Source organism: Phosphitispora fastidiosa, assembly GCF_019008365.1.
Lineage (GTDB): Bacteria > Bacillota > Thermincolia > Thermincolales > UBA2595 > Phosphitispora > Phosphitispora fastidiosa.
Genome location: NZ_JAHHUL010000025.1, coordinates 1 through 51,291 on the forward strand (window position 1 = coordinate 1; position 51,291 = coordinate 51,291).

Below are 51,291 nucleotides of genomic sequence, written 5' to 3' on the forward strand. Positions count from 1 at the left end.
CTGGATGTGATTTCGATTGGACCACTAACGGCGACACTTCCACTGATACCGGCTGTTACTGCTCCACTTATCCCAATTGCGCTGCTGGATGTGATTTCGATTGGACCACTAACAGCGACACTTCCACTGATATCTATAGAACCGCTGACCCCAACAATACCTGACGTGCTCATTACACCACTTGTACTGGTCAGCAGTGGTTGAACATCACCTGCACTATCAGTGCCATATATCTTTATCTTTGCCTGTTCAGGATTATCCTGAAAAATTTTATAGTTAGGCATTCTTTTTATCTCCTTTCCTCAAAAAATAAAAAGCTCGGATATCTGGGCCTACGCTATACTATGAAATAAGTTTACACATTGTCACAATTTTAGTTATGTAAAATTCTGTCCTTTCATTTTAGTTCGCATTTCTGCCCATGAACTCCATTGTAACTAACTGGACGCATCTCGCCACCACAGGCTTCACAACTGAATCTTGGTGGCACTGTCGGGCATGGGCTAATTTCATACTTTCCTATGCGTCTAGAAAAGCGCCCATGCTTGGGTGCACTACAAAAAGGGGCACTCCGTTAAATCAGAGCGCCCCTAGGCTGATGACAAAGCAGCATTAGCCGCTGCTTTCACGAGCGGCCTTGGAATATGGTTTAGTCAGGTTATTTTTGACGGCATAGGCAGCAGCTTCTGCCCTGTTGCTGAAATTTAGCTTGCTAAGAATACCACTGACATAGTTTTTAATGGTATTGTTGCTTAACATCAATATCTGGGCAATTTCCTTATTGGTTTTCCCATCGGCAATCAAAACCAGGATTCGTCTTTCCTGCGGATTTAACAGCACATCCTTTTTCTCGGGAGCAGAAAAACTGTTCTTTACCCTGGCTATCACCTTTGAAGTAATTGACGGGTCCAGCATAGATTTCCCTTCATGTACCATTCTGATTGCCCTGATAAGTTCTTCACCCTTCATCTGTTTGGGCAGTAAGCCGATGGCGCCTGCCGAAATGGCCTCAAAAATGCTGTCTTCATCAGAAGGGGAGATTAACATAATGGTCTTTGTGTCCGGGTATTTTACATTGACCCTTTTACACACTTCAACCGCACAACCATCATTAAGGCGGGAATCCATTACCAGGATATCAGGATTATATTGACCCATCTTTTTCATTACATCCGTACATACCGCGGCCTCACCGATAACTTCAAAATCTTCCACACGTTTAAGAATGAAACTGATACCGAGCCGGAAAACTTCATGACTGTCAGCAACCAGGATCTTGAGTTTCTTCATGTTTTCCTCCCTCCAGAATTTCCACTACAGTTCAGTCCCCCGTCATATTACTTTTCGACATGTCCTTCCGGATTCCTTCAAATTTTGCGAATTGTCAGACTAGTAAATGTTGGGCATTAGGACATTTCTTCAATGTTTGCGAGAATAATTTATGCAAAGCTGCCGAAGAATTAATTGAATTAATATATACGAAATTGAATCTATCTGCAGAATATATTTTGAGTCCATTTTTTAGGCACTCATTTAAAAAAGCCGGGAATATATTGGAAAAAGTCGGGAACATCCTCTCAGTTGTATCTACCAATTTTACTTTTTCCATTATTTCCTTTTTAACAATCATTGCTGACCCCAGTAAGGAATCTACATAGCGGTATTCCTTATCGGGAAACCGTATAAAGAAAGCTCTAACATCTTCTAAATAGGTGTAATACGTACACTTTCCGACAATTTCAGCCCGGCTGTATCGAAAAGCGTTCATCAAATCTCCGATAAAGTCAGGTGCATAATAGTTGCTTTCTTCAAAAAACGAAATATAATCAAACCTTGCCCTACTGACACCATCATTTATACAATTCGCCGGAGTTTTTTGTTCCTCATAAAGACAAATCTTCATGTTGTTATCAGGCTTAATTCTGTCTTCCCAGACTTGTAAATTTATACTGCTTTTATCTATTATTATAATTAACTCTTTGTGGGGATATTTTTGTCGTTTAAAATTTGCAATGATACTTTCCATAAAATGCTGCCTGTTTACCACTGAAATAATGGATACTCCGGGGTCCTCCTCACAATTGTATTTCAAACCGACAATTTTACTAATTGTCTCCATCCTATGTGTATACGTATGTTTTTGGAACACTTCTCTTTGTCCGAGCAGTGACAGCCGGTCTCTAAGATTTTTATCCTTTATTAATATATTCAGGTGTCTTTCTGCATCTTCCTCAGTATTGCATAATTGAACAATTCCCGGAAACATATTTTTAACTGCTAATGAATCATTACTAATAACATTAATCCCACAGGCCAGTAATTCGATAACCCTTCTTGACATCATAGTAGGACTTTCTTTGACTATGTTCACATTCAAAAATATATCATATTTTTTATAGGTAGATACCATTTCTTCGTAAGGTAAGTATCCTTTAATATAAGGCTGATACATCTTCGGGAATTGATAATGTTTATTAATCGTAAAGTTATGCATCCTGTCATAAATATGCAGTCCATATTTCAAAGCCGGATTAAACAGCATCTCCATATCTTTCTGTCTCAAAGGGTGTAGTTGATACCATGTGCCTGCAAATGCAACTTTCCCTAATTTTTCAGCATCCTTATTAATTGGGTTATGGATTGAAATTTGTGCGGCAAAGGGCAGGAGGTATACTCTATCATGACCTGTAATCGCCTTATATCGTGGGATACAGTCCGAATCAGTGGTAAAAATATAGTCAAAGTTTTTAGCAATTTTGATAAAGTGATTAAAATGGAAAGGGTCTTCCTTATTCCAAAATACAGTAGGAATGTTATGCTTCTTACACCAATCAACCACGCTTTGGGATGAATTAACACCTTTATAGTTCAGACGAAATAGTTTTGTGAAACTCTGGTTCCATGCAGATTCAATGAACAACAGGTCCGGCTTCTCACATATTAATGTGTCCTCCCATTTTTCAGCATCCAGCGAAATCAAATTAGCTTCGTATTTAAAACAGGTGTAACTAAAATCATCTAAAATGGAGGCTATTTTAGGCAAAACAGCTCTTTTGTTGCACTTAATCATCTTTCCACCTTCCAGTTTTCCTCCAGTTCAATCTTATAAATAAGTATCCCTGTCTAATTTATCTAAAAAAACTATAGAAACCGCTAAAGTTCTGTTTAACTCCGAGATAAAATTCCCATGAATGGCATTTTGTATGGTGCAAAAGCCTAAATCCCGCTTTTGATATAAGTTTTCTGACATCCTTAACGCTGAAATCCTGTACGTGGTCCGACGTTTTTTCGGGGGGCATGAGACCTTTGGATGGTACGGTAACAATGGCCCAGCCGCCATTGGCTAAAACACTGTTGGCTTCTCTAAGCATTTTTAGCGGAGTATGTACGTGTTCAAGTACTTCCGCCATAATAACTGTATTATAGTAATTTTTATTTAAGTGCCTTAAATTGCACCCATCACCCTGGATACAATTAATATTTTTTACATGGTTGAGGTTTGCCATTTCTCTGCATTGGGATACAAATGCGGCATCAATTTCCAAAGCATCATACTTTACGATATTTTTTTTTGTTTTACAAATCGCAATAGCTAGATATCCCCTGCTTGGCCCGATTTCCAGAACTTTATCCCCATACTCATATTCCATCATCATAGCTATTCGCTTCAACTGTTTTTCACTGGAAGTAAACTTTTGCCAGTAATCATCAGGAATTTCTGCAATCTTTAGGATATTTAGCTGAACGATTTTCTCCACATCATTATCCATGTTGAAATCCTCCAATCACAATAATACCCGGTAAATGGCCTGATTTTTAATCGGGATTTTCATGGTGTAACAGAAACATTTTACAGTTCATATTATACCAGTAGGTTAGGTTTTGTTATCTTTTATAAACAGTAAAGTTTCTTTACTATTTAAATGTGGCGGAGGTATTTATATGTCAAACTCTTTAAAAGAGAAATTTTTTAATAAAAGCGCGAAAGTTGCAGTTGTAGGATTGGGCTATGTCGGGCTGCCTCTGGCTGTTAGCACAGCAAAAGCAGGTTATGAGACTCATGGAATCGACGTAAGTCATGACAGAATCAAAAAAATCCAATCAGGAGAATCATATATTCTTGATATAGATAGTATGGAGTTAAAATCTTTGCTGGGGAGGCGTTTGTTTGTTGATAATGATTTTTCCTCGCTAACCGTTGCAGATGCTATTATAATATGTATTCCAACCCCTTTAGATAAAAACAAGGTGCCTGATCTGTCTTATATAAAGGATTCAGTGGAGCAGATTGCTAATTATATGAAAGAGCAAGCGCTTATAATATTGGAGAGTACTTCATATCCGGGATCAACACAGGAACTTATAACTTCGGTAATTGAAAATAAAAGAAAACTAAAGGTCGGAAGAGACTTTTATGTTTGTTTTTCTCCCGAAAGAGTCGACCCTGGAAACAAAAATTTTAATATACAAAACACCCCTAAGGTAATAGGTGGAGAAACTGCAAATTGTTTGGCTATGGGTGTAGCGCTTTACAAGCATATTTCAAAAGATGTTGTTCCTGTTAGTGCAACAAAAGTAGCCGAGATGGTAAAACTTCTGGAGAATACATACAGAAGCATTAATATTGCATTTGTTAACGAGTTGACACAACTGTGCGAAAGAATGGGTATTAATATCTGGGAGGTTATTAATGCTGCAGCTACTAAACCGTATGGTTTCATGCCGTTTTACCCCGGCCCTGGAGTCGGCGGACACTGTATACCCCTTGATCCCATGTATCTATCTTGGAAGGCTAAGTTATATGGTCATTATAACAGATTTATTGAACTTGCCAGTGATATCAACGAGAACATGCCAAGATATGTAGTTGGAGAAATTGCAGACATATTAAACAACGAAGGGCGGCCTATTAACCGGTCTGTTATTCTGCTATTGGGGGTTGCCTATAAAAAAGATATAGATGACTTTAGAGAGTCTCCGGCGCTGACTATTCATTCCATATTGGAGGAAAAAGGCGCTAAGGTTCAATATTACGACCCGTATATTGAACGTTTTAATCTTAATGGTAAGATGGTAAAATCAGTGACCCTGACCAGTGAGGTCATCTCAAATGCTGATATCGTGGTCATATTAGCCGACCATAACACCGAAAATTACGAGACAGTGGTTAAACATGCAAAAATCGTATATGACACGAGGAATGCAACAGAAGGTATCGTGACAGATAATGTTATCCTGTTGGGAAATTGTAGGTACGCTAAGGAGATAATGAATTATGAGACAAAGCTTTGAAGAATTGCTTGAATCTGCAGGTCCTATTGATGTCAAAGCCCTTAGGACCATCAAACCGAATGGCAGAGGTATAATATTCATACCTACAAACGGGGCAGGTTTGGGACATCTCACCAGATTGCTGGCTATAGCAAAAAGGCTAAAAAAGCGAATTCTTGACACGGAAATTATTTTCTTCACTACAAGTCTTGCAAAACATCTGATTATACAGGAAGGCTTTATCGGATACTATTTCCCGACGAAAACTCTTTTTGATTCTCATGTTACAGCATCACGGTGGAATAATCTATTCTTGAAGCAGCTAAGCGATATACTCAAATATCATAATCCCCAGATGCTGGTGTTTGATGGGACTTTCCCTTACCTCGGACTGATTCAGTCAATGAATCAATTAGATTTAAAAAAGATCTGGATAAAAAGGGAAGGGAGCAAAGTTAATGATAGTGATAAAAGGGGTAAAGAAAAAGAGAAATTTTTTGATTTTGTTATAACCCCCCGTGAAGCAGGGTTATCCACTTCGGAAGATACAGGCCGTATATACTGTAACCCCATTATTTATCTGGAAAAATCTGAACTGCTGGATAGAAGCCAACTCCTGAAGCAGTGGAAGGTCCCGGAGAACTCCAAAGTAGTATATATACAACTTGGCGCCGGTAATATTAATAATATCACCAATGATATAACAGTATTGATTCAAAATTTGAAGCAAAGGAAGGAAATATTTATCGTAATAGGAGAATCAATCATAGGCAAAAAATTGAAAATACCGAAAAATAATGTCATGATATTGAGGGATTACCCAAATTCACAATTTTTTAAGGCTTTTGACCTGGCAATTTGTGCCAGTGGCTATAATTCATTCCACGAGTTGATGCATTTTGGGGTGCCTTCAATTTTTATACCGAATCGTGAAACAATAAAAGATGACCAGTTTGGGAGAGCCATGAGGGCTGTTCAGGCAAATGCAGGAATGATTTTGGAGAACTTAACGCCTGAGTCAATAAATAATGCGGTAGAAATATCGTTGAATAACAGAGATCCCCTGTCGAAAAACGCCATGTCACTGGTACCGGACAATGGGGCAGATTCAGTGGCACAGTTTATCGCTGCTCATTGTCATTGACGGATAACAAAAAAGAAATGTGCGAAAACTAACCTCGCACATTTCTTTTTTTATTGTCAAAGGGATAGGATTTATCATTCCCTTCCGGTGAACTCCTCCAAAATCCTTTTTATCTCCTGCTTATCGGTTATTTCAGGACCAAAAACAGCTTTTGTTGGGGCTGCATGGTCACCCCATACATTCAATACATCAATTTCTTTTCTGGGCCTCCAGAAGCTTGCTCTTTCAAATGAGATTCCGCTGTTTTTTCCATGGCAGTGATTGATATAACAAGGGTCTTTAAAAACTTCATGGGGATACTCCAGAGTGCTGGTCCAACCCTTGCTGAGATTGTATCTCAGTCCTTTCTGGTAGTCTTCTACTTTATATACAAAAACACAAAAGCTGGGAGCATAAAAGTAAAATTTCACAAGCCTGTTCTGGATGGAATCATACATATATCCATAAGGGCAAAGAATAACGACATTATTAGTATTTTGCAGCTTATAGTCATGCATACGCTGAATAAAATCAGTGCGATACATATCATCGCTTTCCAGGTGTATGTAATATAATTCCTCATACCCATCAATATATTCAATAATCTTTTTATCCAGTTCTCTCTCAGTTATAAAATCAACATTTTCGGGAAGCGGCTGATTACAATCGAGCGCCTGTTTAATATAATCATTGGTAACTGGATTATAAAGGACAAACACCTTAAAGTCCTGATTTGTCTGTGCTTTCAAACTTTTAAGGGTGTAGTTCATAAAAATCGATATACGATAATCAATCCATTCTTTGGTAAGAACTTCTTGTGTACCTGTATAGCTATTAAAACCGATTTTAACTATAATTCCTTTGCCTGACAATTAAAAAACACCTCACCTATATACTTGACCCCATGAAATCCTTTAATATTGCATCATATTCATCTTTATCCGTAATTACTCTTGAGTCCTTCCATTTAAACAGGTGTGCGCCATTCATGAAATTGCATGTATGGATTACGATTGTATAATTGCTTCTGTCGAGAATTTCGTGGGGAAGCTTGATAGCTGCTCCGTGGGTTCCGGGAATAACATGCCTTATGCCTTTAAGATAGTCTTCCACCTTATAAACCAGTGTGTAAAAAGAAGGTGATACCTGGAAATAAGTTGCTAATTTGTTGTTTACAGAATCATAAACATATCCCTTCTGGTTAATTAAAACCTGGGTTTCTTCTTTTGGATTATAGTCATGAAGCTGCTGTATAAAGGATGTGTGGTACAGGTTATCCGAATCGATGCGTACTATATATACATGATCATATCCTTTGATGTTATTTATAACGTTTTTTTCACTGGGAGTGACAAACTTGACATTGTCAGGAAGTTTTTCATGATTGCCCAAGGCATCCATTACCAGGCTTTCGGTCACCGGGTCATAGTTAACAAGAGTTAAAAAATCCTGATTTGTCTGATTTTTCAAGCTACGTAAGGTAAATTTATTGAATACTCCTATTCTCTCATCGATCCATTCTTTTGTTAATCTTTTATCGGTAAACCTGTGTGTATTAAAATTTATGTTTACAATTATTTGTTTTTTTCCCACAAAAATCAACCCTCTTTTTATAAATATTTTAAAAATTTATATATATAACATAATATGTTTTCTCTATAAATTCGTTACTACCGCATGTTTAAGGTTAAAAATTATTCTCTATGTAACACATTTTATAACTTAACATAAGATGTAATAGATAATTTTAATAATGACTTAATGTGGTGGTCGATATGAAAAAAGCATTTATAACAGGAATAACGGGCCAAGATGGTTCATACCTGGCAGAACTTCTTTTAGATAAAGGATATGAGGTGCATGGTCTTGTACGAAGATGCAGTAGTCCCAATACAGTAAGAATAGATCATTTGCTTGAAAACTCTGAGACAGATAATAAAGCACTGTTCCTGCATTACGGGGACATGTCCGACTCAGGCAGCTTGATCAGGCTGATTGAACAAATTCAGCCTGCCGAGATATATAACCTCGCAGCACAAAGCCATGTCCAGGTGTCTTTTGAAATACCGGAATACACCGCAGAAATTGATGGAGTAAGCACCTTGAGAATTCTGGATGCTATTAAGGAAAGCGCTATTAAATCCAGATTTTATCAGGCTTCTACCAGTGAACTCTTTGGTGGTCTTCCGGCAACGGTTCCACAAAGTGAAACAACTCCTTTCTACCCGAGAAGCCCATACGCTGCAGCAAAGCTGTATGCGTACTGGATAACGGTTAATTACAGGGAAGCCTTTGAAATGTATACCTGTAACGGCATACTTTTCAATCATGAGTCACCACGAAGGGGAAGCACCTTTGTAACTCAAAAGATAGCTGCCGGAATTGCAGACATACTGAATAAAAAGCAGGATAAACTCGTTCTGGGTAATTTGGATGCAAAAAGGGACTGGGGCTTTGCCGGAGACTATGTCGAGGCCATGTGGCTGATGCTCCAGCAGGAAGAACCTGATGATTATGTGATAGCAACGGGCGAAACCCATTCTGTCAGGGAGTTTTGCGAACTGGCATTCAGGTTTGCCGGAATAGACTTTGAATGGACGGGTGAAGGGATTGATGAAAAGGGTATAGATCGTGCTACAGGAAGAGAACTTGTATGTATCGACAGCAGGTATTTCAGGCCGACTGAAGTTGCCCTGCTCCTTGGTGACCCATCAAAAGCGAAGCAGAAGCTTGGGTGGGTGCCAAAGACTTCATTCCCGGAATTGGTGAAAATGATGGTTGATGCTGAATTGAATCACAGGAGGCAGAAATAATGGGGAAAGTAGAATGACTGCACTTATTTTCGGTGCCGGAGGACAGGATGGCTTTTATCTAAATAGGCTGTGCGTGGAAAAAGGATATCGGCCGGTTGGCATTTCACGTTCCGGAGATTGGCTAAAGGGAGATGTTTCAAATTACAGCCAGGTGAAAGATCTGATAAAATCCTTCAGGCCCAAATATATATTCCATTTGGCGGCATGCTCTTCAACCAAACATGATGCACTCTTTGATAACCACGCAGCTATATCTACCGGTACAATAAATATTCTTGAAGCCGTATACAGGCACAGCAGGCAAACCAGGGTATTTATCACAGGAAGCGGATTGCAGTTTGAAAATACCGACAAACCGATTTCCGAAAGGAACGAGTTTGATCCAAATAGTCCTTATTCCGTCTCACGTATTAATTCTGCATATACTGCAAGATATTTCCGTTCACTTGGAATTCAAACTTATATAGGTTATTTGTTTCATCATGAAAGCCCTTTGAGGAAAATACAGTTTGTCAGCCAGAAAATTGTATCTGCAGCCAAAAGAATTGCCCAGGGAAGCTCTGACAAACTTCAGATTCGAAGTATATCTGTAGAAAAGGAATGGACCTTTTCCGGAGATGTTGTCAGAGGAATGCTAACCCTCATGGAACAAGATCAGGTATATGAAGCGGTGATTGGAAGCGGGAAGGCCTATTCAATAGAAAAATGGCTTGAGCTTTGCTTTGGTCTTATTGGAAGGCATTGGCAGGACCATGTCTGTATCGATGAAGACTATAAGCCTGAATACACCCGGTTGGTATCCGATCCTTCCACTATGTTTTCCCTGGGATGGTCTCCAAAGGTGGGTATGGAAGAACTGGCCCGTATGATGATGACGACCACGTAATGGAAATTTACAGCTGACCACAATATCATATGTAAAGGAGTATCTTTATGGCCGAATCGCTAGGTTCATTGTTTGACAAACTTAGTATTCTGGAGCTGAAACATTGGCACTCCCAAGATGAAGTACAGCTTGAAAACATTTCAATTCAAATACGGCAGATCCAGAATGAAATAAATGAGTACATCGGGAATGCGGTTCAAGGACTTATTCCACTGGAATTTATCCACCAACCTTCCAATAAGGTTTACAAAAAGGAAGGGAACGCAGTGCCTGATATTAAAGGCAGTATAGGAGAAGTTGTACTGCAGCTTGCCGAAGTGAACTGCAAGTTGTGGCATCAACAGGAAAAAGTTTATGAGTTTGAAAAGGTAGAACCCGATGAGAAAGATGGTGTTATAAAGCAGCTGGCAATTTTGAATCTTGAAAGGAACAAATGCATAGATGAAATAAATCTTCAGTTCTATAAACTGTTAAACAACCAAAAAGCTTGAAATATCAATAGAGGTGATATTGAAGGAGGATTAAAAATGCACTTTTTTATTCACAATAGTATCCATGCCGGCGATATAATTTATACTCGCCCTATTATTAAAGCAATCAAAGAGAGCTTCCCTGATGTTAAAATAACTCTTGAATGCTTGGAGGCAAATAAATATCTGTGGGAGGATATGGGGTTACCTGTAATGACTTTCAAAGTAAACAGGCGATATTTTTCTACTACTATCCCAACACCGAACTGCCCCTCTGATGCAGTATTTATCAATTTGTGGTTTGGCGTGTACACGGATATTTTGCGCACTTATCAACTTACCTATTATAACACTGTGCATACCTTCAACCGTTTTATGCAGGAAAAAGGTTTGAGTCATTTATACCAACTTCCTATACCCCAATTTACTCCGTCCATTGAGTTTTACTCAAAGCAGCATCTGCCTATGGAAGTTGCTGAAAACAGTGTTCTGGTAGAAAACGGCGAAGTCTTTTCAAAGCAAAATAATTATCCATTGAATGATCACCTTGAACAGATTGCAAAGGCTTTCCCGGAATTAGTCTTTTATTGTTCGGCAGAACCTACGTTTAAAGCATCAAACGTTGTTGATTGCAGCAAGTTGAATTTGCTTCAGCTGTCGGAGCTGAGCAATTACTGTAAAGGTTTTGTAGTACGCGGCTCAGGTGTAAACGCTGCAACCTTTACTGAGCCCAACCGGTTTAAGCCTCGGTGCTATGTTGGGATGACCAGGCCAATGACAATATGGCTCGATAATAGAAACCCACCCGTTGAGGTCAAGGATGTAACTGGAGTTTTAAGCTTTTTACAGACACTGGCAAGCTAGGACTCTGACTTATCCGATTGATTTGGTTATAATAGAAAGCCAGGGTGGAGATTATCTTAATGAGTAAAAGGCTGGGTGGCATTGGTATGCAAGCGACAGCTTGCATACCAATGCCACCTTTTCTTTATGTCAGCCTAAATATTCCTTTATAACGACAAAGTTCAGCTTATCTAGGATCTAGTTCGCCAGCAAAATCCTTTTTAAATCATCACGCAATTGCGGTGATGCGAGGTCAAGCTTATTTTCCCTAAATATAAGAGTTCGCCATTTAGTGTTAATCAGGTTTTCAACCAAATCAGAAAAAATTCGCTGCTTATCCGACTCGGAAAGGTTAGCGCGGGACACGAGCCTTAAAAGTTCCCGCATATTCTCAGTAAAGGGCGCGGGCAGAGGTTTAACATTGCCCGGATTAATACTCTCCTGATATTCCTGAACACTCTTGGGCCGGTCTCGTAAACGGATAGATATTAATATTTCGGGAACCATAACAAACTCTCCTAATAATGACAGTTCCACGAGTAAAATGAAATCATGAGCAAACATATCCGTGAATAATCTGGTCTGTTTTAAAACCCCGGGGCGAATAAGCCCATATACCGGACATCCGTTCGAATTACTGACAGTTTGGGCATGTATCCTTGCTGGAATATCCATCCCCATGGTTCCCACATTTTTATATGAAGATCTGTATCCGCCGGCTTCATTAATATATATACCTCCACAAAAGCATAATACGGCTGTCGGATTTTCCTCCAGCGTAGCGACACATTTGCTGATATATGTTTTATCCCATAGATTGTCATGGGCTGCCCACATAAAATATTTTCCAACAGACAACTCAAATACACGGTTAAAGTTTTTAGCGGCGCCTAGGTTTGTGTCATTACGGACATACCTGATGCGTTTATCCATAACCCTATACTGATGGCAGATCTCAGCCGTGGTATCGGTGGAAGCATTGTCTGATATTATCAGTTCGAAATTCTCGTAGTCCTGGGCCAAGAGAGATTCCAGCGCCAATCTTAAAAATCTCTCACCATTGTAGACAGGTAAACCAATAGTAACTAAGGGTTTTTCGCCATTCATCATGACTGCTTTCTCCGCAACCATGCCCCAGGCCAATAAGTGACATTTTCCGTCAAATTACTTTCATTAAAAGGCCACTGCGGTTGTTCATGCACAAATTCAGGGTGTTTTTGAGCAAACTCCGCTGCAGCCGCTTCCGGATGATCCCATATCCATTCAGGATTGCCCCGGGGTACATCATGCAGGAATTTCATGCTGCCATCGGTAGCGACGATATATGAATTCGGGGAAATTAAATCATGGTATGCCTCCAGTTCATCCAATACATGCTGTTTTGTATGGCAGGAATCAAGGATCATCAATACGGTTTCACCCGGCTGGACCTGTGCCTTTACCTGATTAACAATGTTACTGTCGGTAGAACTTCCCTCCAGCAATGTGATTAACGGAGCCGCCTCATGGTCTTCCAGGGCCTGGCGGTTTTGGGGGCGGATTTCGATGTCGATCCCTATGACCCGGCCTTTCCCCATAGCCTTGCATAAACTGGCGTAATAAATTAATGAGCCTCCATGAGCTATTCCTGTTTCAATAATTACATCAGGCTTTACCTGATAGATTACTTCCTGGATGCGCACCATATCTTGGGGCAACTGAATGATTGGTCTTCCCATCCAGCTAAAAGAATAAACATGTTTTTGATTCCACCCAACTTTAAGCCATTGTTTGGATATCAGTTCAAAGGCTTCTTTTGTATACAGATCCAGTACCCGGTGTTCACCGTTTACTTCCTGGGTCAGTGTCTTTTCTTCAGTGTCTATGATTAATTTCACAATGTCACCTTCTCTACAAGTTGGATTTTTAGGTTCCTGCTCCACCAATTGATAGTGTGCTGTATTCCAAATTCAAGACTATATTTCGGAACCCATCCTACCTCGTTGGATAAACGCTGAATATCTCCAAACAACACCTCTGGTTCGTGTTCAGGCGGTTTAACAGCGCCAAATTCTATTAAACCAGATCGCCCTATTTGGCGGGCAATTTCATTAATAACAAACTTTATAGTTACAGGCTGCCCGGAAGCGATATTAACAGGACCTGAAACATTGCTTTCCAAAAGCGCAACAAAGGCTTCGGCAGCATCCTGCACATACAGGAAGTCCCGTATCTGGCTGCCATGGCTGCAGCGGGCAGGCTCTCCCCTTAACAATGAAAGAATAACTGAAGGTATAAGTCTCACTGGGTACTCGTGGGGACCATAGTTGAGAAAAATACGCCCCCAGGCGCTGCTTAAACCGGTTTCACGGGTATATGCCTCAAGCATAACCTGTAACGAATGTTTACATATTCCGTAAGCGGTTGTGGGTAGTTTCGGTGTGATAAATTCTCTGCAGTAACCATGGCTCCAATCATACTCCGCGCAGGTCCCGGCCATGACCACCCGTTGCCCGCCCTGTTCCTGAAAGCTTTGCAAAAGCCCCAAACTTGCCTGAACCCATGAAAAATTATTTATAGAAGTCCAATACCTTCCCGGAATTACGTCCCAGGCAAAGTGCAGCAGATAGGCTGGCTGTACGTCTCTGAGCAGATTTTTGATCTGAACAGGATCTAAAAGATCGACTCTATGCCATCTACAGCCGGGTAATGCAGGTGTTAATTTCCCGGCCGTAACGGCATGAACATCAAATTCATGTTCGACCAAAGTTCGCAGAGTATGTCTTCCGATAAACCCACTGGCGCCGGTTACCAGGATTTTCCTCATGGCAGACACCCCGGATAATTTTGATCTTGAGGTGAAATAATCCGTTCAACGGTTTTCGGCCAACGAATGCCAAAAGCCGGGTCATCCCAGCGTAGACCCTCTGCGCACTCTGGATGATAAAATTCCGACATCTGATAAAAAACCTCCGTATTATCGGCCAGGGTTTGGAAACCATGGGCAAATCCTTCCGGGATGTAGAGCATTTTTCTGTTATCTGCACTCAGTTCAACTGCCAGCCATTGTTTAAAAGTGGGCGACTGGGGGCGCAGGTCGATAATTACATCATATACTGCCCCTCTGGTGCAGCGAATCAGTTTTGCTTCTTGGTAGGGCGTAGTTTGGTAATGCATGCCCCTTAAAGTACCTTTTTTATGGTTAAAAGAAATATTGCATTGAACCAGCCTTGGGTTTAAACCATGAGATTTAAATTCTTCCTGGCACCAGCTGCGGGCAAAAAAACCCCGCTCATCTTCAACAGGCTCTATTTGTATCAGAAATACTCCTTTAATTTTGGTTTCCTGAAAAATCATTTAGATCACCGTTACTTTTGGGATTAAGACTATAAATTTTCCGCCCCATTCACGAATGTAAGCCATTTGTTCCGCCACTTCATCTTTAAGGTTCCACGGCAGAATGATCACATAATCCGGTTTCGTCTCCCTGATTTTATCGGGAGACTCAACAGGGATGTGGGTACCCGGCAGGTACAACCCCTGTTTGAAAGGGCTCCGGTCTGCGGTATAATCCAGGAAGTCGGTGCCAATACCGCAATAGTTAAGCAGGGTATTACCTTTGGCCGGTGCGCCATAACCAACTATGGTCCGGCCTTCTTCTTTGAACCGGATCAGAAATTTAAGGATTTTGCGCTTTGTTTCTTTCACCTGTTCGCCAAAAGTCTGATAAGTCCGGATTTGTCTTATTCCCGCGGTTTCTTCCCGGGTTAATAGTTTTGTGACCCGCAAATCAACCGGCTTGGTGCGGTCTTCTGTATGGCGGGCATAAATCCTTAGCGACCCCCCATGGGTAGGAAGTTCTTCCACGTCAAACAGTGTAAGCCCCTGAGCAGTGAAGACCTTGTTTACCGTGGTAAGAGAAAAATAAGAAAAGTGCTCATGGTAGATGGTATCGAACTGGTTTTCCTGTATTAACCTCAGTAAATGAGGGAACTCCATAGTAATGATACCCTGGGGTTTGAGGAGGATTTTCATGCCGGATACAAAATCAAGCAGGTCAGGAACATGAGCTAAAACATTGTTTCCAATTAGCAGATCAGCCTGCTTACCTTCGCCGGCCAGTGCTCTCGCAGTTTGTTGGCCGAAAAAAGCTACTATTGTAGGAATCCCTTTTTGTTGGGCTGCTTTAGCCACATTAGCTGCCGGTTCAATGCCCATAATAGGGATGCCTGCTGCCTTGAAGTACTGCAGTAAATAACCGTCGTTACTGGCGATTTCCACGACTTGGTGCTGAGCGCTCAGGGCGAAACGCGAAATCATGTGTTTTGTATAATCCCGGGCGTGTTTCAACCAGCTTTCAGAATATGAGCTGAAATAAGCGTAATCACCAAAAATCTGCTCCGGAGTCTCAAACTCTTCCAGTTGAACCAAAAAGCACTTTTCACATACATAGGCATGGAGAGGATAAAAGTTTTCCTTTTCCTGCAGTTTTTCCGGCGGTAAATAGGCATTAGACAGTGGGGACATGCCTAGATCCACAAAGCTTATATTTAACCTGGTGTCACAAAAACGGCAAGCTCTCTTTTTCATCGGCATTCATTCCTTAATCATTTAGATGTGACAATCTATTGGTAGCTATAGCATACAATTCATGAATCCCGCCAAATTGATATGTTGTATGGGCTGCATGACTCATACATATTGAACACATTGGGTGAGTATATTTAGCATTTTGGAGTTCGGCAAAAGTTTTATCTAAGAAATTCTGAGCGATGGTATATTTTTGATCATAAACTACACAGCACAAAGCAACACTGCCGTCAACATTAATGGCCATTTGGGTTCTACGTAAATTGCAATCGGGGGTTTTATATTTCATTGATACTTGTTTGGACTCTTCTGGGCGTATAACTAAAAGGTTAACCAGTTCTAAATCTTTTTCAGGCAAAGTACCTTCGTAATATGCCAACAACTTTTCAAGAGGCATTAAATAAGCCCAAACTGCTTCCAAATTAAAATTCAAAATTTTACATAGTTCTTTTACTTTTAAGTGATTCTCTCCCACATTATGAATATAGCGATGATACGCTACAGCTACGTGTACCGCTGAGTTTAATTTATTCATCAGCATACGCAATTCAAGCATATTCGATTTAACAACATTAACGTTGCCTTTTTTGTGTGTTTGAGAATAGGTTTGCTGGTCATAACCAGATAAGGATATTCTCAGATAATCAGGTTTTTCTCTTAAAACTTCTTCTAATTTACTGACTGCATTAAAGTTACTGGACAGCCTGCACCGCATTCCATGCTTTTTAACAGTTTGCACAAAAGCAGGCAGTTCCGGGTGCAGGAATGGTTCCCCCCAATTGAATAAATCGATAAACCCCGGTGGCATCTCCATTACAATTTTTTTAACAATCTCATTGAAAAGTTTCACATCCATAAATCCCTTTGGGCGTTCAGTATCCTGCGAATTACCTACAGGACATGACGGACACCTAATGTTGCAAGTCCCGGAAACGTCAATCAAATAGCAAAACATTGTTATCCAACTCCTAACTGGGAAAAAATCCAAAGCCTTTTGACACTCACTTTACCGGGAAGTCATTTTTTAGCTGTTGATATTTCTCGATTTGTTTCAATGTCACGGGCTGAATCATTTGCTGGTTGGCATAAGTCCGATACCATTCGACAATCCACTCAATTGTCTCATCAAGAGTTAGAACAGGCTGCCATCCCAGTTTCAGTCTGGCTTTGGAAGAATCCAGCCTGAGATAATGGGCTTCATGGGGATGTTCCCCCTGATCACAGACCCATTGCGCCCCATGCCCCCAAAGATCGATAATTTGCCGGGTAAGTGTCCCAACTGGAACTGTATCATCATCAGAAGGCCCAAAATTCCAACCTCCGCTAAATTCATTCCCATTCTCCCACAGCTTTTCAGCCAGCAGAAGATAACCGTTTAATGGTTCGAGTACATGCTGCCAGGGGCGGATGGCATCGGGGTTACGAATCAATACAGGCTTATGGCTAAGAATCGAGCGCATAATATCTGGGATAAGGCGGTCTTCCCCCCAATCCCCTCCACCGATGACATTTCCGGCCCGCGCTGTCGCCACCGCTACCCCGGGTTGAACAGAAGATGAAGGTTTAAAGTAGGAATTGCGATAAGCAGAAGTAATCAATTCAGCACAGCCTTTACTGCAGCTGTATGGGTCAAATCCGCCCATCGGGTCTGTCTCACGATAACCCCAGAACCATTCTTTGTTTTCATAGCACTTGTCACTTGTTATAATCACTATTACCCGCACACTGTCGGTTTGACGTGCTGCTTCAAGCAGGTGCACCGTACCCATCATATTGGTGGCAAAAGTATCCACAGGGTCTTGATATGACCTGCGAACCAAGGCTTGCGCCGCCAAGTGAAAGATGATTTCCGGCCTTTGCTTTTGGATGGCCTGGTAAAGGGCATTGCTGTCCCGAACATCGCCTTTGAGCGAAACCATCTTATCTCCAACCTTTGCCAGTTGGAACAAGCTGGGTTCAGTGGGGGGGGAAAGGGCGTAACCGCATAGAATGGCGCCAAGCTGCTCTAACCAGAGGGACAGCCAACTGCCTTTAAATCCCGTGTGCCCGGTAATAAAGACTTTTTTCTCATGCCAAAATGATGTCGTCATGGCCATACCTTCCACGGAGCATTCCCTGATTCCCATAGTTGCCCTAACATCACTTTATCTCTCAGTGTATCCATGGGATGCCAAAAACCCTTATGTCGGAAGGCGGATAATTGTTCGGATTTGGCTAGTTGCTCCAGAGGTTCACGTTCCCAAACGGTAGCATCTCCCCTGATAAAATCAAACACTTCCGGCTCAAGTACAAAAAAGCCCCCGTTAATCCAACTGCGGTCCCCTTGCGGCTTTTCCTGAAAATTGATAACACGGTTTTTTCGCAGCTCTAATGCTCCGAAACGGCTTGACGGCTGTACTGCAGTCAAGGTTGCCAAAGTGGCCTGGCTTAAGTGAAAAGTAATTAGTTTACTGATATTAACATTACCAACCCCATCGCCGTATGTGAAACAGAAAGTCTCTTTCCCAACGTACTCCTGCACCCTTTTTAGCCTCCCACCGGTCATAGAGCCTTCTCCGGTATCAACTAAAGTAACACGCCATGGTTCGCAATGGTGGTTATGAATACACGTTTTGTTTTCATCCATATCAAAAGTAACATCTGACTGGTGAAGGAAATAGTGGGCAAAATACTCTTTGATCAGATACCCTTTATAACCCAGGCAAATTATGAATTCATGAATACCGTGAAAAGAATAAATCTTCATAATATGCCACAGTATAGGTTTGCCGCCGATCTCAATCATCGGTTTTGGCTTCAGGTTTGTTTCTTCACTGATACGAGTACCTAGTCCTCCGGCAAGAATAACTGCTTTCATTGCATACTCTCACTCTCCAAATCCGTTTTTAGCCCCAGGAGTAAGTCTACATAATAAATTATGCGGTGAAAGTTCTATTTGTGCATCGACTTCTATATTAAGGGTATTTGGCCCAGGATTATTTTGCCAACCGTATTACTGACATTTTCCACCAGGTATTCACAGGGAGGCTGCCAGTTACATGGTAGGTTTAAAACAGCTTTAACGGCATTCAAAACAGCTTCGGGTTCACAACCCGTAATTAAATTACTGCCGCTTTCCACCGTCTCGGGCCTTTCCGTTACATCCCGCAGGGTTACATTGGGCACCTTAAAAATACAGCATTCTTCCTGTACGGTGCCGCTGTCGCTCAAAACGCATAGGGCGTTTTTTTCTAAGGCTACAAAATCAAATAAACCTAACGGGTCGACAGCCCGCACACCTTCTCCGGCCATAATTTTACCGTGCTTTTCGAGTTGATTACGGGTTCTTGGATGCAGGCTGCAAATTACAGGTATTTTATATCTGACACACAAAAGATGAAACGCCTCGATAAACTTGCTCAAACGTTCTTCGACATCAACATTTTCAGCCCGGTGCAGGGTAACCAGAAAATATCTTTTGGCTTCTATGCCGAGTTTTTCCAGTACCCGGCTTTTTTCAATATCGGGCGCGTGATAGTCTAAGACTTCTTTAATGGGATTGCCGGTAACAAAAATCCGCTGACCGGGGATCCCTTCCCGCATTAAGTTGGCCCGGCTGCGCTCCGTATAAGGCATAAGAACGTCGCTGCAGTGGTCAACAATGCGGCGGTTGACTTCCTCCGGCACCCGGTCATCATAACAACGGTTCCCGGCCTCCATATGAAAGACCGGAATACCCATCCGTTTGGCCGCCACCGCCGCCAAGGCGCTGTTTGTATCTCCCAAAATCAGCAAACGGTCCGGTTTCTCCGTCATCATTACCTTTTCACATTCAATCAGAATTGCGCCAATTTGACCCATCAGGCTGTCAGACTTACATTCCAATGCGTAATCCGGTGATCGCAGGCTTAACCTGGCAAAAAAGATATCATTGAGGGTAGGGTCATAATTCTGACCGGTATGGACCACTACGTGCTCACAAAACTTGTCCAGCAGTGGGATTACCCGGCTCAGGCGGATAATCTCCGGGCGCGTCCCTAAGACAGTCATTATCTTCATCGCAAAAATCCCCCTCCCTCATTGATAACCTGACCAACCATCAAATTATGCCGTTCTAAAAGCTGCCCGGTTTCTTCCGGGGTTAGCAAATCATCTCCCGAACTGTATTCTTTATTTAAAGCCTGCAACCCGGCTTCTTCTTTCATCAGTTCGGGAAGCATCGGTTTAATGGCATAATGTTCGCCACGGTCAAAGGTCCGCCATCCCTCTTCGTCGGAAACCAGGATTTCGTGGATCTTTTCACCGGGGCGAATCCCTGTCAACAACAGTTCTATTTTACGGTCGCCAATCAGAGCCGCGGCGACATCCACAATGCGGGCAGCAGGGACCTTCGGCACATATGTCTCGCCCTGGTGAGCCGTTTCCAATGCAGCAAAAATAGTATCCACCGCCCGGTCCAGGGGCAGCAAAAACCTGGTCATTTCAGCTGTCGTAACGGTAACTGGCCCGCCGTTATTAATCTGCTCATGAAACAGCGGAATCACAGAACCTCTGGAAGCCAGAACATTGCCGTAACGCACACAGATAAAACGCGTGGTGGGAACCGTGATATTAGCTGCAATAAATATCCGTTCCTGTAAAGCCTTAGACATCCCCATAACATTGACCGGCTTGCATGCTTTATCTGTGGAAACCCCGACAACAGTCTGGATTTTCAGGTTATGCTCACGAATGGCGTTGACGATATTTTCCGCGCCGGTTATATTTGTCTGCACTGCTTCAAAAGGGAAGTACTCACAGGAGGGCACCTGCTTCAGGGCAGCCGCATTAATTACAATGTCAGCCTCCTTCAACACTGAGCAGACCGCGCGGTAATCGCGGATATCACCAATCCTGAATTCCAGCAGGCGCTTAAAGTTACGATAAATAATCTCATCTGTAGCTTTCATTTTTTGCTGGTAAGCCACCCTCATAAAGTGTTGTTTGGCTTCATCCCTGGAAAAAATAATTATTTTTTGGGGATATCCCAATTCGTTAGTCAGCAAGCGGCGGGTGAGGACTTTTCCCAGGGAACCCGTACCGCCCGTAATGACTATTACCTTGTTATCAAAAAGCGACATCAAATTTCCCCCCTATTGCTCTTTATAGTGCGGGGCTGTAATGTAATCCCGGTACATATTATCGATAAGTTCCGGCCATGACGGGGGAATATAACCGCTCGCCCGCCGGAACTTAGTGGAATCCAACGCCCTATTAATACAAAAATTGTCATCTGGCAGGATTTCGATGGATTTACCATATTTCTTAGCTACTGATTTTAATAACTCATATTTGGAGATAGGTGCGGATGAAACATGATACAGTCCGGTCAGTTGAGTTCCGGGAATTACATAATCATTAATTATCCGCGCAATCTCAACCGTTGGGAAACCGGAAAATACCGCTTTGGTAAAACCTCGGATTTTTTCGTCCTTAGCCATGAACCATTCTATCAAACCATATTTTCCTTTTATCTCATGGCCAATAATGGATGTGCGTAAAGTCACACAATGCGATTCAGCCACTTCGCCCAGGTGTTTAGTCTTGCCATAAAGATCGGCGGCGTCAACCGGGTCTGATTCAATGTAGTTGCCTTTAGCGCCGCTAAATACACAGTCGGTACTGATATGTATCAGCCTCGCTCCTGCCACCTTACAGAGCGACGCAATCCGGTGTGGTAAAAGCGCATTAACAGCTATTGCCGCAAGTGGGTCTTTTGCGGCCGGCGCCTGTTTAATTATGCCTATGCAGTTTATCACCACATCCGGTCTAACAGAGGCAATTGCCCTTATGATGTTGTCAAAATTATCAGCATCAACGTTGACCAGCACTTTCTTCAGAAGTTCCGGCTGAAACCACCCGGAAAGGCCGGTTGCACTTCGCGCCGTAGCATATACATCCAGGTTAGCGCATTGAGAAAGCCGGGTGAACAGTGTGTGCCCGAGCATCCCTGTCACACCGGTAACCAAAACCTTGGTAGTTCCCAAATTCCTCACCCTCTATATGAACACTTTTAGTCAGGGACTTTACATCCCTTGCAAATCTACATATTGTAATACATCTTATGCCGGATAAACATAAACCGTTTACAAAAGATACTATTTATTGCAGGGAATTTTAACGACAAAAAAAGCCGGAATTAAACCGGGGAATTCCTGGACAGTCCGGGCAAAAATTAATATAGAGAATACTACAAATTCGGTAATATAGATTCTCTGACCCGGTTTTCATATGTATGGTTACTTCTTACATATTCCATGCCTTGTTGTGCTATTTTACATCTTTCTTCATCATGTTTAAGATAATATTTAATTTTTTCGTATGCTTCATTGGAAGATTTAACAGTGACTAAATGTTTACCGTCCTCAAAAAAATAGTCCATTGATTGAGTCCATTGAGTTAAGTGAAACCCACCACTGGCTAAAATTTCAAAAGAACGCATAGACTGTTGTGTCTTTGAAATATCACTGCACTGTACCCCCAAAACTACTTTAGAAGAAGCACATATGTCCGGAATGTCTTCATTAGGATGAAAACCTTTATATAAAAGTGGATTCTTTAAATATTTCATTCCTAATGAGCAGTCCCAGAACGCACCGTAAACGTTAAATTTGTAACCTTCTTTTGATAATTTGACAGCAGGTTTAACTATTATGTCAAAACCCTTTAATCTGGTAGGATGGCTATAACAACTGGCCTGTAATATAATGTCCAGATCATATCTGGAATTATATTTTCCGGGTTTATGATAGTCCGGATTACATCCAAACATCATTAAATGAGCATTTAATCCCAAACTCCTGTATTTCTCAACACATTCAATTGCAGGTGATACTATCAAATCAGCATGTTTTGAAGTAATGGGTAACATTAAATCATACAATACAGGGTCTTCCGTAGCCCAATATATAAATTTTTTATTAAAATCTCTGCAAGCATCCGGAACTGCATTGTAGTAACGATTTGCTCCGTTTAAAAATACAAAATCGCAATCTGAACGCTTAACGGCGTTATACATAATCTGATATTTTTCTTCATCAGAAAGTGTAGCAGTCATACATTTTGGATATTTTAATTCTTCAAACTGTAATCTGTTTTTGGGCATACACACTTCAAAACCCAGCTTTTCAAATACCGGCATGATACCTTGTTGCAACATTGGAGAAGGATTCAGGTCAAAATATAAAATTTTATACATAAGAAACCCCTCTTATTCATTTTGAACTATTAATTATTGAAAATCTTTAAATTGCTCCAGTAATTCGGGTGACATAACATGCTGGCTAAACATAGAAACATCGCACCATATATCGTATCCCGCCTGCTTTGCCGAGCGACAAAAATACTCGTCTTCTCCTTGTTTATGCCATCCATATTTTGCTTTAGAACAAACCTCTTTACTGATTAAAATACATGCCCCGGTTAAATCACAAGGAACAAGTGTGTCAACAGAATTTTTATCAAAATATTTGACTCTATAAGTCACTATATGCTCATATCTGCTATTATCTACTTTTCTTAATATGTTAGGATATTTGTATGCTTCATCTATGGATTTAGTAACCAGGTATCCATTATACAAAAGTGAAGACACAATATGTTTGTTATGTGATAATAATCTTTTTAAAATGTCTCTTTTAAACAAAATGTCACAATCTGAACTAAACAAATAGTCGGCATTCAAATTAATACATTTTTTCAATAATTTGTTGCGAAGTTCGGCAAGCCAATAATAACTGTACTTTTCACGAATATCCATCTTTCTGTCGTCTGTAAATTTAATTTTGCTATTGCAAACCTGTATAACAATAGAATTATATTCCTTTTCATGTTCTTGTTTAAATTCCTTTAATAAAGCTAAACTATTATCTGTACAATTATTAACTATCCAGTAAATATCTATTAATTTCCTATCATAATCGAGGTAATATAAGTTTCTAAGGTAATAAGGGATTACCCAATCTCTCGAATTTACCGGGCAGGCAACAAGTATTTTTTTTTATGTTCTATGTTATCCGACATTTAGGCAGCACCCTTTATTATATTATTATGTAAGCGCTGTTGCCGTTACAAATATTTTACCTCGTGTAACACAAATCTCCATTACCACATATTATGTAAAGGAGAAAGGGGGAATTCTTATGGCAATCGTGAATGGTTTTATCACTGATGGCATAAAAAGCGTAAACTTTTCAGCCGATGCATCATGTATTGGTGGAGTACCGGAAGGCAGTATTGCCGGTACGATAAACAATATTTTTACCGGGGGACCTGTACTTGAGGACTTCACCTTCGCTTCTGCTACTCCGCTTCTGGTTGGCATTAATGAAGCACTAGACAGTATTCACGTTGTATACGACAATGTCACCGTAACAAACATTACTACCGAGGAAGTATTTACAGGAGGCACCGCTATTCTCACAACAAATGGTGTTAGTTCTACCGCATGGGAAGGTTCAATCACGATATTGTTTGACACAAGTATTTTAACATTCTTTGGGAGATTTACCGGAAGCACAATAGAAGATGCCACAGTAATTTGCCAGCTACTTTTGTGACCACTGTTTTTTTGCATTTCTTATGTCCAGTCATTTCCATCAGGACATCTGTATCCTGACTAAACCGGGTTTCTTGTCCCAAACGAAAAAGAACCGGTCTCATTTGTTGAACCGGTTCTTAATCTTCTGGTTATATACAGCAATCCTCTGCTAGAAATCAAATTTGTGCTGAAAAAACCCGGCCTTTCTCATGGCTTTGACAACTATGCAGACAGTAGGGCCCAGAAATATCCCTCCCAGTCCAACAACCTTAAAACCTACATACATGCTGATTACTGTGGTCAGTGGACTTAAACCTATGTTCTGTCCCAGAATTTTGGGCTCGATAATCCGTCTGAGGACTATGATCAGCAGATAGAGAACAATAATTCCCACTGCCGTGAAACTGTCTCCGGTCATTAAAAGAAATGCCGCCCAGGGAAGCATCATAAATCCTGTGCCCAAGATAGGCAGAATGTCTACCAAAACAATAAGCAGGGCCAGGACTAGGGCATACTTGACATCCAAAACCAGCAGTCCCGCAACTATAAAAAGGTATGTAATCAGACTGATAATCAGCTGTGCCCGGACAAAACCAACTATCGCCCTATTGACATCATCCAGAATCATGTTGACTTTGTCTCTGGCCCTGTCACTAAAGAGCCTCAACAGGCTTTCCCTGAGTTCGGGCAGCTGCAGGCTGAAGAGATAAAAACTGACCAGGGTCACAATTAATACAACAAAGATATCAGGGATGGCTTTGGCTGTACCAACCAGGAACCCGGTTCCGGTACTTATCTGATTTCCCAGATTGACCGCCTCTCCAATAGTTGTCCGGATACTCTGGATTATCTCGACAGGCACATCCTCGAAGAATTCCTGGGCCTTAAGCACAATGGACTCAAGACTCCTGCCCAGCCTCTCGGCATATTCGGGCATCTGCCTGAGGAGAGCAGTAAATTGAATTATTATCTTGGTAAAACCCAAAACAGCCAATCCACCCACAAGGACAATAACCCCAAGGTAATTTACCGTTACAGCTATAATACGTTTCCCCTTTAACATTAAGTGCAGCTTTGACACAACCGGCTCAAACAGAACGGCAAGCACAAGGGCTACCAGGAACGGTACAAAGTGCGGGGAAACATAATATAGCAAGGCCAAGCTTATTAGGGTATATACAAGTTTGACAATAGGATGTACCAATACCAGCGCCTCCATCTTGGATATTATTTTAACTTTTAAATCGTTCAAAAGGGGCTCATTCACGCCCCTTTTTGACATGCTTGCCTTTAGTTCCGCAGGCTGTGTATCGGCGCCGGAATCCTGCCCCCTCTTTTAACAAACTCAACCGAACTATATTTATTCACAGGCATAATCGGCGCCCGCCCCAGGAGGCCGCCAAATTCAACATAATCTCCTACTCCCTTGCCAGGAGCCGGAATAATCCTGACTGCAGTCGTTTTTTGATTAATCACACCTATTGCCGCCTCATCGGCAATAATGGCCGCAATGGTTTCAGCGCTGGTATCCCCCGGAACGGCAACCATATCAAGTCCGACAGAACATACACAGGTCATTGCCTCAAGCTTTTCCAGGCTAAGGGCTCCATCCTCAACAGCCCTGATCATCCCGGCATCCTCACTGACCGGTATAAAAGCGCCGCTCAAACCACCAACATAAGATGAAGCCATAGCCCCGCCTTTCTTGACAGCATCATTTAACAGAGCCAAGGCAGCAGTAGTGCCATGAGTTCCGCAGCGTTCCAGCCCCATAGCTTCAAGTATTTCGGCCACACTGTCTCCGACAGCTGGAGTTGGCGCCAGGGACAAGTCTACGATACCAAAAGTTACTCCCAGCTTCTCAGAAGCTGCCCGTCCGACAAGCTCACCCATCCTGGTAACCTTAAAAGCAGTCCTTTTTATCATTTCTGCCAGGGTTCCGAAATCAGCCCCGCCCAGCTTTTCCACAGTCTGCTTGACCACACCTGGTCCGCTTACACCGACATTAATAACACACTCTGGTTCCCCCACACCGTGAAAAGCCCCGGCCATAAAGGGGTTATCCTCGGGCACATTGGCAAAGACCACCAGCTTGGCACAGGCCAGTCCATCCTTATCAGCGGTCAGCTCTGATGCCTTTTTGATTACCCTGCCCATCCCGTAAACGGCATCCATATTGATGCCCGCCTTGGTTGTGGCCACATTAACAGAGGAACAGACCCTCTCTGTTGTTGCCAGGGCTTCGGGAATTGCCCTGATAAGTTTGTTGTCACCGGATGTGCAGCCCTTATGTACCAGCGCTGAGAATCCGCCGATAAAGTTAACTCCTACCTCGGCCGAAGCCTTGTCAAGAATCCTGGCAAAATAAACATAATCATCTGTGGCACAGCTCTCGGCAAAAATTGATACAGGCGTAACGGAAATCCTCTTATTCACAATAGGTATCCCGTATTCCCGCTCAATCTCCTCACCTGTGGCCACCAGATTGCCGGCCAGCCTGGTAATTTTATCATATATCTTGCGCCCCACGACTTTGTGGTCACTGTCGGCACAGTCCCTTAAACTAATCCCCATTGTAATTGTCCTGATATCAAGATGTTCCTGCTGTACCATACGGACAGTTTCCAATATCTCCTGAAAACTAAGCAAAACGATTCCCTCCCGCCCTGTATCTTAAATCCTGTGCATAAACTGGAATACATCCTCATGCTGCACCTGTATCTGTAGACCGGTTTCCCGGCCTTTTTCCTCCAGCCTGTCTTTCAACGTCCCGAATTCAACTTTACAGTTAGTAATATCACAAACCATGACCATTGTAAATATGTCCTGAAGTATCGTCTGGCTGATATCAAGAATGTTGACATTGTATTCAGCCAATACCACCGATACCCCTGCAATGATTCCCACCTTGTCCTTACCCAGTACTGTGATGATAACCTTGCTTCGTGCTCCTTCACTGCCGGATATTTTATATTCCTGCACCGGTCTCAACTCCTTGTTAGAAATCTTTTTTAAATATAATAATAACATTATAACAGGTGAATGCTGGAAAAGCCAGTTTGACTAAACTAAATATATATTCAGAGATTGGGCAAAATAGAACAGATAAAAAACACTAATTCATAATTTTGCTATTAAAGACTGCACCTGGGAAGGAGGCTGCCTATTGTTTGAAAATGACAGTGATTTCTTTTTCCTTGAGAAACCACCGGTTAACCTTGAGGATGCCCCACCCCATGTGGAACCTCTGGAATCTTCAAACACTGATGTCAAAGTAAGAATTTCCGGACGACATATTCATATTTCCCCAAAAGACCTGGAACTGCTCTACGGTCCCGGTTATAATCTGACCAAGTACCGTGACCTGGCCCAGCCGGGGCAGTATGCTGCCAAGGAAACCCTTACGGTGGTGGGCCCCAAGGGGGTCATAGAAGGTATCCGGATCCTTGGCCCCATAAGAGATAAGACCCAGGTAGAGATTTCCGGAACAGACGGCTACCACCTGGGGATGGAACCACCGGTCAGGGACTCCGGCAATATTGCCGGAACGCCAGGCATAGTCCTGGTGGGTCCCTATGGGGCAGTTACCCTAAAGGAAGGGGTAATCCTGGCAGCAACTCATATTCACATGAGCCCTGATGATGCCGTAAAGCTGAAACTCAAAAACGGCGACCGGGTACAGGTGCTGGTCGATGGCGAACGGGACTTAATTTTCACTGAAGTTCTGGTAAGAGTAGACAAGAGCTTTATTACCGAAATGCATGTTGATACTGATGAAGCAAATGCCGCCGTAATCGAAGACGGTGATTATGTGACTATTATCGGGAAGATACTTGTTTCCTAAGTGAGGTGTTTTCGGGAAATGACCGTAGGGCGAATTAGGTGTGGAATTGTACCGATTTCCCGGAACACCGAAAATAGAGAAAACGAAAGGAGGAGTATAATGATGAAAGTGGAAGATGATAAGAAAATTCCCCAGACACAGCATAAAAAGATATATGACAAAGGGGAACAGATAGAAAACACCCTGACGGTGCTGGATAGTCCGGATGACAGGATAACAGAGCAAAAAGGCCATGGTATCACCATTGTTAAAAATGATAATCCTGATGATATAGAAAGCCAATAAGCTAAAAAAAGGGGGTGATTTCATTCCGAAATCGCACCCTTACCTTTTAAAGCAGATTAATTTTTTCCACAAACCGGGCAGTGCAAGTCAGGTTTAACCTCAACCTCCCTGAAGGACACCTCAAGGGCATCATACATAAGCAGTCTGCCGGTCAACAGTCTCCCACTGCCTGTCAGCAGCTTAATAGTCTCCGCCGCCTGGATAGTCCCTATCGTCCCGGCCACAGCGCCGAGTACTCCGGGCGGATTTGGCATTGCTTCCGGGGGAGGCGGTTCACGAAAAACGCACTGGAAACAGGGACCTCTTCCCGGAACGATAGTCATAGCCTGTCCGAAAAAGCCAAGTATACCACCGTGAACAAAAGGCTTTCCTGACTTGATACAGACCTCATTGAGAATGTACCTGGTTGGAAAATTATCTGTACAGTCTATAACAATATCATACCCCTCTATAAGGTCCCCTGCATTCTTCCTGCCGATCCTTTCACCAACAGACACAAGCCTTATTTCAGGGTTCAGTGCAGATAACTTTTCGAATGCAGAAACAGCCTTAGGCTTCCCCAGATCAGGGGTTCTGTGCAGTACCTGCCGCTGCAGGTTGCTCAGGTCAACGATGTCAGAATCGGCGAACCCGATGGTCCCTACCCCTGCCGCAGTAAGATAATAAAGCACCGGTGACCCCAGACCCCCGGTGCCTACCACCAGCACTCTGCCGGTCTTGAGCTTACGCTGCCCGGCTTCACCTATTTCCTGCATTATAAGCTGCCGATGATACCTTTGCTTTTCTTTTACACTTAATCTCCCATTTAAACCTTCATCGGTGCGGTCCATATTCATACCTCTTCCTGCCGCAAAATCTCCGCTTGGTGAACTACGCAGCCGGCCAGGACAGCCGCATTAATACATTAAAACATGATAAGCAGCCAATCATTCCTCGACCCTGCTGAACCGGGAAACAGCTCCCCTTAATTCTCCGTCAACTATAATAGGGTTCATTTCAATTTTATAAAGAATCTCGTCTACAATAATAGTGCCGCTTCTCGATTCACGTTTCCTAAGGATAGTATCCATTCCCAAAGCAGGAAACAACTCCCCAACGGACTGGCCGATAATGTTTTCAGCATTTATGTCCCATAATTCCTCTGCCTTGCTGTTAAAGACATTTATCTTTCCTTCCGGATTAATGGCTAATATGCCATAAACAGCCAGGTCAATTATCTTTGAAAGCCCTTCAATTGACTTTTTGTAATGATCCATAAATGCAGATGCCAGGTCAGTACGGGTCAGCCATCCCACCATCTTGCCCTCTTTATCCACAACAGGGAGCCGTCCAACCGGAATATTCATGGCTTCTTCCACCGGCATAGTCTCCCCGATTGAAATAACATTCTTGTTCATCAGCCACTCTATTGGAGTGTCTAAAGGCTTGCCAATTGCCCTCATAAGGTGTGTCTTGGTAAAAACCCCGACAACCTTACCGTTATTGTCGACCACAGGTGCGCCGTCAATAACCCTGTCCAGAAATAACTGGTTGACCTCTTTAATAGTCTGATCTTTTCTTAATTTAAGAACTCCCTTGGACATTACATCCCTAACCAAAACTCTCATAAAATCCTCCGCTTTTACAAATAATCTGAATTTCCCTATACAATATCATACAATAAATCTGAAAAAAAATCAGTAAAACTTATGAAAAACCAAATATTTGACCATACTTTCTACAGGAGGTCGGTAGTTTTGACAGTTGAAAAGAGCATAAAAACAACAGGAAAGAAAAAAAGCAGGAAGAAAAAGAAACCTCTAACTCCAGTGGATAAGTTCAAAATTGAAACAGCGAAAGAACTTGGCTTGTGGGATAAAGTCAAGGATATTGGCTGGGCAGGGCTAAGCGCCGCCGAATCAGGGCAGATTGGAGGATATATGACCCGGAAAATGAAACAGCGGAGGCTGAACAACCTTGAGGAATACTCGGAGGCGCGTCTTAAGCGCGGGCGTAAACCTCCACAGTAGTAAGCTCCGGAAATGGCTGATAATGACATATGGTGAGCTGTTGCACCGATTTTCCGCAATGCCGCCTATGAGTCTAAACTGCAATCCCCCGGCAGCAAGGCAGCGTCCCCGAACTCGATGGCTCACTGAGTTGTCTCATAAGAAGCCGCCAGGAAAATCTTGTACAACAGCTCACCATATGCCGCAGCCATTTCCGGAGCCAACCCAGGGAGGGTGACACCCAATATAAAAATTTCTGTTGCCGAGGTGCTTACATAGTTGTTAGAAGAAAAAAAAGCAGGATACTCCTTGGAGATACGGTAGTACCGTTCCCGGGAATATCCCTGCCTCTTCAGTTATTGTTACTTTTGAGGCTTATCATCGATTAAGGCTTTATAGTAATCCCTGATATTTTCGTTGAACTTATCCATACAGTCTTTGCACACACACCAGCATGCCTTTTCCTTCTTGTCTTCGTCATTGAGAATGATGGAACATGTCAAAGCAGCATCCATTTCCTTACCACAAAGCTCACAGTTAGCGCATTTGAATTCTGACACCTTTATCCCCCCTTAGTTTAATTTGTGACTCATATAGCATATGGAGCCAGTATACAATTATTCCATATTTAAATTCGACACCTTAAAGCAGATTCCTGCCCGGATGAAGACAATATGCATAACATTAACAGGCTTAACGCTAAACCATTTATACCTGTCTTACCGCGTCCAGGCATTTTCCACACAGGGTCGTATAAACTGCATCCTTGCCAACTTCTTCACTGTATGTCCAACAGCGTTCACACTTGCCCCCTGCAGCCTGGGCCACTTTCACTTTAAGTCCCGGCATTTCCTCCGAAACAAATACATCTCCGGAAGCATTATCGATATTTTCCAGTTCTGCCCGGGAAACAATCAGGATAGAGGCCAGTTGGTCTGCTACCGGTTCAAGGAATGTGTAAAGCTCCTCACCGGCATATACTGTCACCGCAGCATCCATGGAATGGCCGATAACTTTATCCCGGCGGGCCTGCTCTAATACTTTGGCAATTTCATTTCGGGCCTTGATAATTTTCTCCCACTTGGCCTCGAGCTTTTCATCGATATAGTCTTCCCTGATCTGAGGCATTTCAGCCAGCTGGACACTTCCGGGCTCACCGGCAGATCGCGGAATATACCGCCAGAGTTCTTCTGAAGTAAATGCCAATACAGGAGCGATAATCCTGACGAGTGACGTTATAATCTCATACATGACAGTCTGGGCAGCGCGGCGCTCTCCGGAATCCGGCAAAGAAGTGTATACCCTGTCTTTAGCAATATCCAGGTAAAATGCGCTCATATCAACGGCACAGAAATTGTGTACCGCATGATAAACAACATGGAACTCATAGTTATCATAAGCATTTAAAACCCGCTTGCTCAGCTTGTGAAGCTTTAGCAGGGCCCACCTGTCAAGCTCTGTCAGTTCATTATAGGCTACCCTGTCATACTCAGGGTCAAAATCATAGAGGTTCCCCAGGAGATATCGCGCTGTATTCCTGATTTTACGGTATGCCTCTGACATCTGTTTCAGGATTCCCTTGGATACGGCCACATCTGCCTTATAATCAGCCGAGGATACCCACAGCCTGAGAATATCGGCCCCCATTTGCTTAATCACTTCAAGGGGGTCGGTCACATTCCCTTGTGACTTGGACTCTTTCCGGCCCTGTTCATCAACCAAAAAACCATGGGTCAGGACAGTCCCGTAAGGCGCCTTTCCGGTAGTAGCAACTGAAGTACAAAGTGATGAGTTGAACCATCCCCTATGCTGGTCACTGCCTTCCAGGTAAAGGTCAGCAGGCCAGGTGAGATCCGGCCAGTACTGGGGCTGGGTAAGCACCGCCCAGTGGCTGGAACCCGAATCAAACCAAACATCCATGATATCTGTCTCCTTGCGGAACCTGCCGCTGCCGCAAGCCGGGCAGGTTATACCCGGAGGCATAAGGTCCTTAGCTTCCCTGGCGAACCAGACATCTGAACCGTTTTCCTTTACCAGTTCCTTGATATGCTCAACAGTCCTGTCATTGATGACCTCTTTGCCGCAGTCCTCACAATAGAAGATGGGAATGGGAACACCCCATGTCCTCTGCCTGGAAATACACCAGTCCCCGCGGTCGGCAATCATATTATAAATACGGTTACGGCCCCATGACGGGACCCACCTGACTCTGTCAATTTCTTCAAGCGCCTGTTTCCTGAAACCGTCGATTGAAGCAAACCACTGCTCAGTCGCCCTGAAAAGAATTGGATTCTTACAGCGCCAGCAGTGCGGATACTGGTGCTTGATCCATGACATCTTCATCAGGGCTCCGATTTCCTCCAGTTTGACAACAACACTCTTATTGGCCTCATCAGTAGTTTGGCCTTCAACAAAACCACCTTCAGCGGTAAACACACCCCTGTTGTCAAGTGGTGAAATAACCGGAAGGTCGTATTTTTTGCCGACCTCAAAGTCCTCGACACCGTGTCCCGGAGCTGTGTGAACACAACCTGTACCCTGTTCCAAAGTAACATGGTCACCCAGAATCAGCAGGGATTCCCGTTCCATAAACGGGTGTCTGCAGGTGATGCCTTCAAGGTCGGAGCCATTGAAATTCTGTTTTACTGCATAATTTTCAATGCCGACATCTGCCATAAACTGCTCCAATAACCCCTCAGCCACCAGCAGTTTTTCTCCATTTGCAACCGTTTCCACCAGCACATAGTCAAAATCAGGGTGCAGGCAGATGGCGACATTGGCCGGCAATGTCCACGGTGTTGTTGTCCAAATAACCACAAAGGTGTTCTCTTCAGGAAGTACATCCTTACCATCCTGCACCGGGAACTTAACATATATAGAAGCAGATTTCTTGTCACCATATTCAACTTCTGCTTCAGCCAGGGCTGTTTCACAGGAAGCACACCAGTATACGGGCTTCAGTCCCTTATAGATATAGCCGCGTTTGGCCATTTCTCCAAATACTTCGATCTGCTTAGCCTCGAAATGGGGCTGCAGGGTCAGATAAGGATTGTCCCAGTCACCCCTGACACCCAGGCGCTTGAACTGCTCCTTCTGGATGCCGACAAATTTCAAGGCATATTCCTGACATTTCTTTCTGAATTCTACGAGCCCAGCTTCATGGCGGTTGATTCCCAGGGCCTTAATTGCCTGCTGCTCAATGGGGAGCCCATGGGTATCCCATCCGGGAACATAGGGTGCATCAAACCCGTTCATTGATTTATATTTAACAATAATGTCTTTCAGCACCTTGTTTAAGGTATGTCCCAGATGAATATTGCCATTAGCATATGGAGGCCCGTCATGCAGGATAAACTTGGGTCTGCCTTCATTTTTTTCCTGGACCCTCCTGTAAATATCCTGCTTTTCCCAGAAATCAAGTATCTCCGGCTCCCGCTCCGGAAGGTTCCCCCTCATAGGGAAATCGGTCTGCGGAAGGTTTAGTGTCTTGCTGTAATCCATTTAATTTTCCTCCTCTATTCCAGCTTTCAGGCATAAAAAAACCCCGTCCCATAGGGACGGGAGTAGTTTTCCCGCGGTACCACCCTAAATTCCGTTATAGCTGACAGGCATCATCACTCGGCACTGCCAGTACGGCTCTTATTTGCCTGCAGGATAACGGCTGCACCGGTACAGCTTACTCAACTTTCGGCTGCACAACTCCGGAGTGATTTTCGGCACTGTTACAGCGTCCGGCTCGCACCCTCCCGGACTCGCTGACCCTGTTTAAGGCCTACTCGCTCCTTCATGGTCATTAATTTTATTCCTGAAACAATTATTATATAATTATATCCAATAGGTACGGCTTAGTCAACTTTCAGACACAACAACTGCATATACTTAATCTCCGACACCCAAAACACGCTGTAGTTCATCTTTAGTCACCCCGTAAAACTTAATCAGCTTTGTCCTTCCGGTGTGACCTGATAATATTTCTACCTGCTTTTTGGGTATTTTCAACAATGATGCAAAAAACTCAATGCACGCCGCATTTGCAGCCCCATCCACCGGAGGTGCGGTTAAAGTTACTTTGAGCATGTCCCCCAGTTCACCGGCAATCCGGTTTCTGGAAGCCCTTGGCTGAATCTTGACCTTAACAGCCGTTCCATTAGAATGTTCCTGAATATCCAAGGCAGCGCCTCCCTGTCAGGCGGGATTACCTGTTTAACCTATTTTAATACCGGCCTCTTTGTCAGTCACAGTCACTGCTGCTTCCCCCGCTGCTGCTTCATTAAAAAGAGTCTGATCAAATCTCACTTCTTCCTCTTCCCCGATCAGCTCCAAATGGCTCTTGAGGAAGGAACGGAACTTGACCCGGAACACCTGGGCTTCTTTACGAACATCTTCATACTCCCTGATAATATTCTTAACCTGTTCCTCGGCAGCAGCAATAATCTGTTCTGCCTTGAGACGGGCTTCCTGGATAACAGCATCTGCTTCCCTGCGGGCGCCGTTTTTCATCTCATCAGAAGTCTGCTGGGCAATAACCAGGGTTTTCTGGAGAGTCTGCTCCAGTTCCTGATAAGTGCCGATATCTGAATTCTTTGCCTCCAATGCCTCTTTTAACCCGGCATTTTCTTTGAACAGGACTTCATATTCTTTGACAACCCGATCAAGAAATTCGTCAACCTCTTCCTCATCATAACCGCGAAAAGCCTTGCGGAACTCTTTGTTATGGATATCCAAAGGGGTCAATGTCAAATCCAGCACCTCCCAAACCTTTTATGCAAGGTATTAAGAGATACTTCTACCCACAGGAAATAAAATCCTCTGTAATGTGATAAAATCTACCAAAAAAGTTCCTAAGCATACCTCTTTATAATTAGGGCAATTCTGCCTTTCTTGGTCTCACCTTTAACCCGGTCAATTTTCATCCTGCCTCTTCCTCTGATGGATATCCGGTCACCCTCCTGTACCGGGGAAGCACAATCAGAAACAGCGACCCAGTTGACCCGGACCTTTTCCGCCTTGATCTCATCAGCCATTTTGCTTCTGGAAATACCGAAGCCCGCTGCTGTTACCGCATCCAGTCTGAGGGAAGACACCGTGGCAAAGACCTCCTTCACCTGCTCTTCCGGCAGCTTCAACTGCTCCAGTGGTACAATATTGGCCTCAACCCCCAGGCGGTTTACCTTGGTCAGGTTTCCAGCGATATATTCAAGCATGTCACGGTCTGCAATGACCTGGGAGCCGCCCTCATATACTAGAATGTCTCCAATTTTTTCCCTTTTTATACCAAGTGAGAGAATCGCCCCCAAAAAATCCCGGTGTGTCAGGTCGCGGAACCTGCAATTTCCCATTATTGACAGCAGGCCCAGCCCGTCATCCTGTGTGCCTGCTTCCATATAGTCAGGACAAACTACTGCTCTTCGCCTTTCAGCTTCCTCATAGCCTCCGGCCCATATAAAAGAAATCCCCGATTCTAAAGCTAAAACCTGCGAAAGCAGTTTTTGCCGGTGCGGGTCATAAATATCTGTGACCTCCACGCCGGCAAACTTTATGGCAGATTGTATTTTATCCAACACCCGTGCAATAACTATTCGGTCCTCAGGTTTTGCGTGTTCAAGTATCTCTTTTCTATTCACTGTCAATTCTCCGAAGTCAGAATATCAATAAAAAAGCATGAATATTAGCTGTTTCACCAGGGTACGCGCAAATTCCAGAACCAGAAACAGCACAATCGGTGATAAATCAAGTCCCCCTACAGGTGGAATCAGTCTGCGGAAGGGGGCCATTAAGGGCTCTGTTATTTCCATAACAAACCTGATTAACGGGTGATACGGGTCTATTCTGGTAAACATCGGTATAAAAGATAAAATAATCCGTGCTATAACCAACCACCTGATAACATCAAACATCACATCAACAACCAGCCATATCAAAAAAAGAACCTCCCAGCTTGCCCGGTCCGGACCGGTTTATTTGTCAGACAGCTCTGTTAATCTTTGCCCAGTTCTCCGGCTCGTTCAGCCGCAGCCATAACAGCATCCATCAGGGCTGCCCTGACCCCTGATTTCTCCAGGACATGAAGCCCGGCAATAGTGGTTCCACCCGGAGTTGTAACCATGTCCTTCAGGACGGCAGGATGCCTGCCGGTATCTCTGACCATTTTGGCAGCTCCAATAAGGGTCTGGACGGCCAGAGATGCAGCCACATCCCGAGACAGGCCTGCCCTTACGGCTCCGTCGACAAGGGCTTCAATAACAAGAAAAACATATGCCGGTCCACTGCCACTGAGACCTGTAACTGCATTCATCAGGTTTTCCGGCACCCGGACCGCCAATCCGGTACATTCCAGAATATCTTTTACCAGTTCCTCCTGCTCAGTGTTAACAGAAGACCCGGGAGTATATGCCGTGGCGCCCTCACCTATCAGACAAGGCGTATTGGGCATAACCCTGACCACAGGCGTGCCGGAAGGCAGCAGGCCTTCCATAAATTCAAGAGAAATCCCGGCTGCTATAGAGACGTGTAATTGTCCTGCAGACACCTTGGAGGCAATTCCGGCTAAAACATGGCCCAGGACAAAAGGCTTCACTGCGTGAATAACCACTGCAGCATTGTCCACCAGCTCCAAGTTATCCTGTACATAGTTTATTCCGTAAGTTTCAGTTAAATACCGGCCCCGCTCACAATTAACGTCACTCGCCCATATATTTGATGCGTCTGCAAACTGCCTTCCCAGGAGGCTTTTGATAAGGGCTTCAGCCATTGCGCCGGCTCCGATAAAACCGATATTCTTTTTAATAGACATAATCGCGGCCCCCCGTTAGCGAACCCAGGTGAACAGGCCCTTTTCCTTGTCTTTTTCCTTTTCGGCGTTCTTTGCTTCACTGGCAATATCCATATTGCTGGGAACAAACAGGAATATTCCATTCCCCACTTTCTGAGTACTTCCATTCAGGGCATATGTAGTTCCGCTGATAAAATCAACCACCCTTTTCGCCAGTTCCTTATCAGCTTCTTCCAGGTTAACTATCACAGGCCTTCTGGTCTTCAGGTTATCAGCAATGTTCTGGCAGTCTTCAAAGACTTTGGGTTCACAAACAACCACCCTGATGTTCTTCTGGGTGTGAAGACTGAAAATATTGCTGTTTTTCTTTTTCTTTGCCGACGAGTCATCTTCAGCAACCATGGTTTCCTCATCTTCGAGAATTTCCACTTCTTCCTCTTCAAAGCCCATAAACCCAAGAACCTTGTCCATAATCCTGCTCATTCCGACTTCCCCCTTTTCGTTTTAATAACCGCCTTCTTATTTTCTCGTACCAAAAATTGCGCTGCCAATCCGGACAAGGGTTGCCCCTTCCTCAATGGCAACTATATAATCATTGGACATTCCCATAGAAAGATGCCGCATATCCACACCCGGAAGGTCCATTTTTTTCACATTCCCGGCGAGCTTCCTCAGTTCACGGAACACCGGCCTGATTTCCTCAGGATCTGAAACATAGGGTCCTATAGTCATCAGCCCTCTAATCCTGATTCCCTGAAGCTGCGCCGCAGTTTCAACAAAATCAATAACCTGGTTAGCTTTGATACCGTATTTATTGGGGTCCTCGGCGATATTAACCTGAACCAGCACATCCATTACCCTGCCCATTGAGCTCATCCGCCTGTTAATTTCTTCCGCCAGTACAGCGCTGTCTAAGGAATGAATCAGGGAAACCTTGTCAGTAATATATTTTACCTTGTTTCGCTGCAGGTGTCCAATAAGGTGCCATTCTGCCCCCTCTACGAGGGGGTACTTTGCAGTAAGCTCCTGAACCCTGTTTTCTCCCAAAATGAGCAGTCCGGCAGACACCGCTAACCTGACAGTTTCTACAGGTACTGTCTTGGTAACAGCCACTATCCCAATTTCTGCCGGGTCTCTGCCGGACCTGGCTGCAGCCTGCCTGACATCTTCCAAAACTTCATTAATATTTGAGGTTAAATCACTCATCTCAAAAAGAGCACCACCTTATTGAAAATCCCCGGAACGGCGATCAACCAAAATTTAGGGCAGCTTAAGAGTGAAGCCCTCTTTAACATATTGGGGATTAAGGACTACTTTCAGGTCTGCTGTGACACCGGTAATCACTACTTTATCACCGACCCGGCCCTGGATTTCAACACCCTTCCACCTTACCCGCTCCTTATAAATTGTAAAAATTCCATCCTTTCCTTCCTTGCGCACAAGGGCACCGGCAGGAATGAAGAACCCTTCATACCTCTCTGTGATTACTTTAAATATGATGGTTCTTGGAGCTATCAGGTTGTTGGCATAGCTGGTCAAGCTAAGCAGCAGCCGACCGGAGTTGCCTCCAAAATCCTTTTCAGACAGGACAGCATAGGAGACATCTTTTTCATCAGAGCCTAAGGAAAGCAAAACAGTACTGCCTTTTTCCATATCTATAGAATTTACTTCATCAGAGGGAACTGCAATAACAAACAGGGGTTCCAGGTTGTTGACTATTTTAAATACCGGGCTCCCTTCCTCGATCTGATTCCCCGGCAGAACCTGTTTAACCTCTGCCTGTAGTGTTTGGACTTTTTCCAAATCCAATTCATTAATATTCTTCCTTGAATAAACTTCTTCCAGGCCATCCAGGTGATAGCTGACTATTCCGGCCCGGGGCGCTGTAATATTATATGCCTTCTCCCCCGAATGGCTGTCCAGTGATACTGCCACCACCTGAGCCACTACCTGTCCCACCCGGACACGCTCCCCTCCCGGAACAATCACCTTCAACAGGCCTGTCCTGGGCGCAGCTACCGGTATCTCATCCCTGACGAGAATTCCCTGTGCGGGAACAGCTGCCTGCACAATACCCCTGCTGACCATCTCAACTTTGGCCAAACGGGCCACTACCAGGTCGTGAACAAAGTTGTATGTTAAAAAAATGAGATATAACGATATAAGTATCAATACTAACTTGCGCAGCGCTCTGCTTGGATTTCTGCGAACTCGAACCCTTACTTCTGCCTCGTTCTTCGATGTCTGCATAAATTATCGTCCTTCCCCGGTTCAAGCCTGTAACAGGAAATATATTCTACATTTGGCCCAACAACTCCTGCTATTGCCGAAAATTTGCGGTAGGTAGAATCAATTACTAAGATTGAATGCGGAAAATCCATTGTATACAGCAAAAATCAAATAAGGGCAGATGTATTCCCAGGCAGACAAATCTCTGCCTCTCGGAACACCTCTACCCTATTCATATTTATAATCAACTTTAATCATTTAAATCGGGACGTTCTCCGGTAACCAGATATATCACCCGTTCCGCGATATTTGTGGCATGATCTGCAGTTCTTTCAATATACCGCCCTACAAACAAAAGGTAAGTTGCCTGGGTAATAGTCCTGGGGTCTTCCATCATATATGTGAGCAATTCCCTGAAAATCTGCGAATATATGTGGTCTACTTCATCGTCCTTTTCATTAAGTGTACCCGCCAGTTCGACATCACCTTTGACATAAGCATCCAGTCCATCCTTTACCATCTGCTGGGTCAGGGCCGCCATCCTGGGGATATCCACCAATGGTTTAATCAGGGGCTGTCCGGCAAGCTTTTTGGTGACCTTGGCAATATCCTTGGCATGGTCTGCCATTCTCTCAAGGTCAGTGATAATTTTAAAACCGGTGCTGATTTTTCGCAGATCCTTGGCCATCGGCTGTTGTGTGGCAATTAGTTTGAGACATAGATTCTCAATTTCAAGTTCCATCTGGTCAATTATTTTGTCTCCCTTGATAACACTGTCGGCGAGTGAAACATCCTGTACTGCCAGGGAATGAACCGCATTATATATCGCCTGTTCCACAAGGCTGCCCATGCGCAGGATTTCCTGCTGTAATTCTTCGAGGGCCCGGTCAAATGATTGGCGTGGAGAACTCATAAGGTTACTCCCCCTTCTATAAATGGTTTGTAATAAATATTTTATAGTAATTCCCGCGGTTTTCCAATAATATTTTAACCAAACCGACCGGTAATATAATCCTCTGTCCGCTTATCTACAGGTGCGGTGAAAATATTTTCGGTAACCCCAAATTCAACCATATCCCCGGTCAGGAAAAAGGCTGTATAGTCCGAAACCCTTGCAGCCTGCTGCATATTGTGCGTAACTATAATAATAGTATATTTCTCCTTAAGCTCAGCCATCAATTCCTCTATCTTGAGTGTGGAAATAGGGTCCAGGGCGGAGGACGGCTCATCCATCAGCAGAACCTCAGGTTCGACTGCCAAAAGGCGGGCAATACAAAGCCTCTGCTGCTGACCTCCCGACAAGCCCAGGGCAGGTTTTTTGAGTCTGTCGCTGACCTCCCCCCAGAGGGCGGCGTCTTTCAGACTCTTTTCCACTATTTCATCAAGCCTCTTTTTATCTTTCAGACCATGAATCCTCGGTCCGTAGGCCACATTATCATATATTGACATTGGGAAGGGGTTGGGCCTCTGAAAAACCATACCAATCCTTTTACGCAGATTAACTACATCAATTTCGGAGCCGAAAATGTCAGTTCCATCCAATTCGACCTCTCCCTCAATACGGACACTGTCGATAAGGTCATTCATCCGGTTTAATGTACGCAGAAAAGTCGATTTCCCACATCCCGAAGGGCCTATTAAAGCTGTAACCATGTTTTCCTGGATGTCCATATTGACTTTCTTCAAGGCATGGAATTCACCGTAATAAAGTTCCAGGTCTCTTACCATGATTTTTGAAGGCATCCTGAGCGCTTCCTCCCATCAAAACCTGCACAAGGCAAATTAATTAAAAGCCGAATTTACTATATCATAGTATCTTTAGTAAAATGTTATTAGATTGTTAAGTTTGTGTTAAAACGCCGCAGCAGGCCCGTCAAGACTTTCCAGTCCTGATAATATCGATCAGCGCCTCCGGCATCCCCCTCTCCGCCATTGCCTTGGCAGTCGATGCAGCATCATATTCCACAAAGATAATTTCCGCAGTGTTTTTGCCGTTTATTTCAATCAAAGCATATGTAGCCCTGGGGTCACCGTGTTTGGGTTTACCGACACTCCCGGCATTGACCAGCAGCTTTCCGCCTACCGATCTGATAAACGGAATATGTGTATGGCCGCATACCAGGACATCTGCCGTACATTCCATAAGGATACTGTTGACCTCCTTATCCGAAAGGTTCTCATGAAGGTATTCGTTTAGCTTCCGCGGACTTCCGTGAACTATCCTGATACCGGCATTTTCAGTCCCCATGTCAATCCCAAAGGGTAGCTGCTTTAAATAGAGCTTGTTCTCGGCGGTGACATTTTCTGCAGTCCACCGAACAGAGAAGGCCCCTATAAGGGCAGCTTCTTCATCCTCATAATCGCACCCGCAAACCATTCTTGAGTTTCCAATTGTATCATCGTAATTTCCCATTACACTGGGGATATTTCTCCCCTGAAGCAATTGGATAACCTCATTGGGAAACGGCCCATAACCAACAATATCCCCAGCGCAGCAAACGGTATCCACCTCTCTTTTCTCAATATCAGCCAATACCTTTTTAAGAGCCTCCAGGTTTCCGTGGATATCGGAAATAACAGCAAGCCTCAAGAAAAGTCACCCCCAATAAATAATTTAGATAATAGTTTCGTTATAAATAATAGAATCCCCTTTTTTCGAGCCATTTTAACATATCAAGGCAATATTTACTCCATAAATACTGATTAAAGTTGAAATTATCACAAAATACCCTTATAATTTTAGATGAGCAGTCTAAAAATTATGTTTTCTTGAAACGGTGGGACATATATGAAAAAAATAAAATCAGACGAATCTTCTGCTGTAGAAGAACTTGCCCTGGGAGATAAACTAAGGGCGCTGAGAGAAGAACGTAAACTTACCCTTAAGGACATGGGTGATCTTACGGGCTTGTCATTTACTTACCTGAGTGAAATTGAACGCGGTACAGTATGCCCCTCTGTGGAAACCATCAGATCCCTGTCCCAGTTTTTTGATATACCTGTCAGCATGCTGGTAAACAGCCAGAAAACCAGCAGTCTTCCAACCAAACTTCAGTATATAAGGAAATTAAAGAATTTATCCCAAAAGGAGCTGGCACAACGAGCAGGGGTTTCCCCTGGACTCGTGGCTCAATTGGAACTCGGCAAGGTAAACGCATCCCTGAAGACCGTGAATAAACTGGCAGATGCCTTGAATATCTCTGTCTGCTACTTAATAATGGACCAGCAGGAAATTGACGGAGTAATGGCCGGAATCAGTCCAACACTGAGAAATATGCTGCAGGATCCCAAAATCCAGGCTACAATAGGTTCAATATGCACCTTAGATGAAGACCAGTTAAAACTTGTGCTGAATTTTATTAACATGGTTAAAAACCCTATATTTTAAACAATATGTGTAACTCTAATTAAAGGATGTTATCAGCGGTGGGAAGTGTGATGCTTTCCAGTGGCTGATGGCATCATTTTTTATGGTCAACATTTCTTATTAACTTTTTTATGGTCATTCGCCCATAAAAAAGAGGAAATTGATGGTTACGTGTCGAAATTTGTATCATTATATGGTTTTTTAACCCAAACGGTTATTATTTATATATATCAGGTTACCAAACATGCAGAGCGCAAAAACTGACAAGGAGGGAAGTTTATGTTTAACCGGGAAAAACCATTATGGCTTTTTGTAATAATTACTCTTACATTAGTCATGATGGGTTCTCTGGCAGGTTGCGGCGGTGATGACGACGAACTGGTGCTCAGGTACATCGCGGACGAGTTGGATTCAGCCAAAACTGCAGCCCCTGAAAACGGTGAAAAATCCGGTTCCGGGGCAGCTGCCCAGATAATCGAAGCAACAAACAGCTACCTTAACACAGGAAAAGCGCCGACTATTTCTGTCGAGGACGTCTACAATAATGTTATCATAGGAAAAGATCCCAGCTATCAAATCCTGAGTATCCGCAAACCGGAGGACTACGCCAGGGGACACCTTCAAGGAGCCATTAACGTGCAGTTCGGGCAGATTTATAAACAAGAAAACCTGGACAAACTGGATAAAAACAAGAAGATTATCGTAGTTTGCTATACAGGACATACCGCCAGTTATGCTGCCATGTTCCTAAATCAGCTCGGCTATGAAGCCTATGCCATGAAATTCGGCATGATGGGCTGGACTTCGGACAGTGATGTCCTTGCTCTGACCCCATTCACCAAAGCTGCAGACTATCCGGTAGAAACCAAGGTTAATACCGCAGAACCCACCCATGACCTACCGGCAATCAGCACCGGAGCCAAGGATGCTGCAGGTATTGTTGCTGCCCGCACTGGGGAATACCTGACATCAGGCAGGGCTCCAACCACCTCAGTGGAGGATGTCTATAATAATGCAGTTGTTAACAAAGACTCTGATTACTTCATTCTCAGCATTCGCAGACCGGAGGATTATGCCAAGGGACATATCCCCGGCGCTGTAAACATACCTTTTGCCCAGCTCGCCAAAGAGGAGAACCTGAAAAAACTGCCGCCAGACAAAAAAATTATCGTTGTCTGCTATACAGGACATACCGCCAGTTATGCTGCTATGTTTCTGAATCAACTTGGATATGAAGCCTATGCCATGAAATTCAGCATGATGGGCTGGACCTCGGACAGTGATGTCCTTGCCCTTGTACCGTTTACAGGAGCGCCGGGTTATCCTACTGTATCCGGCCCCAACCCTTAATCAGTGCAGATTACTTTGAAGATCAATTTATCTGGGAGGTGAACCAAATGAAAACCCGCCGCGGATGGGGTTTAGGTCTGAAAATGACAATATTTGCAGCTATTCTTGTGATTGTTACCACAGTCATCTTTGCATCTGTTGTCATTAACAGGGAAACAAATATGATCAACAGGGAAATCCTGAGTAAAGGAATGAGTATCGGTTCCGCTTTTTACGGGGTAGCCGTCAACAATATTCAGCATAACGAGTTTTATACCATTGAAGAGGGCTTTCTGGCTGTAACCAAGCAAAATAAGGATATCAGTTACCTGATGCTCATTGATAAAAGCGGCAAAATTTTTGTCCACAGTGACCCCAATGAAAAGGGTAAGGTTTTAAATGACCAGATAACTCAGATGGTATTACCGGTAGATGAAGCCGCATTTGTTGCTGAATCTCAGCCGACCGGTGACAAGATATATCATATCGCTATTCCTGTCACCTCCGACCTGGAACGCTGGGGATTATTAAGAATCGGGTTATCAAATACCAATGCACAGCTTCAAATCGCAAGCTCACGTAATTATGCCATTGGTTTGTCGATTGTACTGACTCTCATCGGAATCGGAGGTGCGCTGGTGTTCGGAAGAAGCGTTACCGGACCGATAAAATCACTAGTCAACAGTATGAACCAGATTGCCGCCGGAGACTTCACCGGTGAAGTCAAAGTCAAGTCCTCCGATGAAACCGGGGTGCTGGCTGATTCGGTAAATACCATGCTCAAGAGTGTCAAAAGACTGATATCTGAAGTAAAAAATGCAGGCCAGCAGATTATTCAATCAAGCCACCAGTTAGCCGGCCATGCTTCACAAACAGCCGGCTTCACTCAAAATGTCGCCGCCACCATAGAACAGCTTGCAGAGAAAAACAATCAACAGGCTGAAGATGTTACCGAAACCACCCATACCATTGAACAACTAAATCTCGCGGTTGCTCAAATAGCTTCCGGGGCGCAGGAACAGGCCGGTAATATCAACAACACCTCCTCACTGGTCAACGATATGGCAGGTGCGATACAGGAACTGGCCACAAACACCAAAAATATCACCGAAGCAGCAAACAAGACTTCTGATGTTGCTAACAGGGGCATGACCACAGTTGGGGAAACTATGGATGGCATGGAACGTATTAAAGCCAAAGTCTTTGAGACCGCAGGCAAACTTAAGGAACTGGCCGGGAATTCTGAAAAAATCGGTGAAATAATTATGGTGATTGACGAAATTGCCGACCAAACCAACCTTCTGGCCTTGAATGCCGCCATAGAGGCAGCCCGGGCAGGAGAATATGGCAAAGGCTTTGCCGTTGTGGCTGATGAGGTAAGAAAACTGGCTGAGCGCTCAGGCAAAGCAGCCAGGGAAATAGCTGAACTTGTAAAAGGTATCCAAAACGGAACCGGACGTTCTGTTAAAGCAATGGAAGAAGGCATCAAGGAAGTTGAATACGGTACTGAACTCGGCAAAAATGCCGACCTCGCTTTAAAGGAAATCGCTGAACATATTAATTCAGCCAATGAATTTATGCAGCACATATCCAACGCCGCAGAACATATTGCCGTTAACAGCGAACAGGTTGTTGCCTCCATCGAGAGCCTGGCAGCCATCGCCGAGGAGAATTCGGCCTCGGCTGAAGAAATGGCAGCCGGAAGTGATCAAGCCCTCTCTGTGGTCAGTAATATTGCCGCAAGTGTTGATACAACAGCAAATCTTTCAGAAAAGGTATCTGCTTCCACCCGGGAAATGGTGAACACCTCAACTGAAATTGCCGGGGCATCACAAAACCTTGAAAGACTTGCCCAAGCGCTGGAACTCTCGATCAGCAAGTTTAAAATCTAACAGTTGGCTTTCGGAAATAACTGGGAATGAAACATGGCGATATGTTGTACCGATTTTCTGCACTGCCGCCTATGAGTCTAAACTGCTACCCCCGGCAACAAGCCAGCGTCCCCGAACTTGATGGCTCAATGGGTATTTTTCATTAGAAGACCGCCGGGAAGTTTTGGCTTGCCAAAACTTCCCGGCGGTCTTCGCCATCTTCGGACATGCGGGGACTCCCTGGCTTGTTGCCTGTAATTGCAGTAAGACTGATAAACGGCGGCAGTGCAAGGAAAATCTTGTACAACATATCACCCTATTCCACGGTTATTTCCAAAGCCAACTGTCAAGGGACTCATCCTTGGTCACCACTCGGAAGGAAAAATGTAAAAGTACTGCCCCGGCCTACCCTGCTGGCTATATCTATGGTTCCACCATGGACTTCCAGAATGTGTTTTACTATTGCCAGGCCTAGTCCGGTCCCACCCATTTCGCGCGATCTGGCCTTATCAACCCGGTAAAAACGTTCAAACAGGCGTGGAATACTCTCCCACGGAATACCGATACCGGTGTCTTTAACCGCCACTTTAATCCCGTTCTTGACTCTTATAGCAGTAATATTAATGCTGCCCCCCTCAGGGGTATATTTAATGGCATTATCCACAAGATTTATCATAAGCTGCCCAATCATGTCGCTGTCAACCTTTAATGCAGGTAGTGGGCTCTTTATGTCTACATTAAGGGAAAGGCTTTTTTCATTAGCCTGGGGCGAAAGCACTGATACCACATTCGAAATTAGCCTTTCCAGGTTAACAAGCGTCTTATGTATTTCGCCCTGTTTAGCCTCAATCCTGGACAGGCTTAACAAATCTCCGATCAGCCTATTCAACCGGTCGGCCTCATCGTTAATTATTTCCAGGAAATGCCTGGCGGTTTCCGGTTCCTTCAGCGCCCCATCCAGCAGCGTCTCCACAAAGCCTTTGATGGAAGTTAACGGTGTCCTTAATTCATGGGAGACATTGGCAACAAAGTCTGTTTTCATCCGCTCCACTTCACGAAAGGCCGTTACATCTCTCATCACTGCGACAACACCTACAACACCAGTTTCGTTGGTAAGAGGGGCGGTGCTTACCCGAAATGTTTTGGGGTCGGGCGTAAATACCTGAAGCTCCCGGGTAATCGACTCACTGCTGGACAGCGCCAGGTGGAGAAGCCTTTCCAGGTCAAAGTTACGTACTACCTCAATGACACTTTTCCCCAGGATGTGCTCATATTTTATATGAAACATCCGTTCTATGGCCGGATTTATCAACAGGATGTTGCCCTTCCCGTCAATAGCAATAACCCCATCATTCATACTGGTAAGAATAGCGCTGACCTTATTTCGTTCTTCAGTGATTTGGCTGATGGTGTCCCTGAGACGCTGTGCCATATAGTTAAATCCGCTTCCCAGAGCGCCGATTTCATCTTTTGCCTTTACATCAACATTTAAATCAAGCTTGCCTTCAGCCATTTCTTTAGCCACCCAGGTCATTTCCTGCAGTGGAACAACCAGAGTTGAGGTAAATGAGGAAACAACAACTACAGTCAATATAAGGGCCACAAAAATAGCCGTACCGATACTCCACCTGATATGATTTTGTCCCGCTTCAATCTCACTCCAGGGAACAGCAACCCGAACCGCCCCGTAAATGTCATTATCTTTTTTTACCGGAACAGCAAAATAAATCATCCGTTTACCCGCACTTGAACTATACCTGATAGCTTTCCCGGTTTGATTATCCAAGGCCTTCTGAATTTCGGGACGGCTGAAATGATTAACCATAGAATCCTTATCAGCTACTGAATCCCCTAACACCTGTCCTTTGGCGTCGATAACTGTAACCCTGGCAGCGATGTCTCTTTGTGCTTCATGAGCATAGACATCAAAATATTCCGCTCCTGCTCCATCTGAAAAATCATCTTTTAGGTTGTCAGCTAGGAGTTTGGCGTAGGATACCATATTTTCCTGGGTTTTGTCATACAAATACTCTTCCATTAAATTCATCAGGTAGAAGCCCAGCAGGAAAAGAAAGACTGCCGTGACACTGAAAAATACCGCTGTCAGCCGCCATTTGATGCTTTTGAACATTGTCAGCTTTTCTCCTTAAACTTATATCCTACTCCACGGACTGTTTCAATATATCTGGGGTTTGCCGGGTCAGATTCCAGCTTTTGCCTAAGATGCCTGATATGGACATCAACAGTCCTGGAATCGCCAATATATTCATATCCCCAGATAGTTTCCAACAAGAACTCGCGGGATAATACCCTGCCCCTGTTTTTAGCCAAAATCCGCAGCAGCTCAAATTCCTTCGGGGTAAGCTCGAGCCTGGTCCCATCAATAACCACTTCAAAACGGTCAGGATCAATAATCAAGTCATTAATGCGGATAACCTGTCCACTTATTTCCGGATTCTGCTGCTTTGCAGTGATACGCCTGAGCCGGGCCTTTACCCTGGCAATCAACTCGCGCGGGCTGAAGGGTTTGGTAATATAATCATCTGCCCCTATCTCCAGGCCCAGAACCTTATCGATCTCTTCGCTCCTGGCCGTAAGCATTATAATCGGGATCTCTGCCATTTCAATATCCTTTTGAATCTGCCTGCAGACTTCAAAGCCATCCATCTCCGGAAGCATTACATCCAGTACTATCAAGTCCGGTTTATGTTCTGCGGCCATTTTGTAAGCCTTCAGTCCATCCTGGGCGCTGATGACATTATATCCTTCTTTCTCAAGGTTAAACCTGACAAGTTCAACGATGTGGCTCTCATCATCAACTACAAGAATTGTGGGTTTACCCATAAAACATCATTCTCCCTCTTCGGATGCCGGTTACTTCCGGAGCATTATGAAGGCACCCATTCTCCCCGTTACTCCCTGGCTTCCCCTGTATGAAAACAGCATGTCCTGATTACACGAGGTGCATATATGAGACATTTCAACATTATCTGACCTAATCCCTGCCTGAACCAATATGTTCCTGTTTGCCGCGGGCAGATCCAGTCTGACCCTTCCATCAGCACCGGGATTCAGCACCTGCTCACACCAGTCGTATTGATGCCTGAACCGGTCTGAAACCATTACATCCACTTCATAGCAGCACCGGCCAATGGCCGGTCCGATTCCCGCCAGACAATCCCTTGGGTTGCTGCCGAAAACCTGTGCCATCTTCTTCAGGGCTTCTGCGCCGATTCCAGACAAAGTGCCCTTCCATCCGGCATGCACAGAGGCGATAACCCGCTTCACCGGATCCATTATAAAAAGAGGAACACAATCGGCATAAAAAGTAGCCAAAAGCACTCCGGGCACATTGGTAACCAAACCATCGGTGTCAGGCAGTGCGGTATCATAAGAAAACGCCCCCGCTCCGGCATGCTCCTGACCTACAACCCGGATAACGGAGCTGTGAACCTGCTGTGCGGTAACCATCTGCTCTATTTCAGCCTCCAGCGCCCGGCACACTTCCTGTCTATTCTTAATAACCGTCTCCGGATAATCTCCCACATGACAGGCAAGGTTCAAGGTATTATAGGGGTTTTTGCCTGCTCCGCCGTTACGGGTACTGAATCCGTGCTTCACCAGACCGGACCTGTTAAATGACGGGATTTCCAACATTACTATATTCCCATAAGCCTTTTGAATAAACCCCTGTTCCAAGAATATGCCCTCCCTGTTCAAGTACTAATTAAAGTTATTCTTTACAGCAAAACTTATTCCTCTATTTACTGATTAACATTCCCTGGAGCCATTTGCTTTAAAGCTAAAGGGCTGCCTTTTAAGGCAGCCCTTTAGCTTACTTTGCAAAAACATGGTTCCCAATCTGTTTAATAATGGGCCTGGTCCAAATCCATTTGCTGGTAGCCTCATGAGGATTCCAATAATACAGAGCTCCCATTGACGGGTCATCCCCATCAACCGCTTCCCTGGCTGCTTTGTATGCCTGAACATCGGGCTCAAGGTTAATCTGCCCATCTTCAACAGCAGTAAATGCTCCCTGCTGGAAGATTATACTCCTGATACTATCTGGAAAATCCTTGTGCTCCAACCGATTCAGGATAACCGCTCCCACGGCAACCATACCCTCATATGATTCTCCTCTGGCCTCGCCATAGATTGCCCTGGCGATTAACTCAAGGTCACCCGCCTCGGCATCGATAGCAGACATAGTTGCCCGGGAATTCCTGCTTACATTGGGAGACTTGGGAATCACCAGCAACTGGCCTTCGTAAAGCCTGTCAGCTGAAATCTGATGTCCGGTAATGTCCCCAGTGCTGACTTCAAATTTTCCGGCAACCCCTTCCAGGGTCTCGCCTTTCCTGACCCTGTAAAGAGTACCTCTGTCCGCGTCAGGGATCTTCAAAATCTGGTCCGGATATATCCAGATATCTTTAATTCCGTTTAAGGACATGATGTCTTCATAGCTTACCCCAAGGGCAAGTCCGATAAAGTAAAGGGTATCCCCCTTCTTAATGCGATATTCCAAGACACCTTTAGAGGAATCCACCCCGGGAATACTCAGTTCCTGGGCCGGATAAATTAAGTGGTCTGTCAACTGATTGGCTTTCATTATTTCCTGATATGACACTCCAAGGCTTCTGCCAATCAGCCACAAGGATTCCCCTTCCCTGACAGTATACCTTAACACTGCACTATCTCCGGTCTCCACCGGCTGTGCTACAGCATCATTGGCTACATCCAGATCATTGACCTGTTTAAGACGTTCAACCGGAACACCGGTTTTTTCACTAATGTTATCAAGGGTATCTCCCGGTTGTACAATATACCCGGCATCCGAATCCGGCTGCTCTACTGCAGGCTGCTCGGCCACAGGTTCCTCAACCACAGGTTCCTCAACCACAGGTTCCTCAGCCACAGGCTGCTCTACTACAGGCTGCTCGGCCACAGGTTCCTCAACCACAGGTTCCTCAACCACAGGTTCCTCAACCACAGGTTCCTCAGCCACAGGCTGCTCTACTACAGGCTGCTCGGCCACAGGTTCCTCAACCACAGGTTCCTCAACCACAGGTTCCTC

The 51,291-nt window shown here is 44.0% G+C and carries 53 protein-coding genes, 1 pseudogene and 1 other annotated feature; of the genes and pseudogenes, 13 read left to right on the forward strand and 41 right to left on the reverse strand.

Going from position 1 to position 51,291, the window contains the following annotated elements; all coding sequences use genetic code 11:
- From Ga0451573_RS17230 to Ga0451573_RS17245, 4 genes and pseudogenes are all read right to left on the reverse strand, one after another.
- Positions 1 to 284 (reverse strand): annotated as a pseudogene (locus tag Ga0451573_RS17230) (hypothetical protein); the annotation flags it as partial.
- Between the two features lie 328 nt (positions 285 to 612).
- Positions 613 to 1,290, reverse strand: coding sequence for a LuxR C-terminal-related transcriptional regulator (locus tag Ga0451573_RS17235; RefSeq protein WP_231685403.1), 678 nt, complete (start codon positions 1,288 to 1,290; stop codon positions 613 to 615).
- Between the two features lie 94 nt (positions 1,291 to 1,384).
- Positions 1,385 to 3,070 carry a glycosyltransferase family protein gene (locus tag Ga0451573_RS17240; RefSeq protein ID WP_231685404.1) on the reverse strand — a complete coding sequence of 562 codons (1,686 nt, stop codon included), beginning with the start codon at positions 3,068 to 3,070 and terminating at the stop codon, positions 1,385 to 1,387.
- Between the two features lie 58 nt (positions 3,071 to 3,128).
- Positions 3,129 to 3,770: a class I SAM-dependent methyltransferase gene (locus Ga0451573_RS17245; protein WP_231685405.1), complete on the reverse strand. Its 642-nt coding sequence runs from the start codon at positions 3,768 to 3,770 to the stop codon at positions 3,129 to 3,131.
- 172 nt (positions 3,771 to 3,942) lie between these two features.
- On the opposite strand from Ga0451573_RS17245, the gene Ga0451573_RS17250 reads away from it, so the two are divergent.
- Both Ga0451573_RS17250 and Ga0451573_RS17255 read left to right on the forward strand, forming a co-directional pair.
- Complete coding sequence (locus Ga0451573_RS17250; protein WP_231685406.1) at positions 3,943 to 5,292, forward strand: nucleotide sugar dehydrogenase; 1,350 nt, start codon at positions 3,943 to 3,945, stop codon at positions 5,290 to 5,292.
- Positions 5,276 to 6,415, forward strand: coding sequence for a glycosyltransferase (locus Ga0451573_RS17255; protein ID WP_231685407.1), 1,140 nt, complete (start codon positions 5,276 to 5,278; stop codon positions 6,413 to 6,415). Before Ga0451573_RS17250 ends, Ga0451573_RS17255 begins: the two co-directional genes overlap by 17 nt.
- 74 nt (positions 6,416 to 6,489) lie before the next feature.
- On the opposite strand, the gene Ga0451573_RS17260 is transcribed toward Ga0451573_RS17255, so the two are convergent.
- The gene (locus Ga0451573_RS17260; RefSeq protein WP_231685408.1) at positions 6,490 to 7,266 is read right to left on the reverse strand and encodes a glycosyltransferase; all 777 of its coding nucleotides are present in this window, start codon (positions 7,264 to 7,266) and stop codon (positions 6,490 to 6,492) included.
- Between the two features lie 16 nt (positions 7,267 to 7,282).
- A complete protein-coding gene (locus Ga0451573_RS17265; RefSeq protein WP_231685409.1) occupies positions 7,283 to 7,987 on the reverse strand; it encodes a glycosyltransferase in 705 nt (234 codons plus the stop codon).
- A gap of 182 nt (positions 7,988 to 8,169) precedes the next feature.
- Here Ga0451573_RS17265 and gmd point away from each other — a divergent pair, with 182 nt between their 5' ends.
- Genes gmd through Ga0451573_RS17285 form a run of 4 tightly spaced genes read left to right on the forward strand, consistent with a single transcriptional unit; the run spans position 8,170 to position 11,427 of the window.
- The gene (gene gmd, locus Ga0451573_RS17270; RefSeq protein ID WP_231685410.1) at positions 8,170 to 9,207 is read left to right on the forward strand and encodes a GDP-mannose 4,6-dehydratase; all 1,038 of its coding nucleotides are present in this window, start codon (positions 8,170 to 8,172) and stop codon (positions 9,205 to 9,207) included.
- 13 nt (positions 9,208 to 9,220) lie between these two features.
- Positions 9,221 to 10,093: a GDP-mannose 4,6-dehydratase gene (locus tag Ga0451573_RS17275; protein ID WP_231685411.1), complete on the forward strand. Its 873-nt coding sequence runs from the start codon at positions 9,221 to 9,223 to the stop codon at positions 10,091 to 10,093.
- A 47-nt stretch (positions 10,094 to 10,140) separates the two neighbouring features.
- Positions 10,141 to 10,584: a hypothetical protein gene (locus tag Ga0451573_RS17280; RefSeq protein WP_231685412.1), complete on the forward strand. Its 444-nt coding sequence runs from the start codon at positions 10,141 to 10,143 to the stop codon at positions 10,582 to 10,584.
- A gap of 36 nt (positions 10,585 to 10,620) precedes the next feature.
- Positions 10,621 to 11,427: a hypothetical protein gene (locus Ga0451573_RS17285; RefSeq protein WP_231685413.1), complete on the forward strand. Its 807-nt coding sequence runs from the start codon at positions 10,621 to 10,623 to the stop codon at positions 11,425 to 11,427.
- Positions 11,428 to 11,604: 177 nt separating this feature from the next.
- Here the strand turns inward: Ga0451573_RS17285 and Ga0451573_RS17290 are convergent, their stop codons facing one another.
- The 13 genes from Ga0451573_RS17290 to Ga0451573_RS17350 form a co-directional block, all read right to left on the reverse strand.
- The gene (locus Ga0451573_RS17290) at positions 11,605 to 12,516 is read right to left on the reverse strand and encodes a glycosyltransferase family 2 protein (RefSeq protein WP_231685414.1); all 912 of its coding nucleotides are present in this window, start codon (positions 12,514 to 12,516) and stop codon (positions 11,605 to 11,607) included.
- On the reverse strand, positions 12,513 to 13,283 hold the full coding sequence (locus Ga0451573_RS17295; RefSeq protein ID WP_231685415.1) for a cephalosporin hydroxylase family protein: 771 nt from the start codon (positions 13,281 to 13,283) through the stop codon (positions 12,513 to 12,515). The genes Ga0451573_RS17290 and Ga0451573_RS17295 overlap by 4 nt, the downstream gene beginning before the upstream one ends.
- Positions 13,280 to 14,212 carry an NAD-dependent epimerase/dehydratase family protein gene (locus Ga0451573_RS17300; RefSeq protein WP_231685416.1) on the reverse strand — a complete coding sequence of 311 codons (933 nt, stop codon included), beginning with the start codon at positions 14,210 to 14,212 and terminating at the stop codon, positions 13,280 to 13,282. The genes Ga0451573_RS17295 and Ga0451573_RS17300 overlap by 4 nt, the downstream gene beginning before the upstream one ends.
- Positions 14,209 to 14,742 carry a dTDP-4-dehydrorhamnose 3,5-epimerase gene (gene rfbC / locus Ga0451573_RS17305; RefSeq protein ID WP_231685417.1) on the reverse strand — a complete coding sequence of 178 codons (534 nt, stop codon included), beginning with the start codon at positions 14,740 to 14,742 and terminating at the stop codon, positions 14,209 to 14,211. Before rfbC ends, Ga0451573_RS17300 begins: the two co-directional genes overlap by 4 nt.
- Positions 14,743 to 15,975 carry a class I SAM-dependent methyltransferase gene (locus tag Ga0451573_RS17310; RefSeq protein WP_231685418.1) on the reverse strand — a complete coding sequence of 411 codons (1,233 nt, stop codon included), beginning with the start codon at positions 15,973 to 15,975 and terminating at the stop codon, positions 14,743 to 14,745.
- Positions 15,976 to 15,988: 13 nt separating this feature from the next.
- Positions 15,989 to 16,930: a radical SAM/SPASM domain-containing protein gene (locus Ga0451573_RS17315; protein WP_231685419.1), complete on the reverse strand. Its 942-nt coding sequence runs from the start codon at positions 16,928 to 16,930 to the stop codon at positions 15,989 to 15,991.
- Positions 16,931 to 16,976: 46 nt separating this feature from the next.
- The gene (gene rfbG / locus Ga0451573_RS17320) at positions 16,977 to 18,065 is read right to left on the reverse strand and encodes a CDP-glucose 4,6-dehydratase (protein WP_331459440.1); all 1,089 of its coding nucleotides are present in this window, start codon (positions 18,063 to 18,065) and stop codon (positions 16,977 to 16,979) included.
- Complete coding sequence (gene rfbF, locus Ga0451573_RS17325; RefSeq protein WP_231685420.1) at positions 18,062 to 18,832, reverse strand: glucose-1-phosphate cytidylyltransferase; 771 nt, start codon at positions 18,830 to 18,832, stop codon at positions 18,062 to 18,064. Before rfbF ends, rfbG begins: the two co-directional genes overlap by 4 nt.
- A 92-nt stretch (positions 18,833 to 18,924) precedes the next feature.
- Positions 18,925 to 20,013, reverse strand: coding sequence for a non-hydrolyzing UDP-N-acetylglucosamine 2-epimerase (gene wecB / locus Ga0451573_RS17330; RefSeq protein ID WP_231685421.1), 1,089 nt, complete (start codon positions 20,011 to 20,013; stop codon positions 18,925 to 18,927).
- Positions 20,010 to 21,074 carry a polysaccharide biosynthesis protein gene (locus tag Ga0451573_RS17335; protein ID WP_231685422.1) on the reverse strand — a complete coding sequence of 355 codons (1,065 nt, stop codon included), beginning with the start codon at positions 21,072 to 21,074 and terminating at the stop codon, positions 20,010 to 20,012. The genes wecB and Ga0451573_RS17335 overlap by 4 nt, the downstream gene beginning before the upstream one ends.
- Before the next feature lie 12 nt (positions 21,075 to 21,086).
- A complete protein-coding gene (locus Ga0451573_RS17340) occupies positions 21,087 to 21,980 on the reverse strand; it encodes a dTDP-4-dehydrorhamnose reductase family protein (RefSeq protein WP_231685423.1) in 894 nt (297 codons plus the stop codon).
- Positions 21,981 to 22,183: 203 nt separating this feature from the next.
- A complete protein-coding gene (locus Ga0451573_RS17345) occupies positions 22,184 to 23,191 on the reverse strand; it encodes a CgeB family protein (RefSeq protein ID WP_231685424.1) in 1,008 nt (335 codons plus the stop codon).
- A 33-nt stretch (positions 23,192 to 23,224) separates the two neighbouring features.
- Positions 23,225 to 23,986 (reverse strand): glycosyltransferase family 2 protein, encoded by a 762-nt coding sequence (locus tag Ga0451573_RS17350; RefSeq protein WP_331459443.1) that lies wholly within the window; start codon positions 23,984 to 23,986, stop codon positions 23,225 to 23,227.
- Between the two features lie 148 nt (positions 23,987 to 24,134).
- Between Ga0451573_RS17350 and Ga0451573_RS17355 the strand changes: the two genes are divergently transcribed.
- Positions 24,135 to 24,551, forward strand: a complete 417-nt coding sequence (locus Ga0451573_RS17355) for a hypothetical protein (RefSeq protein WP_231685425.1) — start codon at positions 24,135 to 24,137, stop codon at positions 24,549 to 24,551.
- 150 nt (positions 24,552 to 24,701) lie between these two features.
- On the opposite strand, the gene ytvI is transcribed toward Ga0451573_RS17355, so the two are convergent.
- The 3 genes from ytvI to Ga0451573_RS17370 are packed head-to-tail and all read right to left on the reverse strand — an operon-like array spanning position 24,702 to position 27,514.
- On the reverse strand, positions 24,702 to 25,784 hold the full coding sequence (gene ytvI / locus Ga0451573_RS17360; protein WP_231685426.1) for a sporulation integral membrane protein YtvI: 1,083 nt from the start codon (positions 25,782 to 25,784) through the stop codon (positions 24,702 to 24,704).
- A 38-nt stretch (positions 25,785 to 25,822) separates the two neighbouring features.
- Entirely contained in the window at positions 25,823 to 27,181 is a 1,359-nt protein-coding gene (locus tag Ga0451573_RS17365) for a PFL family protein (RefSeq protein ID WP_231685427.1), read from the reverse strand.
- A 24-nt stretch (positions 27,182 to 27,205) separates the two neighbouring features.
- Positions 27,206 to 27,514: an ACT domain-containing protein gene (locus tag Ga0451573_RS17370; protein WP_231685428.1), complete on the reverse strand. Its 309-nt coding sequence runs from the start codon at positions 27,512 to 27,514 to the stop codon at positions 27,206 to 27,208.
- 184 nt (positions 27,515 to 27,698) lie between these two features.
- On the opposite strand from Ga0451573_RS17370, the gene pduL reads away from it, so the two are divergent.
- Together pduL and Ga0451573_RS17380 are read left to right on the forward strand one after the other, a co-directional pair.
- The gene (gene pduL, locus Ga0451573_RS17375; protein WP_231685429.1) at positions 27,699 to 28,376 is read left to right on the forward strand and encodes a phosphate propanoyltransferase; all 678 of its coding nucleotides are present in this window, start codon (positions 27,699 to 27,701) and stop codon (positions 28,374 to 28,376) included.
- Between the two features lie 99 nt (positions 28,377 to 28,475).
- A complete protein-coding gene (locus Ga0451573_RS17380; protein ID WP_231685430.1) occupies positions 28,476 to 28,661 on the forward strand; it encodes a hypothetical protein in 186 nt (61 codons plus the stop codon).
- A gap of 56 nt (positions 28,662 to 28,717) precedes the next feature.
- On the opposite strand, the gene Ga0451573_RS17385 is transcribed toward Ga0451573_RS17380, so the two are convergent.
- Positions 28,718 to 29,497 (reverse strand): HesA/MoeB/ThiF family protein, encoded by a 780-nt coding sequence (locus Ga0451573_RS17385; protein ID WP_331459441.1) that lies wholly within the window; start codon positions 29,495 to 29,497, stop codon positions 28,718 to 28,720.
- 90 nt (positions 29,498 to 29,587) lie between these two features.
- The gene (locus Ga0451573_RS17390) at positions 29,588 to 30,268 is read right to left on the reverse strand and encodes a sigma-54-dependent Fis family transcriptional regulator (protein ID WP_231685431.1); all 681 of its coding nucleotides are present in this window, start codon (positions 30,266 to 30,268) and stop codon (positions 29,588 to 29,590) included.
- Positions 30,269 to 30,397: 129 nt separating this feature from the next.
- On the opposite strand from Ga0451573_RS17390, the gene Ga0451573_RS17395 reads away from it, so the two are divergent.
- Complete coding sequence (locus Ga0451573_RS17395) at positions 30,398 to 30,670, forward strand: alpha/beta-type small acid-soluble spore protein (protein ID WP_269438370.1); 273 nt, start codon at positions 30,398 to 30,400, stop codon at positions 30,668 to 30,670.
- A 341-nt stretch (positions 30,671 to 31,011) separates the two neighbouring features.
- Here the strand turns inward: Ga0451573_RS17395 and Ga0451573_RS17400 are convergent, their stop codons facing one another.
- The 13 genes from Ga0451573_RS17400 to Ga0451573_RS17460 all read right to left on the reverse strand — a co-directional run bounded on the left by Ga0451573_RS17400 (position 31,012) and on the right by Ga0451573_RS17460 (position 42,240).
- Entirely contained in the window at positions 31,012 to 31,209 is a 198-nt protein-coding gene (locus Ga0451573_RS17400) for a hypothetical protein (protein WP_231685433.1), read from the reverse strand.
- Between the two features lie 148 nt (positions 31,210 to 31,357).
- A complete protein-coding gene (gene ileS, locus Ga0451573_RS17405; RefSeq protein ID WP_231685434.1) occupies positions 31,358 to 34,150 on the reverse strand; it encodes an isoleucine--tRNA ligase in 2,793 nt (930 codons plus the stop codon).
- A gap of 49 nt (positions 34,151 to 34,199) precedes the next feature.
- Positions 34,200 to 34,446, reverse strand: a binding site (T-box leader).
- Between the two features lie 82 nt (positions 34,447 to 34,528).
- On the reverse strand, positions 34,529 to 34,819 hold the full coding sequence (locus Ga0451573_RS17410) for a DUF167 domain-containing protein (protein WP_231685435.1): 291 nt from the start codon (positions 34,817 to 34,819) through the stop codon (positions 34,529 to 34,531).
- 33 nt (positions 34,820 to 34,852) lie between these two features.
- Positions 34,853 to 35,389 (reverse strand): DivIVA domain-containing protein, encoded by a 537-nt coding sequence (locus Ga0451573_RS17415; RefSeq protein ID WP_231685436.1) that lies wholly within the window; start codon positions 35,387 to 35,389, stop codon positions 34,853 to 34,855.
- A 101-nt stretch (positions 35,390 to 35,490) separates the two neighbouring features.
- A complete protein-coding gene (locus tag Ga0451573_RS17420; RefSeq protein ID WP_231685437.1) occupies positions 35,491 to 36,273 on the reverse strand; it encodes a YlmH family RNA-binding protein in 783 nt (260 codons plus the stop codon).
- A gap of 24 nt (positions 36,274 to 36,297) precedes the next feature.
- Positions 36,298 to 36,570: a YggT family protein gene (locus Ga0451573_RS17425; protein ID WP_231685438.1), complete on the reverse strand. Its 273-nt coding sequence runs from the start codon at positions 36,568 to 36,570 to the stop codon at positions 36,298 to 36,300.
- Positions 36,571 to 36,626: 56 nt separating this feature from the next.
- Complete coding sequence (gene proC, locus Ga0451573_RS17430) at positions 36,627 to 37,442, reverse strand: pyrroline-5-carboxylate reductase (RefSeq protein ID WP_231685439.1); 816 nt, start codon at positions 37,440 to 37,442, stop codon at positions 36,627 to 36,629.
- A gap of 15 nt (positions 37,443 to 37,457) precedes the next feature.
- Complete coding sequence (locus Ga0451573_RS17435) at positions 37,458 to 37,904, reverse strand: cell division protein SepF (RefSeq protein ID WP_231685440.1); 447 nt, start codon at positions 37,902 to 37,904, stop codon at positions 37,458 to 37,460.
- Between the two features lie 36 nt (positions 37,905 to 37,940).
- Positions 37,941 to 38,627, reverse strand: a complete 687-nt coding sequence (locus Ga0451573_RS17440) for a YggS family pyridoxal phosphate-dependent enzyme (RefSeq protein ID WP_231685441.1) — start codon at positions 38,625 to 38,627, stop codon at positions 37,941 to 37,943.
- A 54-nt stretch (positions 38,628 to 38,681) separates the two neighbouring features.
- Positions 38,682 to 39,671 carry a biotin/lipoyl attachment domain-containing protein gene (locus Ga0451573_RS17445; RefSeq protein ID WP_231685442.1) on the reverse strand — a complete coding sequence of 330 codons (990 nt, stop codon included), beginning with the start codon at positions 39,669 to 39,671 and terminating at the stop codon, positions 38,682 to 38,684.
- Positions 39,672 to 39,900: 229 nt separating this feature from the next.
- Positions 39,901 to 40,563, reverse strand: a complete 663-nt coding sequence (gene phoU / locus Ga0451573_RS17450) for a phosphate signaling complex protein PhoU (RefSeq protein WP_231685443.1) — start codon at positions 40,561 to 40,563, stop codon at positions 39,901 to 39,903.
- A 74-nt stretch (positions 40,564 to 40,637) separates the two neighbouring features.
- On the reverse strand, positions 40,638 to 41,393 hold the full coding sequence (pstB, locus tag Ga0451573_RS17455) for a phosphate ABC transporter ATP-binding protein PstB (RefSeq protein WP_231685444.1): 756 nt from the start codon (positions 41,391 to 41,393) through the stop codon (positions 40,638 to 40,640).
- A gap of 130 nt (positions 41,394 to 41,523) precedes the next feature.
- Positions 41,524 to 42,240 carry a metallophosphoesterase family protein gene (locus Ga0451573_RS17460; RefSeq protein WP_231685445.1) on the reverse strand — a complete coding sequence of 239 codons (717 nt, stop codon included), beginning with the start codon at positions 42,238 to 42,240 and terminating at the stop codon, positions 41,524 to 41,526.
- Between the two features lie 198 nt (positions 42,241 to 42,438).
- On the opposite strand from Ga0451573_RS17460, the gene Ga0451573_RS17465 reads away from it, so the two are divergent.
- From Ga0451573_RS17465 to Ga0451573_RS17475, 3 genes are all read left to right on the forward strand, one after another.
- Positions 42,439 to 43,038, forward strand: coding sequence for a helix-turn-helix domain-containing protein (locus Ga0451573_RS17465; RefSeq protein WP_231685446.1), 600 nt, complete (start codon positions 42,439 to 42,441; stop codon positions 43,036 to 43,038).
- Between the two features lie 258 nt (positions 43,039 to 43,296).
- Positions 43,297 to 44,367: a rhodanese-like domain-containing protein gene (locus Ga0451573_RS17470; RefSeq protein WP_231685447.1), complete on the forward strand. Its 1,071-nt coding sequence runs from the start codon at positions 43,297 to 43,299 to the stop codon at positions 44,365 to 44,367.
- A 47-nt stretch (positions 44,368 to 44,414) separates the two neighbouring features.
- Complete coding sequence (locus Ga0451573_RS17475) at positions 44,415 to 46,238, forward strand: methyl-accepting chemotaxis protein (protein WP_231685448.1); 1,824 nt, start codon at positions 44,415 to 44,417, stop codon at positions 46,236 to 46,238.
- A gap of 334 nt (positions 46,239 to 46,572) precedes the next feature.
- Here the strand turns inward: Ga0451573_RS17475 and pnpS are convergent, their stop codons facing one another.
- From pnpS to Ga0451573_RS17495, 4 genes are all read right to left on the reverse strand, one after another.
- The gene (gene pnpS, locus Ga0451573_RS17480) at positions 46,573 to 48,348 is read right to left on the reverse strand and encodes a two-component system histidine kinase PnpS (protein ID WP_231685449.1); all 1,776 of its coding nucleotides are present in this window, start codon (positions 48,346 to 48,348) and stop codon (positions 46,573 to 46,575) included.
- 2 nt (positions 48,349 to 48,350) lie between these two features.
- The gene (locus Ga0451573_RS17485; protein ID WP_231685450.1) at positions 48,351 to 49,061 is read right to left on the reverse strand and encodes a response regulator; all 711 of its coding nucleotides are present in this window, start codon (positions 49,059 to 49,061) and stop codon (positions 48,351 to 48,353) included.
- A gap of 30 nt (positions 49,062 to 49,091) precedes the next feature.
- Positions 49,092 to 49,916, reverse strand: coding sequence for a peptidoglycan editing factor PgeF (pgeF, locus tag Ga0451573_RS17490; protein ID WP_231685451.1), 825 nt, complete (start codon positions 49,914 to 49,916; stop codon positions 49,092 to 49,094).
- Between the two features lie 136 nt (positions 49,917 to 50,052).
- The coding region (locus tag Ga0451573_RS17495) for a LysM peptidoglycan-binding domain-containing protein (protein WP_231685452.1) at positions 50,053 to 51,291 on the reverse strand (1,239 nt) is incomplete at its 5' end.

Bases quoted from the DNA above. Each gene is read 5' to 3' on its own strand.
- Ga0451573_RS17235 (WP_231685403.1), bottom strand. From the start codon at position 1,290: ATGAAGAAACTCAAGATCCTGGTTGCTGACAGTCATGAAGTTTTCCGG.
- Ga0451573_RS17240 (WP_231685404.1), bottom strand. From the start codon at position 3,070: ATGATTAAGTGCAACAAAAGAGCTGTTTTGCCTAAAATAGCCTCCATT.
- Ga0451573_RS17245 (WP_231685405.1), bottom strand. From the start codon at position 3,770: ATGGATAATGATGTGGAGAAAATCGTTCAGCTAAATATCCTAAAGATT.
- Ga0451573_RS17250 (WP_231685406.1), top strand. From the start codon at position 3,943: ATGTCAAACTCTTTAAAAGAGAAATTTTTTAATAAAAGCGCGAAAGTT.
- Ga0451573_RS17255 (WP_231685407.1), top strand. From the start codon at position 5,276: ATGAGACAAAGCTTTGAAGAATTGCTTGAATCTGCAGGTCCTATTGAT.
- gmd (WP_231685410.1), top strand. From the start codon at position 8,170: ATGAAAAAAGCATTTATAACAGGAATAACGGGCCAAGATGGTTCATAC.
- Ga0451573_RS17275 (WP_231685411.1), top strand. From the start codon at position 9,221: ATGACTGCACTTATTTTCGGTGCCGGAGGACAGGATGGCTTTTATCTA.
- Ga0451573_RS17280 (WP_231685412.1), top strand. From the start codon at position 10,141: ATGGCCGAATCGCTAGGTTCATTGTTTGACAAACTTAGTATTCTGGAG.
- Ga0451573_RS17285 (WP_231685413.1), top strand. From the start codon at position 10,621: ATGCACTTTTTTATTCACAATAGTATCCATGCCGGCGATATAATTTAT.
- Ga0451573_RS17290 (WP_231685414.1), bottom strand. From the start codon at position 12,516: ATGATGAATGGCGAAAAACCCTTAGTTACTATTGGTTTACCTGTCTAC.
- Ga0451573_RS17300 (WP_231685416.1), bottom strand. From the start codon at position 14,212: ATGAGGAAAATCCTGGTAACCGGCGCCAGTGGGTTTATCGGAAGACAT.
- rfbC (WP_231685417.1), bottom strand. From the start codon at position 14,742: ATGATTTTTCAGGAAACCAAAATTAAAGGAGTATTTCTGATACAAATA.
- Ga0451573_RS17310 (WP_231685418.1), bottom strand. From the start codon at position 15,975: ATGAAAAAGAGAGCTTGCCGTTTTTGTGACACCAGGTTAAATATAAGC.
- Ga0451573_RS17315 (WP_231685419.1), bottom strand. From the start codon at position 16,930: ATGTTTTGCTATTTGATTGACGTTTCCGGGACTTGCAACATTAGGTGT.
- rfbG (WP_331459440.1), bottom strand. From the start codon at position 18,065: ATGACGACATCATTTTGGCATGAGAAAAAAGTCTTTATTACCGGGCAC.
- rfbF (WP_231685420.1), bottom strand. From the start codon at position 18,832: ATGAAAGCAGTTATTCTTGCCGGAGGACTAGGTACTCGTATCAGTGAA.
- wecB (WP_231685421.1), bottom strand. From the start codon at position 20,013: ATGAAGATAATGACTGTCTTAGGGACGCGCCCGGAGATTATCCGCCTG.
- Ga0451573_RS17335 (WP_231685422.1), bottom strand. From the start codon at position 21,074: ATGTCGCTTTTTGATAACAAGGTAATAGTCATTACGGGCGGTACGGGT.
- Ga0451573_RS17345 (WP_231685424.1), bottom strand. From the start codon at position 23,191: ATGTATAAAATTTTATATTTTGACCTGAATCCTTCTCCAATGTTGCAA.
- Ga0451573_RS17355 (WP_231685425.1), top strand. From the start codon at position 24,135: ATGGCAATCGTGAATGGTTTTATCACTGATGGCATAAAAAGCGTAAAC.
- Ga0451573_RS17380 (WP_231685430.1), top strand. From the start codon at position 28,476: ATGATGAAAGTGGAAGATGATAAGAAAATTCCCCAGACACAGCATAAA.
- Ga0451573_RS17385 (WP_331459441.1), bottom strand. From the start codon at position 29,497: ATGAATATGGACCGCACCGATGAAGGTTTAAATGGGAGATTAAGTGTA.
- Ga0451573_RS17390 (WP_231685431.1), bottom strand. From the start codon at position 30,268: ATGAGAGTTTTGGTTAGGGATGTAATGTCCAAGGGAGTTCTTAAATTA.
- ileS (WP_231685434.1), bottom strand. From the start codon at position 34,150: ATGGATTACAGCAAGACACTAAACCTTCCGCAGACCGATTTCCCTATG.
- proC (WP_231685439.1), bottom strand. From the start codon at position 37,442: ATGTCTATTAAAAAGAATATCGGTTTTATCGGAGCCGGCGCAATGGCT.
- Ga0451573_RS17435 (WP_231685440.1), bottom strand. From the start codon at position 37,904: ATGAGCAGGATTATGGACAAGGTTCTTGGGTTTATGGGCTTTGAAGAG.
- Ga0451573_RS17440 (WP_231685441.1), bottom strand. From the start codon at position 38,627: ATGAGTGATTTAACCTCAAATATTAATGAAGTTTTGGAAGATGTCAGG.
- Ga0451573_RS17445 (WP_231685442.1), bottom strand. From the start codon at position 39,671: ATGCAGACATCGAAGAACGAGGCAGAAGTAAGGGTTCGAGTTCGCAGA.
- phoU (WP_231685443.1), bottom strand. From the start codon at position 40,563: ATGAGTTCTCCACGCCAATCATTTGACCGGGCCCTCGAAGAATTACAG.
- pstB (WP_231685444.1), bottom strand. From the start codon at position 41,393: ATGCCTTCAAAAATCATGGTAAGAGACCTGGAACTTTATTACGGTGAA.
- Ga0451573_RS17465 (WP_231685446.1), top strand. From the start codon at position 42,439: ATGAAAAAAATAAAATCAGACGAATCTTCTGCTGTAGAAGAACTTGCC.
- Ga0451573_RS17470 (WP_231685447.1), top strand. From the start codon at position 43,297: ATGTTTAACCGGGAAAAACCATTATGGCTTTTTGTAATAATTACTCTT.
- Ga0451573_RS17475 (WP_231685448.1), top strand. From the start codon at position 44,415: ATGAAAACCCGCCGCGGATGGGGTTTAGGTCTGAAAATGACAATATTT.
- pnpS (WP_231685449.1), bottom strand. From the start codon at position 48,348: ATGTTCAAAAGCATCAAATGGCGGCTGACAGCGGTATTTTTCAGTGTC.
- Ga0451573_RS17485 (WP_231685450.1), bottom strand. From the start codon at position 49,061: ATGGGTAAACCCACAATTCTTGTAGTTGATGATGAGAGCCACATCGTT.